Genomic DNA, 57,671 nt, shown 5'->3' on the forward strand with positions numbered 1-57,671 from the left:
AGTTGGGCTTTAGCCCCAGTGTTTGTAGTTGGGCTTTAGCCCCAGTGTTTGTAGTTGGGCTTTAGCCCCAGTGTTTGTAGTTGGGCTTTAGCCCCAGTGTTTGTAGTTGGGCTTTAGCCCAAAGTTCGCAGTTGGGTTTCAGCCCAAAGTTCGCAGTTGAGCTTTAGCCCAAAGTTCGCAGTGGGGCATCCGAGGTGCAAAAAGTGGCGACAACAAGACAGAATGAAGAGAGGTTGTCAGGTTTGACCTGTTGGGCCTTTGCTCTGACTGTATAAAACATAAAATCCTTTGGGCGTAGAAGCAACAATTCTGACAGCAAAAGCATCATAAACAACAGGAGATAGCCCGGGAGGGAGTCAGGGGAAACCGGTTTTCCTTATGGCTTGCGGGGGTCTATATTCAAGATTCTTATGGCCGGATTGCTTCCTCCCCAAAACAGAGACTGTCGAGCGGCTCTAGGTGAGCGCGACCGACCCAAACCAACAGCAAAGGAATGAATATTAAAATGCCACTAGAGTTGCGGAGATTTTTTCAAGCCTGTAACCCAGCCAAAACCCTCGACATGAAAAATGAAGAGGAGCGCAAATACTACATTGACTTCTCCTCGGTGCGAGGGGGGCAGATCGTCGAGGAAATAGAGCGAACCATCTCGCTGCTCTCCGGGGATGAGCCGACCTGCCAGCTATTTAGCGGGCACATCGGCTGTGGGAAATCCACAGAATTGCTCAGGCTGAGAGCCGAATTAGAGAAACAGGGATTTCATGTCGTTTATTTCGAGTCAACTCAAGACTTGGAACTGGGCGACGTAGATGTCAGCGATATCTTGCTAACCATCGCGCGCCAGGTGAGCGAAAGCATCGAGAAGCTGAAAATCGAATTAAAACCGAAAGGCTTCCGGGGCTTGCTCAAAGGCGCGGCAGATTTACTGCAAACCCAGATAGATTTGAGCGCTGAAGTCGGGATACCTGGCGTAGGGCAAGCCCGCGCCACCACTGACGGGGATTTTTCACTTTCCTTCGGGATCGGAAAAATCACCGCACAAGCGAAAGAAAGCCCAGAGGTGCGCAGCCGGCTGAGGGAATACCTGGAACCGCGCACAAACACCATCCTGCAAGCCATCAACAAAGAAATCCTCGAACCGGCAATCCAAGCGCTGAAGCAGCGAGGGAAGCAAGGGCTGGTGGTGATTGTGGATAACCTGGACAGGGTGGATAACCGGCGGCTCCCAACCGGACGAACCCAGCCAGAATATCTGTTCGTGGACCGGGGCGAACAGCTGCGGAAACTGAACTGCCACGTGGTCTATACCATTCCCCTAGCGCTAATGTTCTCCAACGATTACGGTTCCCTAATGTATCGCCTTGGGGGTGGGATGGACACCAAAGTCTTGCCGATGGTGCCGGCGCAGCTGTCCGACGGTAGCGATTGCGCAGCCGGTATAAACCTGCTGCGACAGATGGTGCTCGCCAGAGCATTTCCAGAAATCAGCCCGCAGCAGCAGATTGAATTAGTCAAAGAAGTCTTTGACAGCCTGGAAACCCTAGACCGGCTCTGCCGCGTCAGTGGCGGTCACGTCCGTAACTTGCTGGGGCTGCTGTATCGCTGCATCCAGAAAGGAGATTTACCCATCCCGCGCCAGCGTCTGGAAACCGTAATTTTGGAACGCTGCAACGAGCTGACCCGCTCCATCGATCCCGACGAGTGGAAATTGCTCCGCCAAGTCACAATCGACAAAAGCGTCAGGGGCGAGACAGAATACCAAATCTTGCTGCGCAGCATGTTTGTCTTTGAATACCGCAACGAGCAAGGGCGCTGGTATGATATCAACCCCATCTTGAAAGAAGCCAAAGAATTTCAGTCATGACACAGCCGGAACCCGATCGAGATGCTGTCGCTTACAACCAAAACTCCTTGCAAACCCTCCTCAGGGCTATCGATCTCTCTCAGGGGCAGTTTTCCTTAATTTTGGTGCGCTGCAACTACGAAGCATTGCGCGAGATTTTGGTGCGGCAGCTCCGAGAGCGGTGCCCCTTCGAGATGCGAGAGATAGCGCTCAATAAGTCTGTCAGGTCGCTCTCCCACCGGCTGCTGTCCGAACCTTTCCGGGAACTGGCACAGGTTTTTATGGTTTTTGGCTTAGAGTCGGTGAGCCCTCTCGATCGGGTTCTGGCGTCAGCCAACCTGATCCGGGACGCGTTGCCGAAAAACTTTCCCCTGCCTATTTTACTCTGGGTCAGTGATGAGGCGATCAAAAAGCTGATTCGCTTAGCGCCGGATTTGGAAAGTTGGTCTACAAGCGTACACTTTTCCCTCCCCACCGAGGACTTGACCGATTCTTTGCGGCAAAAAACCGAGCGGATTTTTGCCGCCGTTCTGGAAACCGATCCCGGCAAATTTCTCGCCAATATCACTCTCCTCGGCGAGCGGGGCAACAGAGAATTTCAGTCCGCCCTCAAAGATTTGGAATGCCGGCACGTCCGGTTGGAGCCAGAACTAGATGCCGGTGTGAAATTTGTTCTCGGTCGCGACGCCTACGCCCGCGACAGCCTGGATATCGCCCTCAAGAACTACCAGCAAAGCCTAGCCTTTTGGAAGCGCAGCAGCCTCCCGCCAGAACCCCGGCTGGAGGCGCAGCCGCAAGTAGGGGCGGGTTTACTAACATCTGAACTTCGCAGAGACATTTTGGGTGAGCCCGCCCCTACTTCTGCCATAGAGAGACAGGGCGCAGTGCTGTTCCACATCGGGCTGTGCCACCGGCGCAATGCCGACCGAAAGGCGGCAGAAAACCGCCACTCCTGCGAGCGAGCCTGGGCGTATTTCCAGGAATCTGTTGAGGTCTTTGAAAAAGCTCAGCGTGCGGACTTAGCTGCCAAGTTTATAAGCCCGCTGTGTGAAATTTTGCTGCGGTTGCAAGAGTGGGAAGCCTTGCAAACTGTAGCCGACAAGTCGGTGCGGCTGCACCAAACTTATGGCAGTTTCCTGCGACTGGCTCAAGACTGGGGCTTCTTCGCCCGGATTGCCGTGGAGCGCTCTCGCTGGTCAGATGCCAGACAGTGGGCGGCGCTGGCGCTGCAAACCTTGAGCGCCGCTTCTGAGAAGGCCGGCTATCCGGAATTATATCCCTCACTTTGGGAGCAAATATTCCGCTTGTGTTTGGTGAAAGCGCAGCGGCATTTGGGGCAGCGCCCAGAAGCTCTCAAGAGCCTTCATGAAGCTACCCGAAACATGAAAAACGCGCTTGCAGAGACTGACTCTCGCTACGATCCCCAGCGCTACATTCGCTTTTTGCGGATATTGCGCTCGATGTATTTTGAGGAAGGTGATTATAAAGCTGCTTTTTGGATTAAGCAACAGCAGCGCTCAGTTGAGCAGCAATATGGCTTCAGAGCTTTTATTGGTGCGGGGCGGCTGCAGGCGCAACAGCCGGCGCTCAATCCAGCACTGGGGAAATTCGACCGTCAGGGTACAGTTTCCCGAGAGATTGAGGCTTCCGGACGCCAGCAAGATGTCAGTCGCTTGCAACAGCGAATTGCTAGCTCCCAGCACAAACTCACTGTTATTTACGGACCTTCCGGTGCCGGCAAAAGTTCTACGGTTACGGCGGGTTTAGTGCCGGCGCTCCAACAAACCACCATTCGCACTCGCGACGTTTTGCCTGCCGTGCTGCAAATTTACACCGACTGGGCGAGCAGATTGGGCAGGCGTTTGTCCGAGGAACTTCAGGAAGCCAGAGGCGTCCGCTTGTCCCGCACACCGGAAGATCCGGCAGCCATTCTGGAGCTTTTGCGAGAGAATGCCGGCAGGAATCTGCTGACGGTTCTAATTTTTGACCAGTTTGAAGAATTTTTCTCTGCCTGCAAGCCGCCGGCGGAAAGACTGGAGTTTTATGAATTTTTCCGCGATTGCCTGAACAGTCCGTTTGTGAAAGTTATCCTGTCCATGCGGCAGGATTACCTGCACTATCTGCTAGAGTGCAGTCGCGCGGTCGATCTGGACGCCATCGACAGCGACATTCTCAATAAAGACATTCTATACTATTTGGGAAATTTTTCACCGGCACAAGCTCGCTCCGCCATCCAAAGCTTAACCGAACGCTCTCAATTTCACTTGGAACCGCAGCTGCTCGACCGGCTGGTGAGAGATTTAGCCGGCGGAACGGAGGAGGTGCGCCCGATTGAGTTGCAGGTGGTGGGGGCGCAGCTGCAAGCCAAGAACATCACAACTCTGGCGGAATATGAGGTAAAAGGCCCCAAGGAAAAACTGGTCGCCGACTATTTAGAAGAAGTGGTGAGAGACTGCGGCCCAGAAAACGAAAGTGCCGCCAGACTGGTGCTGTATTTTCTCACCGATGAGGACGAAGTTCGCCCCCTGAAGAGTTACGACCAGCTCGCCGCTGAATTAGCGCTAGACGCGGATAAATTAGATTTAGTCCTGGAGATTTTGGTGCAATCGGGACTCGTGTTTCTTTTGAAAGACTACTCGGCAGATTTCTACCAGCTGATTCACGACTATCTGGCCGCGCTGATTCGCCAGTACAGAGAGCCCCGACTGCAAGCCGAGTTGCGCCTGACGAAAGAACAGCTCCGACAGGCGCTGCACAAAGAGCAGCAACAGCGCGCTCGGGCAGAAATTGCGGAGATAGAGGCGCTGACGGCACTGTCGCACGTTTTGCTGCTGTCGCACGACGGGCTGGGGGCATTAGTTGCCGGTGTCAAAGCTGGCAGCCGGCTGATTATAGCACAAACTACCGAGGATGTCAAGCAGCGGACGGTGAATTTGTTGCAAAAGACTCTTTCTGAAATCCGAGAGCGCAATCGCTTGCAGGGGCACCAGAACTGGGTGACTGAGGTCAGCACTAGCCCAGACGGCCAAACCATTGCCACCGCCAGCGCCGACGGGACAGTGAGGCTCTGGCGGCGGGACGGCACCCCCCTCCTGACCTTCCGGGAACACGCGCAGTGGGTGAACAGCGTTGCGTTCAGCCCCACCGGCACAGTGCTAGCTTCGGGCAGTTGGGACAAAACGGTGAAACTTTGGCAGCCAGACGGCACGGTGCTGGCGGCTATTGATACGGGCGACCGCATATTTGGCGTCTGTTTCAGCCCCAATGGCCAGCTCGTTGCCACTGCCGGCGGGGACGGGACCGTGAAACTCTGGCGCGTAGCTCAGATAGAGGAGACGGGATGCTCAGAGGGAACGCCTGTCCTGCTGAAGGTGCTAGACGATGGCAGCAGTTGGGTTACGGCGGTGGCGTTCAGCCCGGATGGCCAAATAATTGCCACTGCCGGTGGGGATGGCACGGTCAAGCTGTGGGACCTGCAGGGCGCGCTGCTGGCGGCGATCGCCGGTCACAGCGACCGCGTTTGGAAGGTGGCTTTCAGCCCCGACGGGCAAATCATTGCCACCGCCAGTGCGGACAGCACCGCCAAACTCTGGCTGCGGGACGGGTGTCGGCTGCTGGCCACTCTCAGTCACGCAGGCTGGGCCGCCAGCATTAGTTTCAGCCCGGACGGGCAGACGGTTGCTACGGGGAGTTGGGACAGGACGGTGAAGCTCTGGCAGCTTGACGGCACGCTGCTGGAGACGCTCTCGGGCCACACCGACAGTGTGAATAGCGTCTGCTTTTCGCCCGGGGGCGAGATGCTGCTCTCTGCCGGTGCGGACGCCACTGTCCGCCTCTGGCAGCTCGACCGCAGGTGCCAGCGCAGCATCAGCGCCGGCAGTGGCAGGGTGATGGGCGTCTGTTTCTCTCCGGATCAGCGGATGCTGGCAACTGCCGGTTTTGACAAAACGGTGAGACTCTGGCACCGCGACGGCACTTTACTGGGGGTGCTGGAAGGCCACAGCGACTGGGTGAAGCGCGCCTGTTTCTCCCCAGATGGGGAAATTCTGGCCACAGCTAGTGCGGACGGCACGGTGAAGCTCTGGCGCACCGACGGCACCCTGCTGAACACTTTCGGTAATGGCGACTGGATGACATCTGTCAAATTTAGCCCCGATGGCCAGATTTTGGCGGCGTCGGGGGCGAACGCCACTGTCAAACTCTGGCGCACCGACGGTACGCTGTTGGGCTCGCTCAGCGGTCACGCGGACAAAGTGTGGGATGTGTGTTTTTCGCCTGACGGTGAGATGCTGGCAACCGCCAGCTGGGATGGCACGATTAAGCTCTGGAATCTGGAGGGCAAGGAATTGGTTTCTTGGCGGGGTGACAGCGATAAGATTTTTTCGGTGAGCTTTAGCCCGGATGGCAGTATGCTGGCATCTGCCGGTGGGGACAAAACTGTCAAACTCTGGCGCACTGACGGGAGCCTGCTGCTGTGCTTGCAGGGCCATACGGATATGGTGCTCAGTGTCAGTTTTAGCCCCAAAGGCGATATCCTGGCTTCGGGGAGTGCGGACAAAACTGTCAAACTCTGGCGCACTGACGGGACTCAGCTGCTTTCGCTGCGGGGTCACAGGGATATGGTTTCGCAGGTGAGTTTCAGTGGGGACGGCAGCACTCTCGCCTCTGCCGGTGCGGACGGGACTGTAAAACTCTGGAGCCCTGAGGTTACAGAACCGCAAGCTCTGGATCTCGATCAGTTGCTGGTGCGCGGCTGCGACTGGCTGCGTGACTTCCTGCGCACCAACCCCACGGTGAGTGAGAGCGATCGGGCTTTGGCTGTGGGGAGCTGAAATTTTAATTAATGTTAAAGTTGCTTGTGCGCTTTTGAATTTATCTGTCGCTTTTGGCCCCGCTTTTTGGGGGAGAGGGGCAGCGCGCCCAGAGGTTTCAGGTTTCAGCTTGCAGGGCGTGCGGGCGGGTTTCGCACTCCTTCAACTGAGACAGAACTTGACACCGGTTTCGGGGGGGAAAGCGGGGAGAAATTCATAACCGTAATATGAGCGGATATGGGAGAACTGGAAAATGGGCAGAGGGGAACAATTGTCTTATGATAAATTAGAATTACTTTTGATTATTAATGGCGCTGGCAACAGGGGCAACCCGCAATAGATGCCCCGGGGTGGAGGGGCGGGTGTTCCCCCTCGGTGGTGGCTACAGCCTCTATACCGCTAGGCAGAAGAAAAGTGGGCCTCCCCCACCGCACTTCCTCGACTGTCCTGCAGGGGGAGATCCCATACGCTAAACTGCAAGTCAGACGAAAGGCAGCCGGGGCTTACAAAAGAGAGCAACCGCAGGTTGGGGGCGGGTCCGCCGGCAGCCGCCGGTGGTACAGGCGCAATCATCCGTTGAGGGGAGTGTCATACCCCTCACCCCCTCGGCGGGAAAAAGAGAGACAATGAAATTAGGTGGAAAGAGCTGACATCTTTGAGCCGGCGCTCCCTTAATTATTTTTCCCGATGGCTGCAAACAGGTAAAGAGAATAATGCCAACGCGAGAGGGAAAAGAACACCCCAGTCCACTTCAGCAGGGGCAATCCTCCCGGGGGTGCCCCACCAAAGGCAGTCACCAGGAGGAGCTGCCGGTGGATGTGTGGGTAAGCGACAAAACCTTGGGGCATTAGCCCAACTGCAAACGGCCATCGGGTTCTGGCAACCTCTTGGCGGGTGAACCAGAGTCAGCAACAAGACGTCTTGAAAAGATGAGCAACCAGATACCTGTGGCTCAACCGCTTTACGAATGATTTGCTACTGACTTGGAGGTCGTTCTTATGCAAAGAAAAATTATCGGGATCGTTATAGCCGTGCCGCTGCTGTCGGCGCTGGGAGTCCCTGAAAGCTGGGCTCGGAGTGAGAGCCCGCACATATCCGGCAGCGGAATTTTCTTGTCCGCTGTGGCTGATGCCCGACTGGCACGCCAGCCGCAACAGTTCTCGCCACTGGCACTGGCGGCTCGCCAGAAGCAAGACAGGTGCTACCGTTTCGGAGTGTGCGATGAGTGAGGGATCGCCGGCATCCTTCGATCGCCAATGGCGGGCGAGCCCCTCTCCTTTGCCCAACGGGGAAAGCCAATCGCACAAAACGTCGGGATCGCTGTTAAAATAAACTTGAAGGAGAGCTGACAGCACACAGATCCCCAGCCAGAACGAAGTTTCGGTTAGCGCCGGACAGCCGCAAGCCGTCAGAGAGATTATTCCTGAGAGCGAACAGTTGCAGTCACCCGGAACCCGCCTCTCACCCGATCGGACACCCGCCGGTGCGGGTTGCAGGGCGAGCCGGCAGTGGGTTGGTCAGAGAGCCCAGGCGTGCCGGCAGCGAAGTTAGACCCGAGCAGGGGTTTCACATCACAGCAGTTTTTTTCCAGTCCAGTTCCGCAAGCGCCACAAGATTGATTGGTGAGGGGGGCGAAGGCACAACTTGCCCTGCGTCTGGATGGCTGTACGGTAACAGGCCACCTTTATGAGAGTCAGCCCCTAGCAACCGCGCCCCGCGCAAAGAAAGCCACCAGCTATAGGGGCAGGGGCGGGACAGGTGGGAGCTGGCCACAGGCGCTGGCAATTATATCCTGTCCGATTGAGTAACTCGAATAAGAATTCAGGGGAGAGCGGAAGAAAGAAACAGAGGCAGAAAAATTAATTATAGGCAATCAACCGGACGTGATATGAGTGGAACTTGGGGCCTCAACTGACTCGTCAAAAATATTTGACTGGGAGACACAGGACATTGGGGCATTAGCCCAACTGCGAACTTTGGGCTACGCTGAACTTACAAACCCTGAGGGCGTCAGAGAAAGGCTCCTGGTTGAATTTCAACCCAGTTTTGACAGAGGCGAAGGAATGGCAGGCACGATCGGAACCCAGCAGCCAGGAGATGATATAGCAGCACAGAATAATAGCTCCTTGCGGACGCTCCAGCGAGCGATTGAACTTTCGCAGGGGCAATTTTCCCTAATTTTATTGCGGTGCAACTACTCGAGCCTGCGAGAGGTTTTGGCGCGCCGGCTGCGGCAGGGGTGCGGCGTCTCCATCCGAGAGCTGGTCCTGCCCAAGTCGGTGAAGATGCTGTACACCACCCTGCTGGCACAGCTGGGTCGGGAGGTGCCGGCAGCCTTAATGGTGTTTGGGCTGGAGTCAGTCAGCGCTCTGGAGCAACTGCTGACTTCCACCAACCTGGTGCGCGACGAATTTCCCAAAAGTTTTCCGTTTCCGCTCTTGCTGTGGGTCAACGACCGCGTTGGGCAAAAGCTGATGAACTTAGCGCCCGACTTCGAGACTTACGCCACCGCTTTTGAATTTGGGCTGGATACAGAAGAGCTAGTCGCTTTCATTCGGGAGAACACAGAGCGGGTATTTTCTGCGGTTTTGGAGTCAGGCTCTTGCAAGTTTGTGCCCAATTCCACTATAATTGATTCCTGCTCGTCCCTAGAACTGGAGTCAGCCCGCAAGGATTTGTACAGTCGCGGCGTCAGCTTGGAACCGGCACTGGAAGCCGACCTGCAATTTCTTCTGGGTCGGGATGACTACACCGGCTATCAAATCGATGCTGCCCTGGAGCACTACCAGAAAAGCTTGATCTTTTGGAACTTGGAAGAAGCGCGCAGAAAACTGCTAGGGGAACTTGTCGAGCCGGTCAAAGAGCGGCAGGGAATCTTGCTGTTTCACATCGGGCTGTGCTACCGGCGAAAAGCAGACCGGCAGCGAGCCCAAAGCCGCCGCCACCTCCAGGAGGCGCTCAATTATTTCCAGCAATGCCTCGATATTTTTGAAGCGGCGGGGCGTCAGGACTTAGTGGCTAAGTTTATCTCGCAGTCCGGCGAAGTGCTGCGAGACTTAGAAGCGTGGGAAGAATTGCAGGCGCTGGCGGAAAAGTCCCTGCAGCTGCATCTTTCCGCCGGCTATCAGGTCCAGCTGGCTCAAGATTTTGGCTTTCTGGCGGAAGTGGCGCTGCAGCAGGCCAACTGGCTAGAAGCGCAAGAGATGGCGATTCAGGCGCTGGAGATTCTCGACGCCTGTGGCGCACCGGCAGGGGGCGAAGCGTCCCCGCCGCCACAGCACCGCAGTCTCTACCTGCTGCTTTTGGCCAAGAGCTTGGCACAGATGGGCCTGAACTCAGAAGCGGTCAGTGACCTGGAAACCGCCCGAAACAGCCTGGAACCGCAGTACGATCCCCAGCTGTACCTGCGCATCCTCGAAGAGTTGCGCTTGCTGTACTTCCAGCAAGGCGAGTACCTGAATGCGTTTCACATCAAGCAAGAGCAGCGCTCTGTAGAAGCCCAGTATGGGTTCCGCGCTTTTATCGGTGCGGGACGACTGCAGCCGCAGCGACAGGCGATCAATCCGGCCCTGCAATCTGTTGCCGGCGAAATAGCCCCTGCCGAAGAAATTACGGTTTCGATTCGCCAGCAAGATATCAATCGCTTGCTCAACCGGATCAGCACCCCCCAGCACAAACTCACCATTATTTACGGTCAGTCAGGGGTGGGCAAAAGTTCTCTAGTGATGGCGGGGCTGGTGCCGGCGCTGAAAAAAACCAGCGTTGGCACTCGGGAGGTTTTGCCGGTGCTGCTGCAAGTTTACACCGACTGGGTGGCGGGGCTGGGAAACAAACTGTCTGCTGAGCTGGGGGCGATTAGAAGCGGTCGGGGGGCTACAGAGGGTGCCGGCGCACCGCTAGATTCAGTCGCCGCGCTCATTTCCCAGCTGAAAAAAAATGCTGACCGCAACCTGCTCACCGTCCTGATTTTTGACCAGTTTGAAGAGTTTTTCTTTGCTGGCAAGGATCAGGTAAAAAGGCGGCTATTTTTTGAGTTTTTGCGAGACTGTTTGAATGTTCCGTTTGTGAAAGTCATGCTGGCGGTGCGAGCCGACTTCTTGCACTATTTGCTGGAGTCGATTCGCCTGACGCACCTGGACGCGATCGACAACGACATTCTCAGCAAAGACATTCTCTACTATTTGGGGAATTTTTCGCCGTCTGAGGCCACCGCCGTCATCCAAAGCTTAACAGAGCGAGCGCAATTTTACTTAGAACCGGCGCTGATCGATGAATTGGTGCGAGATTTGGCCGGCGCTGAGGGGGAAGTGCGCCCGATTGAACTGCAGGTGGCGGGCTCGCAGCTGCAAGCCGAGAACATCACGACGCTGGCCGAGTACCAGAAACAGGGGCCCAAGCAAAAACTGGTGGAGCGGTTTTTGGAGCAAGTGCTCACAGACTGCGGCCCAGAAAATGAGCGGGCCGCCCGACTGGTCCTGTACTTGCTCACGGATGATAACGACACCCGCCCCCTGAAGACTCGCGCTGAATTGGCAGCGGATTTGGCCTCTTTGCAAGAAGCCAAAAAGTTAGATTTAGTTCTAGAAATTTTAGAAAAATCAGGGCTGGTGTTTCGCTGGAAGGAAATGCCGGCGGAGCTGTACCAGCTGGTACACGACTATCTGGCAGCGTTCATCCGCCAGCAGCAGAAATTAGACCGAGCGATTGAATGGGAAAAGCTGCAAGAACAGAACAGGCGGAACCAAGACCAGATTAAGCAACTGAATCAAGTCATGGAAGCGCAAGAAAAACAGAGGCAAGCCGAAGAGCGGCTGACGCGCATTCGCAAATGGCAATTCCGAGCTGCAGTGGCCGCAGGAGTTTTGCTGGCCAGCCTTGCCGTCCTGGGCGAAAATGCCCGGATAGAGGCGCTGAATTCTGCCTCCAAAGCCCTGCTGCTCTCGATTGATAACGACCAGCTAGGCGTATTGGAAACCAGTGTCGATATCGGGATAAACTTTAATAAGACCTCAGCCTCTAGTGAAGGGAAAAATAAAATCGCGGAACGCCTCAGGCAAGCCGTCTCTAGAGTGCAAGAGCGCAACCGCTTGCAAGGGCACACGCAAAACGTCTTGGGGGTCAGTTTCAGCCCCGACGGAAAGACGATTGCCTCGGCTTCTGCGGACAAAACGGTCAAACTGTGGCGTTCTGACGGCAGCCCGATCCTGCCGCCCCTCACAGGGCATCAAGGTGCGGTCACGAGCGTGAGTTTCAGCCCCAGCGGGGATCTGATCGCTTCCGGCAGTGCGGACAAGACGGTCAAACTCTGGAGAAAGGACGGGAATTTGGTGAGAACTCTCTCAGGACACGGGGACTGGGTGCTGGCGGTGAGTTTCAGCCCGGACGGGAAAACGATTGCCTCGGCTTCTGCGGACAAGACCATCAAACTCTGGAATTTGGAGGGACGCTTGCTGGCCACCTTTAAGGGGCATGCGGATGAGGTTCTGGATGTGAGTTTCAGCCCTGAGGGCAGCACTCTCGCCTCTGCCAGTGAGGACGGCACTGTCAAACTCTGGAGTTTGAAGGGGAAAGTCCTGAAAACCTTTACCGGGCATACGGAAGGCGTCTATAAGGTGAGCTTCAGCCCGGACGGGAAAAGGCTGGCTTCGGCTTCTGCGGACAATACTGTCCGCATCTGGAACTCCGACGGCAAATTGCTCCACACTCTCAAAGGGCACAGTGACTGGGTTGTGGATGTGAGTTTCAGTCCCGATGGCCAGACTCTGGCCTCGGTGAGCCGCGACCGCACTGTCAAACTGTGGAGCTTGGACGGGGGCTTGCTGAAAACTTTCCGGGGGCATGAAGGCTTTATTTGGGCTTTGAGTTTCAGCCCCGACGGCAAAACCATTGCCACCGCCAGTGAGGACGATACGGTTAAGCTGTGGAGTCCGGACAGCACTCCTTTGCTGAAAACTCTCTCGCACAGCGACTGGGTTTACGGTGTCAGTTTCAGCCCGGATGGAAAATCGATTGCTTCTGCGAGTTATGACAAAACAGTTAAACTCTGGGACAAAGACGGTCGCCTGCTCGTCACTATCCCGCACGACGAGATTGTTACCAGCGCCAGTTTCAGCCCTAACGGCAAGATTGTAGCGTCCGCCAGTGGGGACAGCGTGCAGCTGTGGCGCTCTGACGGCGTTCTGCTGAAGTCTCTCCCGCACAAGGAGAGTGTCAATAGCGTCAGCTTCAGCCGCACCGGCATTTTGGCCTCGGCTAGTGATGACAAAACGGTTAGACTCTGGCGCACTGACGGCACTTTGCTCTACACGCTGTATCACGACAGGAGAGTCAATAGCGTCAGTTTCAGCCCAGATGGCAAGATTTTGGCCTCTGCCAGTGATGACAGAACGGTCAAGCTCTGGCGCACTGACGGCACCCTGCTGCGCACTCTCTCGCACGGGGATAAGGTCCGGAGCGTCAGTTTCAGCCCCGACGGGGATCTGGTCGCCTCTGCCGGTGCGGACAAGACTGTCAAACTCTGGCGCACTGACGGCACTCTGCTGAGCACTCTCCCGCATCCTGAGAGCGTCATTAGTGTCAGTTTCAGCCCCAAAGGCGAGATCCTTGCTTCTGCCAGTACGGACAAGAAAGTGAGAGTCTGGCGCACTGACGGCACTTTGGCGGCGACTCTGGAGCAAGATGATGTTGTCAATCATCTCAGTTTTAGCCCGGATGGCCAAACTCTGGCTTTGGCTAGCAGGGACAAAACTGCGATTCTCTGGCGCGTGGATAATTTGGATCTGGACAGTCTGGTCCGGCGCGGTTGCTATTGGCTGCGCGACTATTTGAAGAATAAGTCTGGTGATGGGAATCTCTGTCAGGGGATTGGGGAGGGGAGATAGTTTTTTTGTTTGAACCGCCACCGTGAGGGGACGCCAAGGGAGAGGGGAAGGGAGAGTGAGCTACTACTGGGTGGCTTTCTCTCCGAGATGTCTCATTTATGAGAGGCTTTGTTGCGCGTGTGAGTCCTCAATATGAAGCTGGATTTGGCTGCGTTTTTCCTCAAGCCAATCTAAGGCTGTTTCAAGTTGGTGCGGAGAGCGGTTTTAGAAGCTGCGCCATATAAACAACCAGCACATCGTTCTTGCTCAAATACCGCTGGTGGGAGTTAAACCGGCTCACTTGACTGGCTGTCTTGCGAGCGGCTGACTCCAAAGCATTTGCCAGACAGTCTTTTAGCTCCACCGTGTCTCTCTTCCTGCAAACAATGATGACATCAATATCGATGGGCTCTTTGGCTTGGCTTTTCGGTGTCGCCCCAGACATTTCCGACTTGATAGGGTGGGTGGCGACAGTCGCAAAACCCGCTTTGACTAAAGCGCTTAAAATCGCACGCCATCCCTCCGGTTTTGAGTGGTGATAGGTAAAAACCAGCAACCCCTCTGGCTTCAGAACGCGGTGGCATTCAGAAAACACGCCTTGCAGCCGGTGAGCAAAAACTAAAGCGTCACCGCACTGGACTTCATTTGGGTGACGGGTCGTGACATTGCCGGACACGTTATTTTGAATTAGATAGCGCTGCCAAACATAGAAAAAATCGGCTAATTCTGAGTAGTGAACATTGTCGAAGAAAGGGGGGTCGGTGATGACAGCATCTACGCTCTCTGTAGGGATGTCTGTGACCGCTGAATCTCCGCAGGAAAGATAAACGGGCTTAGCCTCACTCAGCTCACAGAAATTATTGGCAATTTCAGTGCCGGTGGCGGGCGATAGGCCATAAATTTTTTCCGCCTCTATTTTTGTCTTTCTCTGTTTGGGTTTTATTTCAAAGGGCTTTTCACCGTAATCTACAGCCCTAAGGATGCGGCTTTCAAAAAGGGTTGAAAATGAACCTGAGCTTTTCGGTGTGCCCCAGAGATTGGCCTCTAGGGGGGTGCGCTCTGGCTTCAAAATGTGATGAGAAAACATGTGCCGCACTGCGCCGGTGCCCTCTCCTTTGTATGAGGCAAACAAGTTATTGAATTCCAGGCATCCGGAGAACAGGCATGCGAACATATCCCGCACATTTGCATCCTCAATCTGCCGTATCTGTTCCGCCAACACACTCAGGCATAAGAGCTGCCGGTCATTAAACATTTCATGCCAGTGCCGGTAACAGTAATTAAGCACCTGGTCTGTATTGTAACCGGGCTTTATGGCAACAAACGGGTAAGCCTTTTGGCGGAGTCTCAGTTCTGTCTTTGCCTTTTCATAAAGGTTTCGGTCAAACTCGTTAATAGGTAAATACTGCTTTGACCCGTCCTTAAGCAGCACCAACTTAGCGTACATCCGGTGTTCTGGCGGCTTGCCAAGCTGTTTAACTGCTGTAACGATAGAGAAGGTATGGGCGCAATGCTTGCAAGTCGCTTTCTGACCTCTGACTGGTGCCACCTGCGGGTTAAAAACGGACTTGCAGTTTTCACAAGTGACGCTTTTGGCAGCGCAGTGAATTGCGCTGATATTTCCGCATTCTGGGCAGACAGCCTGAGCCTCCGGAAACTTATTTGGGTAGGCGTGCTTTGCAAAAATATATGATGAAAACAGGTCAACCGGACGCCGGCACGCAGGGCAAGGCAGCCATTTCACCCAAAAATAGTAAAGAACCGCCGCCATCTCACCGCTGTCGGGGACAGTCGTGTAATAGTTTTGAATTCGAGATGCTACCGCTTTTCGGAGAGTTTCAAAGGTTTCTATAAGGCGCTGCCGGTCTTTGTTGATCAACGCATTTTTGACCGTAAAATAAGCGACAGGATTAATATCCCGTCCAATGGCTGTTGCGCCCAGTTTGATGGCTTCCCCAACAGTTCGCTTCCCATGAAGGGGTCAAAAACTTTGACTCCCTTGAGGGATGCCGGTTTATAAAACAAGCTCAGGATATCAGAACCTTCTGGAGCAAAGGTAGAAAGAATGATGGCGCGGAATACGGAGCCCAGTCTTCTGGCCCACCATTTATGTATATAATAGAGGGGTCGGTTGATTTCCTTGCGCCAGCTTTCCAGTTCAGCTATTTCACTGAGCTGTTCAAAGGGAAAGCTATCCTCTTCTATCGCTTTTCCCTCACCGGCACCCCCCAACCCGGCGGAATTCTTAATCCCCCACCCCACTCCTTTCATTCTAGCAGCCAACCAAATAGATCGCCGGCGGTTAGCCGCACATCCCCAGCAAAAGAAGGCACGGGAAGTCGATCTGCCGGCCCGTCAAAAACTTCCAGCTGGTTCTGGGGAAGATAAACAAAAACCGTTTCCTCCTCCGGAACGATAAGCCAGCCCATTTGCGTTTCAAACTTCAAACAGTGCCGGATATTTTTGATAACTTTCGTTTGGCTTTGTTCCGGCGAGAGAATCTCAATTGTCCAATCGGGAGCCGCCAGGAAAATGTTGGCAACTGCGCCACTCTCATCGCGGGGAATTCTGTCCCAAAGAAAAACGGACACATCAGGAACGAGCGAGCGCCCGCCAAAGGTACACCGCAATTCGGGAAAAGCTCGCGCAATCCGCTGAGGTTTAAGAGCTGCGTTAATAGCAGCAGACAGCTCACCCTGAATAGTGCTGTGCTTTCCCTGTGGCATAGGTTTTTGAACAATTTGACCGTCAATATACTCGCTAGCCGGCTCGGTTTCTGGCAGTTTGAGAAACTCTGACAGCGTTAAAGTTTTAGAAGGAATCTGTAGCATTTGTGTAGGCTCCAAAGAAGTCAGGCAAGGTGGGCTACAGCCCACCAATTCACGATTCAACTGCGAATTTGAGACGTATCGTTTTTTGGACGGTCGCTCATTTGCTGAACAATGGCTGCTTGTATCTTAGCATCAAAATCAGGATCGTTAACTGTGGCGATCGCTGGTGTCGAACGCTGATGGCGTCGATTTAGATAGGCTTTGAGAGCAGCCTCATCGTCGCGATGAGCGAGAAAGTATTGCTTCAGCTCTCGTTCGGACATGGCAGAGTAGTCTATTTCGCTCATTAAATTACCTCCCCATCAGGCGTCACTTCAAATTCGATTTCTTCATTCTCACCGGCCAGGATGAATAAATTTTGAGTTCGGACGTCCGTACAAATTAGGTGAATCGGCTGGAACATCACATAGGTCAATTGATAGGCGATTCGGTAGAGACACCTTAACTGTGCGTCAGTTGGCATTTTAATCTTGTCTGTCTATTAAACCGCTTACTGCAGTCTAACCCGCTTGTCGCGAGCATTATCCCGCTGTCTGCGGGATAATATGCAGAACTTTGAGAGCTGTGCTGCTTAGACCGGCTGAACACCGCTAAGCAGCCAATAGCGCCCTAAGCCTTAAACTTCTCGGCAATCCGCTTCATCGCTTCTCCCACATTCTCGCGGCTGTTAAACGCGGAAATGCGGAAGTACCCCTCACCGGCAGCCCCAAAACCAGACCCGGGCGTTCCCACCACATTGCAGCTGTGCAGCAACTTATCAAAGAAATCCCAACTCGACAGACCGTTGGGCGTTTTCACCCACACATAAGGCGCATTAACACCACCATACACCGCCAGACCGGCAGCTGTCAGCTCCTCCCGGATAATTTTAGCATTTTCCAGATAGAAACTGACCAGCGCCTTGACTTGCTCCCGCCCCTCTTCCGAGTACACCGCTTCAGCCGCCCGCTGCACGATATAAGACACGCCATTGAACTTGGTAGACTGCCGGCGGTTCCACAGCTTCCACAGTTCTACATCGGACCCGTCAGAAGCTTTCGCCGTCAGCGTCTTCGGCACAACGGTGAGGGCGCAGCGAGTGCCGGTAAACCCTGCTGTCTTCGAGAAGGAGCGAAACTCAATCGCGCAATCCCGCGCCCCTTCAATCTCGTAAATAGAATGGGGGATGTCTGGCTCAGTAATGAAGGCTTCGTAAGCCGCATCGAAGAAAATGATAGAGCCATTCGCTTTGGCATAATCCACCCACGCCTTCAGGTGTTCCTTCGTCGCGGTTGCTCCCGTGGGGTTATTGGGGAAGCACAGGTAAATCAAATCGACTTTCTGGGTGGGAAGAGACGCCGTGAAGTTGTTCTCCGCCGTCACCGGCAGATAGACCAAGCCCTCAAACTCGCCCTTTTCATTGGCAGGACCCGTATGCCCCGCCATCACGTTGGTGTCCACATAAACCGGATAAACCGGGTCGGTGACAGCGATCGTGTTGCGATCGCCAAAGATGTCGAGAATGTTGCCGCTGTCGCACTTAGAACCGTCGGAGATAAAAATTTCCGATGCGTCAATCTCGCACCCCCGCGCCTGGAAGTCGTGAGCTGCAATTTTCTCCCGCAACCAGGCGTAGCCTTGCTCTGGGCCATATCCTTTGAAGGTAGCGCGGTCGCCCATTTCTTCTACTGCTTTAACCATCGCCGCACGGCAGGCTTCTGGCAAGGGTTCGGTGACATCGCCAATGCCCAGCCGAATAATTTTGGCCTCAGCATTGGCCTCGGCGAAGGCACTCACCCGGCGAGCAATTTCAGGAAACAGGTAGCCGGCTTTCAGCTTTAGGTAGTTCTCGTTAATCGTTGCCATGTTGAATCGTCACGAACGCCGTAAAACAGCTTATCTCAAATCGGGGCGTACAAACAAAGTCCCCCCCTTGGCGGACTGGAAGTCTTCTAAAACCCTGGCCTTGCGGGTTTTGTCTGTATCGCTGCGGTTTTAACCGCCAAGTGTCTAAAGTGTCCTGCAAACCGAGCGCCCTTGTCCCACCGCTCGCCTATATCATTTTTTTGTGAGTTCAGCAACCGCTGCAGCCAGGTGCACCGGCTCCACCGGCTTGGTGAGGTGCTTCTGGAAGCCGGCGGAAATGATCAGCTCCCGGTTAGTTTCTCCCGCATAAGCTGTCAGTGCGATTGCCGGTATTTGCCCCCCTCCTTCTGGCGCAAGCGCTCTTATTTTACGAATGAGCATGTAGCCATCCATTTCCGGCATGCCAATATCGCTGAGCAGCAAATCTGGTTTCCAGAGTGGGATTTCCTCGAGCGCCGCCGGCGCGGAGGCGACAGCGCGCACTCGCGCACCGTACTGCTCGAGTGTGAAAGCGATGAATTCGCGGGTGTCAGCCTCATCATCCACCACCAGAACCCGCACGCCATCGAGCCGCCGGGAAGAATTTGGCTCGCTACTTTCCAGAGTGCCAGACACTAGAGTGCCCGCGTTTTGTTCCAGCAGGGGGAGCGTCACAGTAAACGTTGCCCCCAGCCCCTCTCCCGCACTTTCCGCGCTCACAGATCCGCCGTGAAGTTCTGCCAGCTGGCGGACAATTGCCAGCCCCAAACCGAGCCCGCCATGCTTCCGCGTTGTCTTGCTGTCCGCTTGACGGAAATAATCAAAAACAAAGGGCAGGAAATCGGGGCTGATCCCCTTACCCGTATCGCTGACTTGGATTTGGGCGCGCCCGCCGGCAGCATCCAGCCGGATTCCCACCCGCCCTCCAGAAGGCGTGAATTTAATCGCATTCGTCAGCAAATTCCACACCACTTGCTGCAAGCGGTTTGGATCTGCCAAAACCTTGCAGCCTGCCGCACAGATCGCCAGCTGAATCTGAATCGATTTCGCCTCAGCCAGCAGGCGCACTGTTTCAATCGCCGCCCTAACGGTTCCCGCCAAGTCAACCGGACATAAATTCAAGCCCAGCTTGCCGCGAAGAATGCGCGAAACATCCAGCAAATCTTCAATCAGTTGCGACTGTAACTTCGCGTTGCGCTCAATCGTTTCCAGGGCGTGAGCGGTCTTCGCTTCATCAAACTTCAGGGTGCGCAGAAGTTTGACCCAGCCCAAAATGGGAGTCAGGGGCGTCCTCAATTCGTGGGAGAGGATGGCGAGAAACTCATCCTTAATCCGGTTGGCTGTTTCTGCTTCAGCGCGATCGGCTCGCTCCAGTTTGAGCAGGCGTTCGCGCTCGGCTTCCATCTTCTTGCGCTCGCTGATGTCCGTTCCAGAGGCAGTAATTCCCACAATATTACCATATTCGTCGCGCAGTGGCTCAACGGTCAGGTCGTAGTAAGAAAACTCTTGCTCTCGACTGGATCGCAGCGCTACTTCCGCTCGCGTCCCAATACCCGTTTCCAGCACTCGCCGCTTAATTTCTATCAGGTGGGCTGCGTCTTCAGAATAGGTGAGGTCAGCATCCGTCTTGCCTAAAATCTCGTTGGCGGCGTAGCCCAGCTTTGGATTGTAAATCCAGGTGTAGCGAAGCTCTGTGTCTTGATTGAAGACGACAACGGGTGAATTTTGCAGCGCCACAGCGAAGCGCTGCTCGCTCAGCCTCAGCGCCTCCTCCACGCGCACGCGCTGGGTGATGTCGCGGATAACCGCCAGCGAGCCGGTGTTTCTGCCGGCTTCATCTTTCAGGACACTGGCTGATACCTCGACACAGATTTTTTCTCCGCTGTTTTTCGCGTGAGTCACCTCGCCGTGCCAATTTCCCGTCCCCGCTAGAGCGCCCCGCGCCTCCCACTCATCTTCCGGTTTAATCCAGCTGTACTCATAGGCTTCTCGTAAAGGCCGGCCCAGAACCGCCTCCGACTTGCAGCCGTACAGCCGCTCCGCCCCTTTATTCCAATAGGTGATGCGCTTCTCCAAATCCACTGCAATCACCGCATCGTTTACTTGTGACAGGACATTGGCTTGGAACTTGATTTGATCTTCGGCACGCTTGCGCTCTCTGATGTCTCTGAAATAAATGGAAAGTCCGTCTCGGGAAGGATAGGCGTGCACCTCACACCACAGGTTGAGTGGGGCGTAAAACTCTTCAAAGTGAGCCGGCACACCCGTCTCCATCGCTTGGCAATAGTTTTGATAAAACGCTGTGCCAACCGCCTCGGGAAACACCTCCCATAGGTTATGGCCCAGAAGCTCGGTTTCTCGTTTTTGCAAAATTTTCTCCCCCTGGTGATTGACGTAGGTGAACCGCCACTCTCTGTCCACCGCAAAGAAGGCATCAGTAATGCTTTCCAGAATATTTGAGATTCGCTTGTTCGCCTCTCGCAGCGCCGCCGCCTCCTCCTTGCTGTGGGTGATATCCATGACCGTTCCCACCATCCGCACCGGCTTGCCGGTTGGGTCGCAGAAAACCCGGCCTTTAGTTTTTACCCAGCGGATATTACCGTCAGCCCAAACCAGCCGAAATTCTGCTTCGCAGTCCGCCCCCCGCTCAATAGCGCGGGCGAATGCTAGAGCAATTGATTTGCGGTCTTTTGCATAAACAAACTCCAGCAAACCTTCAGCGGTGCCCCCAAATTTTTCCAAGCAGCGGCCAAATAGCTGCCCGCAGTTTTCCGACAAAATTACTCTATTCGTGAGAAGATCCCAGTCCCAATAGCCCAGTCCGGCGGCTGACAGCGCAAGCCTCAATCGCTCCTCACTTTCTTTGAGCGCAGCTTCTGCACGCTTGCGGTGGGTGATGTCTTGGAAATAAGCGCAAACACCGCCAGCACACGGAGCGATTCGGATTGCCAACCACTTGTTTAGAGGTGCGAAAAACTCCTCACACTCAAGGATGACTCGCTCTGCTAAAACTTGGTGACATTGAATATAATAGTCAGAGTCGGGGGCGGCGGAAAACACTTCCTTTATATTTCTGCCGGTCAGTTCGGAGCGCGTTTTTTCTAGGAGTTCCTCTGCTTTGCGGTTCGCGCCGGTGCAGCGCCACAAGCTGTCAAAGCTCACAAAACCATCCCTAATGCTTTCTGGAATGCTCGCGTCCGGCTCTCGCGCTCTCTCGGCTTCAGCGCATCCTGCCGGCGCTTGCGCGAGGAACTGGGCGCGCTCTAACTGTGGCTGCAGGCGGTGGGTGATGTCTTTTTCTATTCCGATAACCATAGAGATTTCTTCTTTTTCGTTCCGCAGTGGGAAAGCGCGACTTTCAATCCAGCGAACCGCTCCGTCAGACCGCACGATCGTGTACTTCTTCCTGTAGCTTTCTTGGATTTGCTCGGGAATAGCACCCACACAGCGCTCAGCACTCTCTGTGCCAATGGCGTCCGAGAAGCCGCTGTCTTGCTTGTGCTGACTCTCGCATGGCTGCTGCCCAATTTCCTGAGACGAAACACTGATATAGATGAGCCGGTTGCTGTCGGGGTAAAACAGCCAGAAAACTCCATCGCTATTTTGCGCCGGCTGGACAAATAGCTGTTCTAACTGCTTTAGGCTTGGTAGACTTAGCAATGTTAGCTCCTCTTTGAGATTCGGTGGGCAAGGCAGTCGCTTTGGCCAGTAGGGGTGAGCGATCGTGCTTACTGCTCGTTGGCGAGATATTTGGCTTTTAGCGCACCATTGCGCTCGCCCATCTGATTCCGCCACTCCTCAATCAAAGAAGTGCCGGCAGCTGACTGTAAGGGCGCGCTCCTTTAAGAAGGGATTGACGCTTGGATCTCGCTGGCTGTACCGGCGAGCGCTTCGCTCCTGCTTCTGTAGGAGACAGTCCGATCGGGGGCGGGCTTACCCGAACAGTCTGGCAGAAGCAACGGTTATCTGGAAACCCCCCTCCTGTCAGTTTTGCCCAGAAAGCTCAGCAATATCCTCGTTTTTGGGAGCTGGCATTCACAGGGTCATCTCCCTAGAGATAGATATTATCACGAATCCCCTTGAGACAGGCTGCCGAGTGGCTGGAATTTTTTGTTGAATCGCCGCACCCGCCCACAAGTGCTATCTCTGTTCACTTCGTGGGCGCGCTTCCCGCCCCAGCTGAAAAATCGGCCTAAAAAGAAAAGCCAAGGGTTAGCGCCCCAGCCAAGCAGTCCAGACAGATTTGCAGATATTACTGGTAAATTATCTATGCCTGAGAAACCATTTTTCCGGGGTTTTCAGCCCCTCGTTAAGGAGGAAAACCCCTCTATTTTTGGCTCCAGGCAGAGCGCCGGTTCCTGGCAGCGCACTGCGAACCGCTTCTCAGAAACTGTTCCCACGACCGCCCCTGCGAAAAGTTTCAAAAACCCGGCGAAACCCGTGAGAGGCAGCTGGCCTATTTGCTGTGATTTTATCAACATTTTTTTAAAGCAATTGAGAGAGCGCACCCTCTCAAAATTCGGTGGCGTCCCCACCTGCACCTCAATCGCCGGCTCTCCCCCGGCAAGCATTCCAAAGCAGGTAAAACTCTTGCCCTCTTACCAGAGTGTGACACAAAACGGAACCCCAAGCCGTGGCGTTTCGTCCATTTACAAAACCCCAACGCACCGGCAAAGGCGGGGACAGCACTCGAAAGCGCGCTCTCATTTGACACCGGGGCGAGAATCAGTCAAAATAGAGATAGCCTTGAGAGAAAGGATTTTTTTCGCCTGGGCATGAAAAAGACTGTGCGAGGCGAGCCTGTTTGATAGAGACAGGATTTTTTAGAAGTTTAACATCCGCCCATCAACAAACTGTTCAGTTTTCAACGCTTTCCCCAAAGAAGACATCAATAAGTGTGCTAGTCAAATGTTAGTTCGACGAATCTTAACTTTTCTGGCCAGCTGCCTGCTAGTCGTCCTGGCGCACGCGACTCTCGACGGCTCACCGGCACCCGCCACCCCCCCTGTGACGCCCCCAGATGTGCGGCTGCCGGCGGCCCCGATGGCCACCACCGCGCCCCCACAATCCCCTTCCCCTTCTCTTCTTCTCCCCCCTCTCCCCCTATGGGGGGAGGAGAGGGCTCCCACCGACAGAGCGGATACAGGGGCGGCAGATGCCACCCCCGAAATGGTGGGCGACACCCTGCACCGAGGAATGCTGAATAAAGCTACGGGATACATTCAGGAATTAAAAGGAAGAGAATTTTCGCAATATATTGGAGAAAGCGTCCCTCAGACGGCAATAACGCCGGAAAGCATCCAAAATACCCTCAGGGAGCTGGCCCGCCAAACCGGGAAAAAGCCGGCTGTTATCTATGCCTTCGCACTCCCCGACGGACTGGAGTTGCTGCTGTTCACCCCAGAGGGCAAACCCGGGAACCTGAGCGTGCCGGCGGCGAACAGAGCAGCGTTGCTCGCCGCCATTAAAGAGTTCAGAAATCAAATCACAGACCCCCGCCTGCGGGACAGCACCGGCTATCTAGCCCCCGCGAAGCAGCTGCATGACTGGCTGGTTGCGCCACTGGAAGCCCAGCTGCAAGCGCAAGGCACTGACACGCTGCTGTTTGCGATGGATGTGGGGTTGCGAAGCCTGCCGGTGGCTGCCCTCCACGACGGCCAAAAGTTTCTCGTAGAAAAATACGCTGTCGGGATGATTCCCTGCTTCAGCTTGACCGACACTCGCTACGTTTCCCTCAAGAACGCCAGCGTATTGGCGATGGGGGCGTCGCAATTTTCCGAGCTTGCGCCCCTGCCGGCAGTGCCGGTGGAAATTCAGACGATTGCCGGCCAGCTGTGGCGGGGAAAAGCCTTTCTCAACAGAGACTTCACCCTGGACAACCTCAACGCCCAGCGCCAAAAAACACCGTATCCCATTGTTCACCTCGCCACCCATGCAGAATTCCTGCCCGGACGACCGGCCAACTCCTACATTCAGCTGTGGGACAGCAAGCTGCGCCTCGAACAGGTCAAACAGCTGCGCTTGAGTGACCCAAAAGTGGAATTGCTCGTGCTCAGCGCCTGCCGCACAGCACTGGGAGACCGGCAGGCGGAGTTGGGCTTTGCCGGTTTGGCGGTCTACAGCGGAGTTAAGTCGGCCCTGGCCAGTCTCTGGTACGTCAGCGATGAGGGCACCCTCGGCCTGATGACCGAGTTTTACCGGCAGCTCAAGAGTGCTAACATCAAAGCCGAAGCCCTCAGGCAGGCGCAGCTCGCCATGCTGCGGGGGGAAGTGCGCCTGGAAAACGGCACCCTCACCGGCTCGACAGGCATTGTGCCCCTGCCTCCAGAACTGGCACGACTTCCCAATCAGAATCTCTCCCACCCCTACTACTGGGCGGGCTTCGTTATGATTGGCAGCCCCTGGTGAGTGGGAGCCGGCGGCACGATACGGATCAGCGCGGACACCGGAACAGCCTCCTTCCCCGGCCCTCCGGGGCGGGCCTTTCCACCCCGGAGCGAACGTGCCGCTCTCCCCCACTTCAGTATATTCCGCATTTGCGGTGCCAGCTTTTGGCTGTAAACTGATATCGGGGCTTTAATTTTTTTTATCTTTTTCTCATGCCCTGCCCGAGGCAAGGAACTCTTTCACCCTCAAATCTTGAACCGCACTCAATTCGTAGGTGAAAAGACCGAGCGGAATCTCCCGTCAGGTTTACCCTCCGTTAATCCCTCGCCATGTATAGCAGCAGCCACTTAGGGCACAGACGTAGGAATTGCGTTCCCTCCGACCCTATACCTGCTACTCAGTGAGATGCTTTATCCATGACTGAGCTGTCTATTGCTATAGCGACAAGCACATGTCCTTGCCAACTCTCGACCCAAGTCAAGGGGTGTTGGGGCAGGGTTGAGAGCGTCAGGGCGGCCTCGCTTTATTGAGCGCTGGATATATAGAGGGCGAATGCTGAGTAAAATAACCCAAGTTGCAACTGTTGGAGGCTCTGCCTCCAAAACGGCGTCTCCCATAAGGAGCCTGGGCACGAGGGGAACGAGGGGAACTGGAAAAGCCCCCCCTTTTCTAGTGCCGGTGGCACAAAAACCCGCCCCGTCTGGGCAGCTCGAAAAGCTCACGGCTTGTAGGTAGCAACTTGAGTTAAAATATAAAATCGAAAAGCCAAAATGGGTTCGCCCCTAACCCGCCAGCAAGTTGCGGAGGAAAATGGGACAATGGCTCTCAAAGACAAGTGGCAAGAGCTGCGCGCACAGCGCCGGCAAGAAATAACTCAGCGCCAGCAACAAGTTCGCCACAGCTTAGCCGAAAAGCGAAAACAGCGGAGGGGCTTGTCCGCACTCGCCCCTGCTGCCCTAAACACCGGCGAACTGAGTCCAGTTGGGGAGGGTGCCCTCCCAGAGGGTACAATTGCCGGTCGAGAAGCTCAACACCGGCTCTCGCTGGCGCAGCAGTTTTACCCGCAATTGAAAAAGCACACGCAGGCATTTCTGTCAAGCACCGGCAGCGAGCGTCAAGCCAGAGCCAGACAGCTCGCCGCACGCCTAGATCAATATGTCTGCTCGCTACAGCAGCAAACTCGGCAGTTTTTAGCGCTGACGGCTACAGAAAGATCCCAGATGCGCGCATCACTCACCAAAGATTTGCGCGACTTTCACAAAACACTGACTGTCACCGTTGCCCGACTGCGCCAGTCGATTCAGTCCCAGCAGCGATTGACTCGGGAAAAGCTGGCAGAAGATTTGGCCACTTATATAGAGTCGCTGCGCTCAGACATGGGCAGCTTCCTGCAACAGCTGAAACTGGCAAGAGCGGAGCGCGCCCAAAAGCTGCAGCAGTCCTTGCAGCAAAACCGAGCCGAACGCACCGCATCAATGCGCGCCCTATTCCAGAGCTTTGCCAGCTTTCGGGGGCAATTGCGGGAGTATCGCGCCAACCTGCGCCAGTCGGTATGGGGGACACCGGCACCCGCTCCGGAACCCACCGCCCGCGCCACAACCGCAATAGCGCCAGCAGCAGCCGGCTTCCCGGAAGCAGCCCAAGCGATTTCCCTCGCCGACGAGCAGCAAGTCTACGATTACATCCAGCGGTGTGACGTTGTTCGCGTGGCGGACATTGAGGCAACTTTGGGGCTCAACCGCGTGCAGGCGGTGGACATTCTGAACTCTCTCCTGACAAAAGGTTTGATTGTTCAGGGCGACCGGACATACACGGTCGGGCCAGAAGTCAGCCAGTAGAGGCGAACAATCCTCCTGCAGCGGCAAACAATCCTGCTGCAGGGGCGAACAATCCTTATGCAGGGGCTAGAGGACAGGCGAGACGCCTGTCCTACGTCCTAACCTAAATGGCTACTGCTATTCTCTCGTTCCCAGGCTATTCTCTCGTTCCCAGCCTCAGGCTGGGAACGCCCTCTGGAGGCAGAGCCTCCTTCTCTGGAGGCAGAGCCTCCTTGGAAGGGAAAAGCAGGTTAAAAGCCTAACAGTTTAGTATTTTTCCCCCCGAAAAAACCCTCTGGATGCCCGGGGTTTGAACCCAAAATCCAAAATCCAAAATTCAAAATTGGTCTTAAACCGATATGTCCACTGTGCTGCAAGTGCGTCGCAAAGGGTTTGTCAACACGCCGGCAGTTGAGCGAATAGCGGTGCGCTCCCTGCGCTACCTGCAATCTGGCTTTTCCGTCCACCTGCGCGGACCTGCCGGCACCGGCAAAACCACCCTGGCGCTGCACTTAGCCGACTTGCTGGGGCGTCCAGTGCTGCTGGTATTTGGCGACGACGAGCTAAAAACCTCCGACCTGATTGGCAAAGATGCCGGTTACAGCCGCAAAAAAGTCGTCGATAACTACATTCACACCGTTGTCAAAATCGAGGACGAACTCAAAGAAAACTGGGTGGATTCCCGACTCACCCTCGCCGCCAAGGAAGGGTACACCCTAGTTTACGACGAGTTTAACCGCTCTCGCCCAGAAATGAACAACGTCCTGCTCTCGGCGCTGGAAGAGAAACTCCTCGTCCTCCCGACAAGCGGGAACCGGTCGGAATACATTCGCGTTCACCCCGACTTCCGCGCTATTTTAACCTCAAATCCGGAAGAGTACAGCGGCGTGCACAGCGCTCAAGACGCTTTGATGGACAGGGTGGTGACCGTCAATATGCCGGAACCGGACGAAAAGACCCAAACCGAGATTTTGGTGCAAAAAACCGGCATCGACCCAGACAAAGCCCTTTCGATTGTTCAGCTGGTGAGAGCATTTCGGCTGAGAGCCAGCACGGAAAAGTCTTCTGGCTTGCGGTCCTGTTTGACGCTCGCCAAAGTGTGCCGCGACCACGGGATTTCGCTGACAGCAGACAGTGACGATTTTCGGGATATTTGTGCGGACGTGCTGCTGTCTCGCACGTCCTTGAGTCAGGGCGCTGCTATAAAAATTCTGTCAGAAGTTTTGCGCGAGAGGTTGCCCGGGCATGTGAGAGAAACAGCGGCTGCCGGTGCTTTTGGCCACTCCCCCCTGCGGGAGATCGCCGCAATTGCAGCCCTGCCCACCGCCTCGGCAAACGGGGGAGAATCCCTCACCCCCCCCGCTGCGGTCGTGTCTTGGGAGGGGGAAGTTTACGCCTATTTGCAGCAGTCTGGGGGAGCGAAGATTTCTGAAATAGAGGCGGCATTGGGGATAAATCGGGTTCAAACTGCGGACGCCCTGCGAGCGCTGATTAAAAAGGGCGCAGTCCACCAGCGGGAAGACCGCAGTTTTGCCCTGAAGGCAGAGAATAATTCGTGACGGTTACGCCACAAGCGGGCAGTGAAAACCGGCCCTCTGCCGGCGGGATGACTTTTCGCCGGTCTGTCCTGAGGGGAAAACTCTTGCCGGAACGGAATTTATCCCCTATCAAAAACAAAACTCGCGGTTCGGAGTTGATATAATTCACATATAGCGAGTCTAAATCATTCGTGTAAATTTCAGAATCCCGGTTTCTTAAAGGAACCGGGGTTCTGGGCCCCAGCATTTGCGCAAATTATTTAGAACTGCTATAGGCGATAGCAGGTTAAGAGTTTGCAAGCACAAGAGTGCCGGCGCTCATGCGTAGGGGCTTGCCGGCGGTTCGCCCCTGAGGTGCGGGCAAGCCGGCAGTAGCTGAGCCGTCAAAAGGATTTTACATCTGAGATTAGCGATGAAGAATCTAGAAAGAAAAATCGATTCCCCAAACATCGATTCCCCAAACATCGATTCCCCAAACATCGATTCCTCCCAACCCCTGGTGTCCCCCCAACCCCTGCTGCCCTCCCAACCCCAGGTGGGTAGCGGGGAGGCCAACTCGAAAATGTGCGTCTGCCCCTACTGCGAGGGCACCGGCAAAGACCGTTTCGGGATCGTGTCCCCGCTCTCGACTTGCCCCGTCTGTCACGGGCGCGGGGCTCACCGGCTCTTTTTTCCCACCGTCCGCTGCGCCTACTGCCGCGCCACTGGGGTGTCCCCGATAGGTGGCAGAAATCCCTGTCTCGCCTGTGGCGGGAAGGGATTCCATTTCCAGTACCGCCGGCCCTCGCTCGACGAGCCCAAGAGTCCTCCTGAGCTGTGCCCCGCTTGCAAGGGCACCGGCACGAAGCGAAGCAACGGGTTTTATTGCTATCCCTGTCGCGGCACAGGACTCAAGCGACTGTTTTAGATTTTGGTGTCGTGCAGACCGTGGTATCAACCCCACCCCCAACCCCCTCCCCGCGCTTCGGGGAGGGGGCTAAGAGGCGGAGGCTCCTTTAATTGTACTGAAAGACTACCTCTGTCTTTCTTATTTTTGGCGTTCTCGGCGTATTGGCGGTTCCTTCTAAAAAGAAATCAATCAGACGTAATATTTCCCCGGCGAACTCGGTGACGGGAGGAGAGGCTTGTGTCCTCCGTGCTGTGCGGAGCTTTTACCGAAACACAGCGCCCGCTTAATATTCTAGCACAAAAGATTGCGAATTAGGTGCATGAGCAGGGGGAGCGGGCACCGGCACGTTTGGGGGTGCCGGTGGGTTTTCCTGCTGCTGCTGGATGTTGGCTGTCTGCGAGACAAGCTGATTTTCAATAACGGCAAGGCGATGGGTTATTTGCTGCCGGCGCTGTTCCATCATTTCCAGCTCCTGTTGCAATCGTTTTTTTTCAAGGAGCAGCTTGCAGATATCCACGCCGGCAGTCAGTTCAGACTTCTGGCGCGGCATGGTGCTAAATTTGGGGAGAGTTCTTCCGCAGGATAGCCGGTGGGACATGGGGGCTATGAATGGTGAGTGACTGCCTGTAAATTATATTATATCCGGTTGCATCCATTTTGGAAAGTAGCAGGGAGGGCATGGGGGGTGGGGCGCAGGGCATGGGGCATGGGGCACCGGCAAGTGAATTGCGGTTAATTAACCTGAGAGGATATGAGTTTTCCTTCCCGGACTTTTGCCCGGGAAGGAGAAGCGAAAGAGAAAGGTAGAGTGCAGTGAAAAGGCAGCAGGGATGTCACCACTGCGGAGGTGCCGCAAGCATTGCCAGTGCGGCGGCGGCGGGCAATGGCTTAGAGAAAAAGTATCCCTGAGCGTATTCGCAGCCGAGAGCCCTGAGCTGTGCCAGCTGCTCTTTTGTTTCCACGCCTTCGGCGACCGCATCCATGCCCAGACTGTGAGCCAGCATGACGCATGTCCGGACAATTTCGGTGCCCTCGCCCTCAACGCCGGTACGGTTGATGAAGGTGCGGTCAATTTTCAGCGTGTTGAGGGGAAATCGGTGCAGGTAGCTCAGGGATGAATAGCCGGTGCCGAAGTCATCAAGACACAGCTGAATATTGCGATCTCTGAGTTGAGACAGCATCTGGGCGGCGGATTCGGTATTGTCCACGAGGGCGCTTTCGGTGATTTCCAGCTTCAAGCAGGCGGCATCCAAGCCGGTTTCCGAGAGAATTTGGTCGATTTGTCCCACCAGGTCCGGTTGCAAAAACTGCTTGCCGGAGAGGTTGACGCTCACCGTCAGCGCCGCAGGGGCAGAGCAAAGCGCCGGCGGAGCCCCCCCATCGGCGCTGTGCCCGTCGAGCTGCCACTGGCGCAACTGCAGGCAAGCTTCCCGGAGCACCCAGGCTCCCAGGGGGAGGATGAGGCCGGTTTCTTCGGCGAGGGGGATGAACTCGGAGGGCGAGACAAAGCCCCGCTGTGGGTGAATCCAGCGCACCAGCGCCTCGAAACCGACAATCCTCAGATCGGTCAGGGAGACAATAGGCTGGTAGTAAAGCTGGAGCTCCTGGCGTTCGATAGCCCGCCGCAAGTCATTTTCCAATTGCAACTGGGCCACAGCCCGCTCGCGCATGGCCCTGTCAAACACCGCATAGCCGGCTTTGCCCCGCGCCTTGGCGTGGTACATGGCAATGTCGGCATCGCGCAGGAAGTCTGCCGAGTGGGAGGAAGGATATTGCCTGACGGGGGAATAAATTCCGCCTTCCTCAATAGCGATGCCAATGCTCGCCGTGATGAATACCTCGTGTCCGTCGAGATTGAAAGGAGCCAGAAGTTCTTTGTGGAGGAGCTCAGTTAAGTGGGTGGCGTCGCTTGCGGTGCGGATGCCTTCCAGGAGGATGACAAAATGGTCGCCCCCCAGACGCGCGACAAGGTGATTTTGAATGTTGAAGTCGGCATTTTGAAGGAATTTAGAATTGCTGAAGAACGCCTGGAGGCGGCGAGAGAAGGCAATCAGCAGGTGGTCGCCGACGGTGTGCCCCAGGCTGTCGTTGATCGTTTTAAAGCGATCGAGATCCAGGAAAAGGACGGCAAAGCCGCAATCCGCTCTCTCTTTGGCCCGCGCCACGGCCTGCCCCAGCCGAGCCATGAGCAGCGCCCGGTTGGCCAAGCCGGTGAGGGCGTCGTGAAAGGCACTGTAGATTAATTCTTCTTCTGTGATTTTGCGGTCAGTGATATCGGTTTGGACGCCGATAAAGTGAGTCAGCTGGCCCCGCTCGTTTTGCACCGGCGAAATGTGCAGTTCATTCCAAAACACCGTGCCATCTTTGCGGTAGTTGCGCACAACGATCGTGCAGTCTTTCCGCGCCCCAATCGCCGCCCGCAATTTCTTTAACCCGGGTTGCTCTGTGTCAGAGCCTTGCAGGAACCGCAAGTTGCGCCCGATCGCTTCTGCCGCCGAGTAACCCGTCAATTTCTCAAAACTGGGGTTGACGTAAACGACTGGGGTGTCTGGCAGCTGGGCGTCAGTGATCGTGATGCCGTTGCTGCTGGCGGCAATCGCTCGCTCGAACAGGCGCAAGCGCTCCTCCTGGCGCACGCGCTCGGTGATGTCGCGGGAGTTGACAACAAAGCCAACGATAGCGGAATCGTCAAGCCGGTTGCTGCCCACCGCCTCTAAACACACCCAAGATCCGTCCGCGTGGCGGTAGCGAAACTCCACTTTCACGGCTGCCCCCGGTTCTTGAATTGCCTTGGCAAAGGCACTCTTGACTGCTGGCGCGTCTTCCGGGTGGACGCAATCGAAGAGGTTTTTGCCGATTAACTGTTGGGGGGCGTACCCCAAAATTCGCTCTCCCGAAGGACTTTGATAGCGGACCGTTCCGCCGGCATCGAGAACGGTGATAATATCTGACGAGTTTTGCACCAGGGAGCGGAAACGCTCCTCACTTTTAGCGAGCGCCTCAATGGCTTTTTTCCGAGCGTCAATATTGACGGCGCTAAAATAGACGCCGCTCACCTCTCCCCGCTCGTCAAAGACCGGATTGTAGCTGATTTCAAACCAGTAGTTTTCCTTGCCAATTCCTTTTATATTCCGCTCTGTTTTGATGGACTGACCTCGCATAGATAGGCGAAAATGTCTGTCAAAACACTCTAAGCTATCGGCACACACGTATTCATAGATAGATTCTCCTTCTTGAAGGGATTTTCCCCAAATTAGTTGGGCACCGTCACTCGCTGTTCTGTTAAAAGCTTGAATTTTATAATTGCGGTCTATCAGCAAAATGCACTGCAGGCTGCTATTAAAAATAGCTCTCACGTTGGCTTCCGATTTTTTCAGAGCTGCCTCAGCCCGCACGCGGGAGGTGACATCAATCCCAACGAAAAACGCTGCCTCGCCCTGATTGGACTTCTGCGCCACCATCAGATAGTTCCGCACCTCGCCACCCACTTGTGCCGGCAGCTCGTGGCTGGTTTCGCTGGCGGAACTGGCAAAAAACTGGCGCACAAATTCGCAAAAGTCTCGGCTGGCTCCGAGAAACCCAATGCTCTGGCCGACAAAGGCTGCGGGAGGCAAGCGGTAAAGGGCGGCTAAATGCCTGTTAACCCCCAGGTAGCGCAAATCTGAGCCAATCCAAGAAACAATCCCGGGCACGGCATCCAAAATCGTTTGCAGCCGGTCTTCGGCCTGGAGGAGCGCCTCCTGTTGCAGGAGACGCTCTGTGATGTCCCTGAGGACGACCTGTGAGGCAGGTTGCCCCTGATAGGTGATGGCGGTACTGGCTATCTCGACGATTTTAGAGTTGATCTTCTGGATTTTAGATTCGAGATTGGGGAGAAAATCGGACACCGGCTTGCCTGTGAGTTCCGAGCTGCCGGTGGCACCGAGCAGTCTGGCACCGGCAGGATTGATGTAGACTAATTGGCCTTGCTGGCAGAGGAGCGTCGCGTCTGGAGAGAGTTCTACCAGCAGGCGATAGCGCTCCTCGCTTTCTGCAAGCGACTGTAGGGCGAGCACGCGCTCCGCGATCTCGCAGAACGCGCCCAAGATCGCTGGCTCATTATTGAAGATCAGGGGCTGCAGCGACACGGCAACCCAGAAGGGGGTGCCGTCCGCTTTCTTGACGCGCAACTCCCAGTTGCGAACCGCCCCATCCCGCTTCAGCGCCTCTAGCAGAAGCCGCCGCTCAGCCGGCTCCCAGTAGAAGTCCGGTTTCGGGCGTCCAATCAATTCCCGGGAGGAAAGCCCGAAGGTTTGGCCAAATCGCTCGTTTGCGTACAAGACGATCCCGTCCGCTAGACGGCTTATCGCCACCGGCACCGGCATCAATTCTACGACGGAGCACACGGAGGGCACTTCGCACCTCCTGCATCGCTCCACCCGTCCTGTTACCTCTGCTGCCGGCATTGCTCCTGCGCCACGGCTCTCGCTCATTGGTTGTGCCAGTTGTAAGTTTACCTGTCTCACTTGCCTCAGTTGCGCGACCCCGTTGGGCCGGCCCGATAGGTCAGCTATCTGTGGGTTTGAACACATTGCTTTCCCCCCAGTTCAGCGCTAGCTTTTAACATGTTGTGAGTAATTTTAGTATTTTATCCCGCAATATTAAAAAAAACTTAAACTTTCTTTAAGTTTAAATTAAAAGTTTGTTGTAATCAAGCTTGTGGTAATTTTTCTTAAAAATACCTGCTATAGGATAGCTCTATGTATGGGGGCGGGTGCGGCTGGACGCTGGGCGAGGGCATGGGGAATGGGGCATGGGGAATGGGGCAGCGGGTAAGTAGGGGCGGGTTCACCCAAGAGGTCTCTGGGTTTTACCAGATGTTAGTAAACCCGCCCCCACCAGCTTTTGCCCATCGCCCACTGCGATGATGCCCCATCGCCCACTGCGATGATGCCCCATCGCCCACTGCCCAATCCCCAATGACACTTGCCACAAACCCTGACTCTAAGCGCACAATTGTCCTGAGACGATCTGTACAGAGCTAAAAGATGCTGGAATCTTATCGCAAACACCTTGCTGAGCGGGCGGCGCTGGGCATCCCGCCCCTGCCCCTATCTCCAGGGCAGACATCCGAGCTGTGCGAGCTGCTGAAAAACCCACCGGCGCTTGAAGAAGAGACGCTGCTGCACTTGCTGCGCGATCGTGTCCCTCCAGGCGTGGATCGAGCCGCTTACGTCAAAGCCGGTTTTCTCACCGCTGTCGCCAATGGCGAAACCCACTGCCCCCTGATTTCTCCCCAGGGTGCCGTGCAACTCCTGGGCACAATGGCCGGTGGCTACAACGTGCAGTCCCTGATTGCCCTGCTCCAGTCGAGCGACCCTGCTATAGCCGCCTCAGCAGCAGCCGCCCTGAGCAAAACCCTGCTGGTGTTTGACGCCTTTCACGATGTCCTCAACTTGTCGGATACCAACCCCTACGCCAAGCAGGTGATTGACTCCTGGGCGGCAGCGGAGTGGTTCACCAGCCGGCCCAAACTGCCGGAAGCCATCACCGTCACGGTATTCAAAGTCCCGGGAGAGACGAACACCGATGACCTGTCACCGGCAACCCACGCCCCCACCCGCCCCGACATTCCGCTGCACGCCTTGGCCATGCTGGAAAGCCGCATGCCCGGGGCGCTGCAAACCATCGCCCAGCTGAAGGGAAAAGGCCATCCCGTGGCCTATGTGGGCGATGTGGTCGGCACCGGCTCCTCCCGCAAGTCCGCCATTAACTCCGTCCTGTGGCACATCGGCGAGGATATCCCCTGCGTGCCCAACAAGCGGTCTGGGGGCTACATTTTGGGAAGTACGATCGCCCCGATCTTCTTCAACACCGCCGAAGATGCCGGTGCTCTCCCCATCCAGTGCGATGTCACCCAGATGGAAACCGGCATGGCAGTTACCATCCATCCTTATAAAGGTGAAATCACTAACGAAGCTGGGGAAGTCATTTCCACCTTCACCCTCAAACCGGACACCATTTTTGACGAAGTGCGTGCCGGCGGGCGGATTCCCCTGCTGATCGGGCGCGCGCTCACCGACAAAACCCGCCAAGCCCTCGGTTTCGAGCCGAGCACCGCTTTCATCCGCCCTCAAGCGCCAGCAGATACCAACAAGGGCTACACCCTGGCTCAAAAAATGGTCGGGAAAGCTTGCGGGCTTCCTGGCGTGCGCCCCGGCACGTCTTGCGAGCCGGGGATGACCACGGTTGGCTCTCAGGATACCACCGGTCCGATGACGCGGGACGAACTCAAAGAACTCGCCTGTCTGGGATTCAGCGCCGATTTGGTGATGCAGAGTTTTTGCCACACCGCTGCCTATCCCAAGCCGGTGGATATAAAAGTTCACCACGAACTTCCTGACTTTTTTGCCTCTCGCGGCGGCGTCGCCTTGCGCCCGGGGGATGGGATTATCCACTCTTGGCTGAACCGGATGCTGCTGCCAGATACCGTAGGAACCGGCGGCGACTCGCACACCCGTTTTCCCCTGGGGATTTCTTTCCCTGCCGGTTCGGGGCTGGTGGCGTTTGCTGCTGCTTTGGGGGTGATGCCGCTGGATATGCCGGAATCGGTGCTCGTGCGGTTCAAGGGTGAGCTGCAACCGGGCATCACGCTGCGGGATATTGTGAATGCGATTCCCTATGTGGCGATTCAGAAAGGTCTGCTGACGGTGGAGAAGAAGAACAAGAAGAATATCTTCGCCGGTCGGATTATGGAGATTGAGGGCTTGCCCGATTTGAAGGTGGAGCAAGCGTTTGAGCTGACGGATGCCACGGCTGAGCGCTCTTGTGCCGGCTGCACGATTAAGTTGGGCGTGGGGACGGTTGCGGAGTATTTGCGGTCGAATGTGGCGCTGCTGAAAAATATGGTAGCGCGGGGATATCAGGACGCTCGCACTATCATGCGCCGCGTGGCGAAGATGGAGGAGTGGCTGGCGAATCCCGTGCTGCTGGAAGCAGATGCGGATGCGGAGTATGCAGAGGTTATTGAGATTGATTTGAGTGAGATCAAGGAGCCGATTGTTGCGGCTCCGAATGACCCGGATAATGTGAAGTTGCTGTCCGAGGTGGCGGGCGATCGCATTGATGAGGTGTTTGTCGGCTCTTGCATGACGAATATCGGTCACTACCGGGCGACAGGAAAAGTGCTTGCCGGTGAGCCGCCGGTGAGTGTGCGCTTGTGGATTTGCCCTCCGACGCGGATGGATGAGCACCAGCTGAAGGAGGAGGGTTACTACGCGATTTTTGGGACTGCCGGTGCGCGGACAGAGGTTCCCGGTTGCAGTTTGTGCATGGGGAATCAGGCGCGTGTGGGAGATGGCGTGACGGTGTTTTCGACTTCGACGCGCAATTTCAACAACCGCATGGGCAAGGATGCGCGAGTTTATCTCGGTTCTGCTGAGCTGGCGGCGGTTTGTGCGCTGTTGGGGCGGGTTCCAACGGTGCAGGAATATCTCGATGTTGTCGGGAAGAAGATTGAGCCTTTGGCTGGGGATTTGTATCGGTATTTGAATTTCGACCAGATTGCCGGTTTTGAGGATGAAGGTCGTGTTGTGCCTGTTGATCAAATGCCCCGCATTGAGGATATTTTGGGGATGCCGGCTGCTGCGCGATAGTGCGTGATGCCGGTGGTTTGATGGCGACTATAGCGGCGGAATTTATTCTGCCGCTACACAAACTAAGCCCGCCTGCGCGGGCTTTTTTTTGCCTTTAGGAATGGGGACAAATCCTAACGCCGCGTCTCCTATATATAGCAGCAGTCATATTGGTTAAGACGTAGGACAGGCGTCTCGCCTGTCCCAGAAACCTTGAGGGCAGGCGAGACGCTTGCCCTGAATATCTAATGTTATAACCTAAGTGCATACTGCTATATTGCCTGAAATTGCCGACTGTGAAGTGCGGCGGGAATTGAGCCGTGCCGGTAAGGTGGCAGGCATCCAACGACTCGACGAACTCAAAGCTACTGTTAGATACCTTCCCCTTTCTACCGCAATAATGCTGAAGGCGGCTGAGTTGTGGGCTGAGGCGCGAAAGAGGGGAAAACCAACTGCAGATCCCAAGGAACTTGATGGGGATGTGATTCTGGCGGCTCAGGCTACATTGGTTGCGGCTGAGGGGAATGAGGTTGTGATTGCGACGACAAATGTGGGGCATTTGTCGCAATTTGTGGATGCTCGTGAGTGGCGGCTGATATAGTCAGGCTCAAGTGGTGGGTGAGGTTGTGCGAGAGTGGTTGCGGATGGGAGGGGGCGAGAGCGCCTCATCCTTTTTTGGAGGCACTACCGGCTTCCCCCGCATCCGGGTGGAAGAGACGGGTGGGGCTTTAGCCCAACTACAAACTTTTGGGCTTTAGCCCAACTACAAACTTTTGGGCTTTAGCCCAACTACAAACTTTTGGGCTTTAGCCCAACTACAAACTTTTGGGCTTTAGCCCAACTACAAACTTTTGGGCTTTAGCCCAACTACAAACTTTTGGGCTTTAGCCCAACTACGAACTTTTGGGCTTTAGCCCAACTACGAACTTTTGGGCTTTAGCCCAACTACGAACTTTTGGGCTTTAGCTTTAAATTCCGCATAGGCTTCATTAACCTTCTGGACAACTTCCAGAGCCTTCTGCTGGCGTTGAGGGCTGTCCCAAAAACGGTCGGGATGCCATTTTTTCACAAACTCCCTGTACGCCTGTTTCACCTCCTTGTGGGAAGCGCCCGGTTGCACCCCGAGAACTTGGTACAAGCGACTGATTTTGTCACTCACCGGCTGGCTCTGTCCCAGATTACTTCTCGACGCTGCGCCCTGCTGCCCAGTCAGAACCCCTTTATTGCGCAGTTCTTGTTTGAGCTTTGCCACTTCCGCATCAATTTCGAGAGCGATAAACTTGCGTTCCAAACTGTCCATTAGTTTATATGTCTCATCCCTTAAATTTTCTAAAATTATAGCGCTTCTCATATTAGTGAGGTTCTGAGAAACCGGGGTTCTCAGGCATAGTTCATCCAACTGAGATCCGCTCTATAGCTCACTCAAATCCTTGCAATTTCTCTCTCTTCTCTGGGCGATCCTTCACGGGGGCGGTTTATAAACAGGACTTACGCAGGGACACTTAATGTGGTGTGGGGTGGGTTACGCTATCGCTAACCCACCCTACTTAAATAAGGGGGAGGGGGCTACTCAGCCAAGCTCGCCCTCACCGACTCCAACTCCTGAGTCAAATTATCCACTAAATTGCGCGCGAACTCCAGCTGGTGGCGCTGGTTAACAATCTCCACCGGCTCCTCAGACACATTAAAACTAATCACCTTCCCAACCTTTTCCTCATATTCGCGAAGCGCCGAGAAAGCGTCAGTGCTGAAGCGAGTCAGATAGTTCTCAGCCGCCTTAGCGTAAGCTTCTTGTACCTGACTCAGATAAGAGGCTGAAGTTGAAGGTTCGGGCGTTTCTGGCTCTCCAGCCTGATTGAGGAGATAAGCAGCACCGGCAGCCACAGCCGCACCAACCGGCCCACCTAAAACCCAACCCAGCCCAGTCGCAATCGCCACCGGCGCAGCGCCACTCGACGACGACTTAGAAGCCGCTGGCGGAGGCGGTAGCAACACTTCTGGAGCGCCAGGAAATGGTATAATTAGATCGCCCGGATGCTGGCGATTGAAAAACTGGCAAGCCTTATTCACCCAGCTGACAATTGCCTGCTGCTGTGCTATAATCTCCTGCCGGAATCGCCCGCTTTCCCAAGTGCTAAACTCACCTTGCTGCAGCGCCGCCGCCAGTTCAGATTGAAAGCCATCTATAAGTTTTGGCAAGTACAGCCAGCTCTGAAAATCAGAGACACTCCCTTCAAACCCCTGTTTAATCAGTTTCTCCGCCCTTTGCTGAATCTGAATCTTAGCATTGCGCTTGTCTTCAGCCGCTCGCAAGCCGGTGGCGATCGCGTCCACCTTGGCGCGCAGCGCGTCGCGCACCTGAGTTCCGCTGGCGATCGCGCGGGGGAGCCGGCTTGCCGTCTTCTCTTTTTCCACCGCCACAATACTTTGCAGCGCCGATTCAAACATCCCGAATCCCGTCACCTGTAAGGCAGACATATCTCCTTTCAGCCACGCTCTCAAAGCCGGCAGGGCGTCAACCCGATACAGGTTGCTGATATTATTCGGCAGTTGTGAGCGAAAACTTTCCGCCACAAAACGCATGCGGTTGCTAACTTCTTTTTGCTCTTCAGTTTCCAGCAAATTCATGAAATTGACCGCAAACACAACCGTTTTAATCCCCCGGTCAAGCAGCCAATCTCGCAGGTTTTCCCGCTCGCCCAAGGTCATGAGCTTGCGAGCGTCTAGCACCTGAACCACCAAATCTGCAGTTAGCAGTTGGTCGCGCACCAAATTATCTTGGGCTTCCCGGTCATTCGTACCCGGCAGATCCAGCAGTTCCACACCCGTTTGCAGGAAGGGATGCGGGCAAAAAACCTCGACAGATGCCACATCGCCGCGCATCCGTCTTTGCTCGTCCAGGATAGCGTATTCCTTGAGTACCTCAGTGCCGGCTTTGCTAATTTCCGTGCCATCTGTTAGGACAATCCGAGTGTGCGGCGCGTCGCCATACCGGACACGAATCGCAGCGCCGGTGGTGGGAATCAAATCGATGGGTAAGGTGCGGGTTCCCAGCAAGGCATTGAGCAGGGTTGATTTGCCGTAATTGAACGGGCCAAATACAGCAATCCGAAAGATTGGACTTGCGAGGTGGTCGCATATTGATGTGACATCCCGATAAAGCTGTGAGGTTTTGTCGAGTTCCAGCACGCCGAGTGCGGATTTAAGGGTAGTTACAAGGTTCTGATAGGATTCCTGCCGGTGCATAGTGCTTTTACCACACCCTCCAAAGTGATATTTCTAGAATCTGGGAAATTTAAAATTAAAAACTGAATAGGACGGCTGTCCCACTCCCGGGACAGGCGGGATGCCTGTCCTGCGCCCCGATGCCGGTCTTCAGCTCAAAGATACCAGGAATTCCTGATAAGCCGTGTCAACACTTCGCGCTTCCGAAAAAACATCAGCCTCCAACTTCTTCAGGCGCTGCAATTCCGCCCCGCGATTGATTTCATAAGACTCCTTTTGCTTGAGCAGATTGTCTAGCTCCGCCTTCCGCGCCGAAATGTCATCATTCACCCGATTCATAACTTCGCGTTCGTAAGCGTCAAAGCACTCCTGCACCGCACTGTTAATAGGCTGCCACTGCTCTTGAGCCACCTGAGGCAAATGTTTCACCAGCTCTTTCTTGAGAGCCTTCACCAATTCTTTGCGGGCTTGATCCGCTTGCAGCACACCCATTCCCAGCCCCAGCAGCGCCAGCGCAAGAGGTCCCATCATCACCCCGAAAACCGAAGCCGCAATCACTGAAATACTGGTCACAGTCAGGAAATTCAGCATAATATTTTTCCAGTCAAAACCGGCACCCGCCAGCGCCACACCGGCAAAGTTCCCCGACGCCAGAGAAATCAGCCCCATTGCCCACCGCGCCCAGCCCGGAGAATCATCCTCCCCAGAAGTGCTCCCCCCGACAGCAATCTTTTGCCCCGTCAGCTTCTCCGTAATCTTGTCCGTCACCTGCGCGTAGGAAGCCCCATAGTTCGCCGCACTTTTCGACAGCCCGAGGAAAGCCGCATCCATCTCCCGCTGAGCCGTCAGACTCCACTCAGCAAACTTGTCATTCACATACCGATCGAATGCCTCACCGAGGGCTTTCTCAAACGCTTTCCGTTTCCCGGCATCAAAGAACTCCATCAGCCGCAACTCGGGCTGGTAGCGCAAGAAATCCGTTTCAAAGCTATTCCCCAAATTCAGGACATAAGTGCGAAAAGAATCAGCAATCCCTCTCGCCTTGCTGTCCCGCACTGTTCTAATCTCGTCTTTAAACTGGTCGCGAATATTTGCCAGTTTGTTAAACTCCGGCTCAACCGAGCTAATCCTCTGCTTCAATTCATTGACATCCTGGTCAAGTAATGGCAGCCGGCGCTCAATCGCTTCCCGCACGCGGGCGGAAGTCTGGCGCGCCAGAGTGCGCGCTTGCCGAAATTCCGAAATTGCCCGCTCCTTCGTCAAAAACGTGTTGAGTGCGCCGAGAAACTCTTGGAACCCAGTCCCCGCCAGAGAAGCAGAAGCATCCTTCAGCCGCCGGCGCAGCGCTTTAATTGCCGAAATCTCAAACACCCGCTCATCATAAATATCCTGCCCGTCCACCACGCAATATTCAGCCAGGTTAGCTTTAAAGACTTGCCGCAGCCGGTGTTCCGCTGCTTGCAATTCTTCCTCGTCATCAGGGTCAATCAAACTCTCCCGCACCTGGTCCCACGCATTAATCAGAAAGAAAACACTCAACCCCCGCCCTTTGATATAATTTTCCAGATAGCGGCGCTCTCCCAGCGTGCAGGGTTGCGACGCCCTCAGCACAAACAGGATGGCGTGGCAATTGTTAATATACCCCAGGGATAGCTCGTTGCGCGCCTCCGTATCATTGAGTCCGGGACTGTCCACAATTTCCACCCCCTTTTCCAGGAGAGAAAGAGGGTACTCCACCACAGCGCAGTCAACGTCGGGAAAGGCTTGCCGCTTCTCTTGCTCCAGCTTCTTTGCCTCAGCGGGGTCAATAGTGTAATCCTGCTTAAAGCTTTTAAAGTCCGTCTCTTTCGGGCTTTTGCCATCGTTAAAGTAAACCGTCACTTTCTTCTCCGCCCCATAGCGCAAAACCGTGAGCAGCGCCGTGCAGGGATTGACGTCAGACGGCAACAAGTTCTCGCCGATTAAAGCATTTAGAAACGTACTCTTCCCCCGCTTCATATCCCCTAACACCAGGAGCCGGAACACACCCTGCCGCAAATTATTGCTGGCGGCGGTGATATCTTCTATCTCTCTTTCTAAACCCAGTTCCCCAGAAGTCTGCTTTCCTTCGGCTTCGGCTCGCTGTATGGTTTCAGCCATCCCGCCCAGACACCGCGCCACTTCAGAGCGCACTCGGGCCACTTTTTCCAAATCGCTGAGGAAATTTTCCGTTTCTATTTTGTAACTCATCTTTGTTGCATTTAGGGTAAAGAAACCCGGTTTCTCCCAGAAACCGGGTTTCTGGCTACCGGTGAACAAACCCGGTTTCTCCCAGAAACCGGGTTTCTGAGTAAAATTTTAGCCCGAGTAGGACAGTAATTGCTGCCACACAGAGTCAATGCTGCGACATTCCGACAGCACACCGGCATCCAAAGCTCGCAGCCGGCTGACTTCTGTCTCCCGATTAATTTCACGGGACTCCTTTTGCTGGAGCAGATTATCTAACTCAGCCTTTCTGGCCTTAATGTCATCACTCACCCGCTTGGTCACTTCACGCTCGTACACCTCAAAACACTCTTTTACAGTATCGCACACCGGCTGCCACTGCTCCTGCGCCAGCTGGGGCAGATATCTCACAAACTCTTTCTTGGTGGCGCTCAGAAAATCTTTCCGCGCTTCATCCGCCTGAAAAGCGCCAACCCCCAACCCGACGAGCGCCATCCCCAGCGGTCCGAGAAATGTTCCCGTGAAAATCACTAAAAAGCTGCTGATGCCAATCACAGCGAACCAGTTGACCAGGATATTTTTCCAGTCGAAACCGGCACCGGCGAGCGCCACACCGGCAATATTCCCCGTAGCTAATGAGAAAAACCCCATCGCCCAACTCGCCCATCCGGGCGAACTGTCCTCCGTCTCGATATGGGTGCCGGCGGATACTTTTTGCCCGGTCAGCTTTTCCGTCATCGCATCTATCACCTGACTGTAGCTCGCGCCATAGCTCGCCGCACTCCGCGCCAATTCCGCAAAAGCCTCCCTCATCTCCCGCTCCGCAGTTAATTCCCAAGCCGCTATCTTATCATTGATGTACTGATCGAACGCCCGCTTGAAGGCAGCATTAAACTCTTCCCGCCTGCCCTTGCTCAGGAAATCCAGAAAGCCCAAGTCTGGCTGGTAGCGCAAGAAATCTGACTCAAAGGTATTGCCTAAATTCAAAATATATGCCCGAAAGGAATCAGCAATTGCCCTGGCCTTGCGGTCCCGCACGATTCTAATTTCCTCCTGAAATTGATCGCGAATCTCAGCGAGTTTCTCGAACTCAGGTCCAACGGAGCTAATCCGGCGTTTCAATTCATCCACATCCCGTTCCAGCAAAGGGATGCGGCGCTCAATCCCTTCGTGCGTCCGGCTGTAAGTTTGGCGTGCCAGAGTGCGAGCTTGTCGCAATTCCGCCACAGCCCTTTCCTGCGTCAAAAAGGTATTCAGTGCGGCCAAAAACTCTGGAAAGCCGGTTCCCTCAAGAGAATCCTCTGGGTCCTTCACCCGCCGGCGCAGCGCCAGCAGCGACGAAATCTCAAACACCCGCTCCTCATACAGATCGTCCCCATCCACCTGACAGTAGTCAGCCAGGTTACTTTGAAAAACCAGCCGCAGTTTTTCCTCAGCTTCTTTGATCTCCTCCCCATCATCCGGGTCAACCAGTCCTTTTCCGATCTCATCCCAAGCATTAATCAAGAAGAAAACCGTTAACCCCCGACCTTTGATATAATTGTCTAGGTAGCGGCGCTCCTCCAGCGTGCAGGGCTGTGACGCCCTGAACACGAACAGGATAGCCTGACAGCTGTTAATATAATTCAGCGCCAGTTCGTTTCGCGCTTCTGTATCATTTAGCCCCGGACTGTCAACAATTTCCACTCCTTTTTCCAGCACCGGCAGGGGATACTCCACCACGGCATAGCTGACGTCGGGAAAGGCTTGCTTTTTCTGCGCTTCCAGTTGCTTCGCCTCGCTGGGGTCAATCGTGTATCGCTCTTTAAAAGTTTTGAAATCCAGCTTCTCCGGACGCCCGCCGGTTTTAAAGTAAACGGTAACTTTCTTTTCTGTTCCGTAGCGCAGCACCGTCAGCACCGCCGTACAGGGATTCACGTCAGCCGGCAGCAAGTTTTCCCCGATTAAGGCATTGAGAAAAGTGCTTTTGCCCCGCTTCATGTCCCCTAAAACGAGAAGCCGGAACACCCCCTGCCGCAAATTCTTACTCGCAAGAGTGAGGTCTTCTATCTCACTTTCTAAACCCAATTTTCCCGATGCCTTCTCTCCCTCTATTTCAGCCCGATTCAGAGTTTGCGCAATCTCACTCAAATGATTGGCGATTCCCTGCCGCGTTCTGGCCACTCGATCCAAATCGTTCAGGAAGCTGACGGTTTCAACTTTCGCTTTCATGTTTGTTATTTGAGAATCTATTATGTTTGGACAGCAATGAATCTGCCGGTTAGGAACCTGGGGGGTGCGAACGGGTTAGCTATGGAATCCAAAACAGCCAGGTTTTCACCGTAAAACTGCTTTTGGCTTTTGCTCTTATTCGCGTTAATTATTTAAATCTTTTTCTTTTCATCTCCCGCCCGCAAATCCCCTGACTTGCCAAGAGTCTAGCGCTCTTTTCTCTCTGACTCAAAGAAGAGTTTGTATGCGATAAAGCCGAGCCCGCCCACCACAATTACAGCCGTTATCCCCTGAGCCAGCTGAAAAGCAACAACCCCAGCAATAACAAGGGCCATAAACTTCCCCACTTGCGCCAGTCTCTTGTACCACACGGCTAGGGAGCCCTCAAGCTGCTGGTGCTTCTTGGTTTGGTACAGGGGCGGCTCCTGTCGCTCAATTTCCGCCTCTATTTCCCGGAGTCGAATCGCACGCTCTCGCTCTTGTAGCTCTCGTTCCCGTTGCTGAAGATCCCTGTCTGGTTCTTTTGGAGCATTCATCTGTGTTACCCTTTCTAAGACTACAGCGGTGTCTGAAAAGTTTTGCCATAAATATGCAAATAGCTACTCTACTATTTAAACATCTTCTTGCCGCATCTCCTAGGTATTTTCGTTAAAATATTGTGAATAAATATGAACTTTACCGTTTATATTCATGCGTTCTGGCATCCCTGCCGGCGGAATTTAACGCCCCGGCAATTTTTCTCTGGCTGGATTTTAGATAACCTCTCACACCCTTTCCGATGGCATCGTTTGTGTTTCTTCGCGCCACGCAAAGAAGCTGCAATCTATCTCCAGAATTCCCCCGCTCCCTCGCTACAGAGCGACCGAGATCCCCTGCTATCCCAAAACGAAGCAGCCGGACATCCTATCATAGAGGCCGGTTGGCAGCGCTCCCCCGCTCTCATCTGGCCAGCTTAATGAGAATAAACGCGCAGAGAATCGGGCTGTTGCGTGAGGGTTTCCGATTAGCTCTGATTATCAAAAAAAAGCATTACAGGGGCAATCACTTATAAAAGAGGCCAGACGCTCTTGCGCCGGCCCAACCTGCCGGTGCCACCGAAAGCCCGGGTGCGGGAGAGAAATATTTCTGCCAAAGCTCCGAAAGCCGCCACTCTCCCCACACCGCAGCAGCTGAACAGCGCCGGCCCACAGGGAGCCACTGATGGCCAAAACCCCCTCGCCGCAAGCTGGCGAGCGGCGGCGATCCGAGAGACGGGCTCGTTTCAAAGCCCAATCCCTACGCGAGCGCCCTTTCCAGTGTGCTAAGCTGTAGTCTGTGATCTGGATTTAGTTGTGGGATGTTTTCTTCGCTACAGAACTGCGAGAGACTCCTGCCGAAAACCTACTCGTTTCCGGTAAATTCCGGCAAACGGAGGGAAGAGGCAGCAATCAGTCCCAGCAATGGGACTCCGTTGGGGAGAGCCATCATACCTGGGGGTGCACGCCAGCCCGCCGCCCTATCGCCAGCTATTAAGTAAGCCCGTCTGGATGCGACCTTAGGAGCCGCTAAGCGCTCGGCAGTGTAGCTAGTTTAACAAGCGCCCTCAACATTTTCGTGATTCGCAGCGGCTCCTAATAGAGCGGGCACACATTACCCGAGCTATCGGAGGACACTCGTGTCTAGAAGCGTCGCGCGCGATTGATGCCGGCCTCGCGTCACCCCAGACCCATTAAACCCAGGTGGGGCGCGCCGCGCCAGGGGCGTGACAGCCTGATTCCAGATCGAGCCCCACTGAGATTTTTCTAGATTTTTCTAGATTTTTCCGGGTTCAATGTACCTGACCCCCAACACCTGACAGCTGCAACTGAGACAGGCAACCCAATCACCTTTAGTAATTAAGGAGCAAGAATGACCCAAGTGGTTCTAGGCGAAAACGAAGGAATTGAATCGGCTCTGCGTCGCTTCAAACGTCAAGTCTCCCGAGCGGGGATTTTGGCAGATGTTAAAAATCGCCGGCACTTTGAAACCCCGATCGAGAAACGCAAACGCAAAGCCGTTGCCGCCAGACGCAAGAGACGTTTCCGCTAGGAGAGAGTCGCGCGAGCGTCTCTGAAATACCCCAGATTCACTCAAAGCCGCTGGCATCATTTCGGATTTTTTCCGCGCAACACTTGAGCCAGTAGAAGTAGGGTGCGTTCCCTGGGGGGGGCGCACCCTGCAAGCTGAACACTGAAAAACCCGGTTTCTTTGAAGAAACCGGGTTTGTGGCCTGAACTTGTCACCGTAGAGAGCCTGTAACTTTACTGTTATAGCAGCAGTCATATTGCCAACGGACCTCAGTGGCCTAGGGATAAAAGTGTCCTAATAAAAGGCGTAGGACAGGCGTCTCGCCTGTCCTACTGTCCTAACCTAAGTGAATACTGCTATACCGGCTCGCTCAGGCAATCGCCGCCATCTTCACATCGCTATTGGCCAGCAAATCTTGCAGTTCTTCGGAGTCAACCGTTTCCTTCTCAACCAGCATGTCTGCCAGCGTGTCCAGAACGTGACGGTTGCTCACCAGCACTTCCTTAGCGCGGCGGTAAGCTTGCTCCACAAGGGTGCTCACTTCTTCATCAATCACAGAGGCGGTTTCTTCCGAGAAATCCCGCTCCGCCATGATATCCCGGCCCAGGAACATATTGCCTTGCTGGCGGCCCAGGGCCACCGGCCCCAAGCGCTCGCTCATGCCGAACCGCATCACCATCTGGCGGGCCACGCGAGCCACCTGCTGCAAGTCATTCGAGGCACCGGTCGTCACCTCTTCCTCACCGAAGATAATCTCTTCAGCAACCCGACCGCCCAAGGCAACGGCCATCTGATTTTGCAGGTAAGACCGGCTGTACAGACCGGAATCCATCCGGTCTTCGCTAGGCGTGAACCAGGTCAAACCGCCGGCGCGACCGCGAGGGATAATGCTAATCTTCTGCACCGGGTCGTAATCCGGCATCAGCGCGCCCACCAGAGCGTGCCCCGCTTCGTGATACGCCACTAGGGTTTTGCGCTTCTCGCTCATCACCCGGTCTTTCTTCTCCGGACCGGCCAGCACCCGGTCGATGGCGTCGTTCACCTCATCCATCGAGATTTCCGTCAGGTTGCGGCGCGCCGCCAGAATCGCCGCTTCATTCAGCAAGTTTGACAGATCAGCGCCGGTGAACCCGGGAGTGCGGCGAGCGATCTTCTCCAGATCCACATCCTTCGCCAGCGTCTTGCCGCGAGAGTGGACATTGAGAATTTCCAGACGCCCCGCATAGTCCGGGCGATCCACCACCACCTGCCGGTCAAACCGGCCCGGGCGCAGCAGCGCCGCATCCAGCACGTCGGGGCGGTTCGTCGCCGCTATGATAATGATGCCGGTGTTGCCCTCAAAACCGTCCATTTCCGTCAGCAGCTGGTTGAGCGTTTGCTCCCGCTCGTCGTTACCGCCGCCCAAACCGGCACCCCGCTGCCGGCCCACCGCATCAATTTCATCGATGAACACGATGCACGGTGCGTTGGACTTGGCTTGCTCGAACAAGTCGCGGACGCGCGACGCGCCCACACCCACGAACATTTCCACAAATTCCGAACCCGAAATCGAGAAGAAAGGCACGCCCGCCTCACCGGCCACCGCCTTGGCCAGCAGCGTCTTGCCCGTGCCCGGAGGCCCAACCAGCAGCACCCCCTTGGGAATCTTCGCGCCCACAGCTGTGAACCGGTCGGCGTTCTTCAGGAAGTCCACCACCTCACTCAGTTCCAGCTTCGCTTGCTCAATGCCGGCCACATCCCCAAACGTCACTTGCGTGTTCGGCTCCATTTGCACTCTGGCCTTGGACTTGCCAAAGTTCATCGCCTGAGAGCCCGGACCCGCTTGGGCGCGGCGCAGCAAGAAGAACAAGCCCACCAGCAGCAGGATGGGGAAGAACAGACTGCTTAGCGCCTTCAGCCAGAAGCCTTCATCGCTCGTCGGCAGCACTTCAATGTTGACCCTGTTCTCCGTCAGGATATTGATCAGGTCGGGGTCGTTGGGAGGCAGGTTGACCATCACCTTGTTGCCGTCAGAAGCCTGCACCAAAGCTCGCGTCCGGTCAGCGCTAATACTTACTTTCTCTACTTTTTTGCCTTCAACTTCCTGAATAAACTGACTGTATCGCCAGCTCTCCCTGCTCTGGGGCTGTTTTTCAAAAAAAGCGGTAAATAGCGCAATGACAACGATCGCCAGCAGTGCGTACAGTCCCGCATTTCTCCACCGTTTATTCACCGGTACCGATCCTCCTAAAGGGTTTATCTTTTGACGGGGACACTTACTTTCGTCTTTATGTTAAATAATATTAACGTATTTTCAGCTAAATGTCGCAACCCCGCACCAACTCAACCGCAAAAATACCCCAAACTCTCTCCCCGTCTGGGTTTTACAGACAGGTCCCCCGGGCTCAGCTTTCAGGAGGCGACTCCCGCCCCGCCACTGGCCCACCCGATTTGGCAAATTTGCCCGCCCGAACCCTTGACAGAAAACTTATTTTGTGCTATTTTAGCGCGAAACTCTAGCAGTAGGGTGCGTTCCCCTGGGGGGAACGCTACTTGAAGCTGGTGGAAATGTTCCCCTACTGCGGAACCCGCCAAATCTTCACCGTCGAATCCCCACTCCCACTCACCAGCGTCTTGCCATCGGGACTGAAGGCCACCGACTCAACCCACCGCGAATGCCCCGCAACCGTCTCAATCAGCTCGCCGCTGCGAGCGTCCCACAGAGAGATCCTGCCGGCCAAACCGGCACCGGCCACCGTCTCCCCGTCCGGAGAGAACGCCACCGCATACACCGTTCCTGAATGTCCCGACAGAGCAGTCTTGGCGTAGCACCGCTTTGAGGGCGTACAGCCAGATCCCAAGTCCCACAGCTTAATCGTGCTGTCCGCACTCCCCGAAGCCAGCAGCCGCCCATCCGGGCTGAACGCCACCGAATAGACCATCCCCCCATGCCCGGACAGAGTGGCCAGCAGTTCCCCCGTGATCCGGTTCCACAGCTTCACCGTCGTGTCCTCACTGGCAGAAGCGACAATCTGGCCATCCGGACTGAAAGCGACAGAGCGCACCGCACCCGAATGCCCGTACAGAGTGTTCAGCAGCGCCCCGCTGCCGGCATCCCAAAGTTTCACCGTCGTGTCCTCACTGCCGCTGGCGATTGCCAGCCCGTCCGGGCTAATCGCCACAGACGAAACCCCATCTATATTTTTAGGCAGAGTCCGCAGCAGCTCGCCGGTGTTTAAATTCCAAATCTTGACCGTACCGCCATAACTGTTACTCCCGCTCACCAGCATCCGGCCATCCGGGCTAATCGCCACAGACGAAACCAGCTCTTCCGCCTTGGAATCCTGGTGCAGGGTGCGGATCGCTTGGCCGGTGCCCAGATCCCAAATCTTGACCGTGGCGTCAAAACTGCCCGAAACCAGCGTCTGGCCATCCGGGCTGATGGCCACAGAGCGCACGTCCAGGGAGTGCCCCGTCAGCGTAGTTGCCAGCGCTATCTTTTCCAGCGAGCTGCCTTTGCTCCGCGCGGGAATCCGTTCCCGGCTGTAGGCTGCAATCACCCCAGGAGAGGGCTTTTCTCCCTCACCGGCACCAAATGGCCCGCTCTCAGGTGCCACCGGCACCGGCATTGAGTGGGCCCCGTACTCGTCCAGCGCCCCCGTGCGAGAGGTCAAATACCCGTAAAACAGAGCTTGTCCGAATACCAAACCGCCGGCCAGTACCAGCGCACCGCCGGCCAGCCATTTTTCGCTCAGCTTCGGCAGCCGGTCAAACCCCAACCAGCCCCCTGTCTTCCCGACGGGCCCCACGCTGGCCCTCAAGTCAATTTCTGCCAGCTGTTGCAGCATCACCTCCGTGTTCGGCGGTCTTGACCCTGGCTTGCGGGCCATCAAGCCATCAATAAAATCTGCCAGAGGCTTGCTCACCTGCGGCGCTGCGACGCGCCAGTTCAGCTCATCCGTCGCCGCATCATAAAAATCCAGGGGGTACTTGCCGGTCAGCAAATGCACGAAGGTGCGCCCCAAAGCGAAGAAATCCGATTGCGGCACCGGATAGCCACTGTCTTGTTCCGGCGGGGTGTAGCCTTTGGACGCGATCACCGTGCCTTTTTGCCCCACCCCCATTTTTGCCAAATAGGTGCCGGTCACTTCCCTCGCGCTGCCAAAGTCAATCAGCACCAGCTGACCGTTTGACCTCAGCATGATATTCGCCGGCTTGATATCGCGGTGGAAATACTGCTGCTGGTGGACTCTGTGCAAAATCTCCGCCAGCTGGCGCAACCACTCCAGGGCTCCCTCAGAGGAGATCGGTTTGTTGCTGCGAGTGTACAGCCACTCTTCCAAGTTTGGGCCATCAATTTTCTCCATCACCAAGCAGTGCAGCGGCGGTGCTTCCGGTTTTGGCGAAAAGGTAAAGTATCCGTCAGGCTCCACTCTGGGAATTCCTGAGTGGCGGAGCAGGCTCAACACCTCGGCTTCTTTTTGAAACAGCGCCACCGCTTTCGGCTCGCTCAGCAGCAGCACCTTGAGCACTTTCTGCTGGCCACAGTCCTCGACTACATAAGTTTTGGCAAACCCGCCCTCTCCGAGCAAACGAATCACCCGATACCGCCCTTGCAGCACCAGCTGTGCGCCGCAGTGCCGGCAAATGCGATTCGTTGCGTGTAACGGGTCAGCTTGTTTCGGGCAGTTCGGATTAATGCAGTAGCTCATTGCTGGCTGCGGGATAAATATATCCTCAATATAAGATGAGCGGACCAGGGCGGCAGGTGGCGAGCTTGTCTTTTTGCTTGTCTTTTTGGCACAGTGGCAGATTCCCCAATCCAGACGGCATGTTCTAGCACTGCCAATTTCTAGCCGGCATTCCCATTAAGTCATTAATTCTTTCACCGGCTGCCGGTGGCATCGGGAGGTTGGCAGTGCTGCTAATCTCACCGCCTTGCAGTTTATAAGATATACATGACAAAAAGTCAACAGTACAGTCCCTACTTTTCGGGTGAGGTCGTTTATTCCTATTTTAGATGCCATTTGACTTTCTGCCCATCGCCAGCAGCGGCAATCGCACAGAGCAATCTCGCAAAGCCGGTTGGCTTGCCCCCACTGTCCCGCTGCCAGCAGGCAAGTCACGCCCCCATCCACAGCCAGTCTCCAAGGCCACAGTGGGGCGCAACCGGCACCAGATGCCGGTTTCCCGCCTCTGGCGACAGCACCCACCGTGATTAAATCACCGGCAAGCCTATTAACTCGCTCCCATCGAGCCGGTGCCGGCTTCTCTTTATTTAGAAAGGCCAATCAACCGGATTTTTCTCGCCGGCATCAACCCGTCGCCTTCTCCTTAATATTAACTCAATTTGCTCCTTACAAGTCAGTCAGGTGAGATCCCCCCCTAGCCCCCCTTAAAAAAGGGGGTAACATGGAACCCACCCTACTGGGAACTCCCTCGTCTTCCCTAGGTCATATTATTTTTGCACAACTCACTTCCAACGCCCTCTAAGAGGCTAATTTAAATTTTTGTTAAGCCCCCTTGACGAAAAGCAGATGGGCTGTCAGAATAAGAACAATAGTTTGCCTTCTTGCATCAGTCCATGAATAACCCTTTTGACGACACATCCCAGAGTGGCAGTCATTCGCCGGTGGATGATTTGATGCAGTCCCTAAGTCTGGACTCGCACCGGCAGAGCAACCCTCAGCCCTCTGAGGATCTGGATTCATCTCACTTGAGTTTAAATTTAGGACAGTCTCACTTTTCTCTAGATTTACACCCAGCCGGTGCCCCAGAGGGGAGTGAGGCTTACGGGCATTCATTGACGCCTCTGTCAGGTGCTTTGGATAGCGGCTCTGGAGAGGGTTTGGACGAGATAAAGCCAGAATTGACTGATAGTGTGGCCCCCGAAATACCGGCGTCGTCTAGTGCTATATTGAATAGTGACGGTGTTCAGACTGAGTGGCATTCTTCTGGCCATTCCTCCGAGCAGACTGCCTTGCTCTCCCAGGTAGAAGCTACTCCGAATGTGCTCCATTATACTGATTCAGGGGCGATTACTCCCGAGGATAAAAATTCGGTAGAGTTCATTGGCAATAGCGTTTGGTGGCATGGTTATGGTTGGGGTCAGGCGGGGACTGTGGAGGGACATAAATTTTATCGCGGCGGCGACTATATCGGACGTTTGGGGGCGGATATGAATGTTTATGATGCCGGTGGACATAAGATAGGTTATGTGACCCCTTCTGGATGCGCTTATTCTACCGATGGCCAGCTTTTTGCTACAGGGATCACAGCACGTTGGGCGGCGGCTACATTGGTCTTTAATACTTGCACGCAAAGTTAATGGGGCAGTCCAGAAACTAGGTTTCTTGAATCAACCGGGTTGCTGAGTATTCGTCAGCCCAAAGGGCGTCTATAATTTAGCGTCAGGAGATAGCAGAATGGTCTGGGACTTAGCTAGCAGTTTATTAATGGGCCTAACACCGTTACTTCAAGCGTTTTTCTCGCCCCAGACAGTGATGGCGATGACGCAAAGGTATATGCAAGCAAGGGGGCAAGAATTTCAAGCCTCCTTGGAAGAGGTGCGGCACAAATTTAACCGAGAAATCGAGGAATACCGGCAGTTTTGCGAAAATGCGCGGCTGCAAAACCGGCAAGATTTTGATCGAGAGCAGCTAGCCAGACGCTTGCAACACGAGCAAAGGCTGGAAGAATACCGCCGGGAAACTCAACTGATTTTATCTCGCGCCCAATTGCTGACGGCGATAGAACTCGCCGATAATAAAGAAATCCGAGACAGTTTTCCGCTCAAAACCCCCGCACGGGTGATTCTAGACGCTTACAAGGGCTATCAGGAAAGTTTCATCTGCCTCCCTTTCCTCGTGATAATTTCACCCCCAGCGTTGGAGTTTGAAAAATTCCCCAACGCGGCGCAGGGGTTCAGTCGCATTGAAGCACGCTTGACGGATCGGGTGCAGGAATTTTGCAAGCATTACCCCCTCACCAGTCAAGAAAGGCCGGTAAGATATCAAGGGGCGGATTGGGAAAGCAAGTCCTCTCACGGCAAGAGTGCGGTAGATATCCTGCATCACGTCCTCAAATCCGTCCCTACTTTGGTTTTAGAGTCTAAGCTAGATGGGGATTTGCTGCGGATTTACCTGGCCGGTTGGGACATGCTGGAAAAAGTCCCGCACTACGAAAAGGTGCTGACGGTTCCTTGGAAAGAGGTTTTGTATCCCATCGCCCGCCAATACGCCCAAAAGTGGCGAGAGTACCGGATGATCCTGTTAGACAAAGGCAAAAGTCTAGAGGAGATTAAGCGGCGGGGTGGCGATGACGAACTGAATCTGTTAATATTAGAAGAGGAAGAAGAAGACCGGGAGTTTGGCTTCACCGGCGACCGGGATTACAAGTACAATGTTAGGGAAGACAAGTACATTCAAGAATTGGCCCATTTTTTAGGGATTTGCCACTGCATTTTAGTGGGTCTGATGGCCGATCGCTACCATTTCTCTCATTCCGATGCGCCTCCGAAGTTGCCAGAACTGCTGCCGGGGTTGCTAGAAAGAGTGCCGGTCGAGAGTTTGAAGAAAATGCTGGTGCGAGAGATTGTTTCCAGCTATCAAAGTCTCTATCAGCTGGCGGAAAGCGCTCGCCCGAATGCCATTCCCTATTTATTTTTGGATTTGGCGCTGAGTTTGAGTGGTTTGCCAGATAAGTCTTGGGCCATGTCTCAGGTTGATTCTTCTATGAAATCTCGGTTGCAACTACAAGGCAACAAACAACTTGACAACCTGAGCAGTAGTGAATTAATCCAATCCTTGATTAGTAGGGGAGATGAGCAATACTTAGATCGGCTAGCCAGCAGTCTGGCTAAGATGAATGCTAAGGGGGTTAGTCAAACGAATTTTTTGTCGAGTATCTTGCTTGAATCGAAAATTCAAGGTAGAATCAAAAGAGATAAGAAAGGAGATACTTTTGTTTCTAAGAGTTACGGCGATCGAGATTTCCGGGTAGTGATTGCAATTGACTTTGGCCCCTCGCGTTCCGGGTACGCCTTGGCATGGAAAGGCGATACTAGGGTAATAGGGAGAACCCGATGGCCTGGTCAAAAGGTAAAATATCCAAAAACTCCCACCCATCTCTTATATTCTCCTGATGGCACATTAGAGGAATGGGGTGCTAAAGTTGTCAAAAGGCTAGCTCAACTTCTAGCGAAGGATCAAGCCAAGGATTACAGCTTTTTTTTCAACTTCAAGATGGAATTGTATGAAGGAAAAACTGGAACTGATGAAAGCCCTTACCTGGAACGAAATGGCCAAAAATTTTGGTTAGTTAATTTAATTGCGGATTACTTGAGAGAAATCAAAGAGCTCGCCTTGGAAGAAATGAAGGAACAAACCAATGGAACTTTGAAACTCTCTGAAATTCGATGGGTTTTGACCGTCCCGGCAATTTGGAAAGATGGGGATAAAATGTTGATGCGAAAAGCAGCTATAAAAGCTGGATTAATTGGCGAAGGGAGAGATGAAGGGGAGCGCCTGTATCTGGCTTTAGAGCCAGAGGCTGCTGCTATTTACTGCCAAGAAAAACTCAATAATCAAGAGTTTCTGAACCAACCAGGAACTCATTTTATGGTAGTTGATTGTGGGGGCGGGACAGTTGATATTACTGTGCATGATGTAATAATTAAAGAAGGGCAAAAGGGACTAAAAGAGGTGATAGCAGGCAGTGGGGGCGCTCATGGCTCTACTTATGTAGATAAGAGTTTTCTGCAGTATCTGTCTTCTCCAGAAATGCTAACGGCTGCCGTCATTAACGATTTCCACAACAAGTACCCTCAAGCCTATGTGCAATTAATGGAAGAATGGGAAAAAGCTAAGTGTGGTTTTGAGCCTGACGAAGAGGAGGTGCTGATTGAAATGCCAGCGCAACTTCACGAGTTGCTAAAAAGTAAATATCCAGCTATCCTAAAAAAGCTAGCTGCTAAACAATCGGGAGATGAGTACAATATTTGGCTGTCAGGGGATGTAATGAAAAATCAAATCTTTGCCCCGACACTAGATAAGCTAGTAGCCAAAGTAGAAGAAATATTACAGGCTTTACCCAGCCGGCCAAATCAAAAGAAATGTGACGTCATGCTTCTTGTAGGTGGCTTTTCAGAGTCTCCCCTTTTGCGCGAGCGAATTAAGAAGCGATTTGCAGCAGAAGTTGAGAATGGTAATATCCTTATCCCTCCAGTACCTAGTGCTGCAATTCTAGAAGGATCTGTTTGTTTTGGCCTTAGAGCCGGGTTCTAAATAATTGTTAAGGACGCCTGGGGGTGAGAAACTGGGCTTCTTTTGCTGGGTCAAGTGATAGGTAATGCCCTACAGCCAAAGAAACCCGGTTTCTGGCTGCTTCACTTTTCTTTAGAGACACTCTCTTACGCATCCCAACCGAGATATTAGACTAGAAACCGGGTTTCTGCGATAATCTTTGCATCTCAACCGAGATGTGGTTAAGAAACCCGGTTTCTCACCCCCCACGCGAACGCAGCTAGGTGCCAGTTTAATTTTTGTAACACCCCCTTGACAAAGAACAGGCGGGCTGCCTGAAGAAAACAATATTTCGCCATCGAGCCTCCTTTTCTCGTTCCCAGGCAGAGCCTCTTTTTCTCGTTCCCAGCCTCAAACTGGGAACGAGAGAAACTACTTTCCTGTGGGGCTAAAGCCCAACTACAAACCTCTGGGGCTAAAGCCCAACTACAAACGGGTGGGGCTAAAGCCCAACTACTTTCCTGTGGGGCTAAAGCCCAACTACTTTCCTCTGGGGCTAAAGCCCAACTACTTTCCTCTGGGGCTAAAGCCCAACTACTTTCCTCTGGGGCTAAAGCCCAACTACTTTCCTCTGGGGCTAAAGCCCAACTACAAACGGCGCACCGGCATCCTCTCGGGCAGTCTCCTCGCAAAAATGCTTTTCTATCAGTGCTGGCACTTCTGAAGGGTGACACCGGCTGTAGCGAGTTTTATCCGGCATCACCACAACATTTGGCCCCATTTTACACTGCTTGATGCAGCCGGTGCCTTTAACTGTCACTCTGTCTTCCAGTCCCCTCTCGCGCAAACTCGCCTCTATCGCTTGGCAGACTTGTCTCGCGCCGCGCTGGCAGCAATCAGATTTTTGACAGACAAGAATAGTAGCTTTGGGTGGGGCAGCCGGTGCCGGTGTGGCAGAAACTTTCAGTGGGGCGTGCGTCACTGCAGCAGCAGTCCGTTCCAAGACATACGCTTTCTGTTTTCTCTCGCCAGTTTTCCGGTCTAGCTTTGTAACACCTGCAACCCGCACCCAGTCCCCCGGCATCAAAGACCCGTCCAAACTAACCCGCAACGGTTTTGCCATTTTAATGCAAATTTCCCCCCCTGCAGTCGCCAGTCGCAGGTACTTCAGCTTGTACCCATCTTCAAACACAAAACCGAGGAAACGCCCTTGCAGGTTAAAGTCTGAGATTTGCTTGTCAGAGTGACTCATTTTGGATTTTAGATTTTAGATTTTAGATTTTGAATTTTTGACTTTGAATGCCCGGATGCAAGGATGCCCGCATTTTGGATTGGACATTGGCTTTCCCCCAACCCCCAATCCCCAATCCCCTAATCCCCTAATCCCGGCCCAAATCCTGCAACTGCCTGAACACCACAGATGAGATCTATTCCCACTAAGGTTCCCTGGCGACTCCCTCCCCCTTTCCACAAAACTCCTGGGGGTGAGCCTCTATTCCCAGCATACAGCAAGTGCAAAATATTCTCAGTTGTTTGGGAAAAAAATTTTCACTCGGGAGATTTGATCTCAGGAAGGCCCGGACTGTTGACACTAATACCGGCGGCCAGCTTCAGCTTGTCTGGCCTTTGTTGTGCAGCTTCACCCCAGAACCGGATGTGCACCTGCCGGCAAATGCTGGAATACGACCTGCCAGCGGAGCCGTCCATCAGGATAAGTCGCTCCGCGCTCGTGTTCCATAAATCTGGCGGCTGCCAGATTTGTGCTATATTAAATTGCATAATATTGAAATAGATTTTAAGGCAGTTGCCGGTTTGGTCGTAATCTTTCCCCGGCTGCTGTGCGGGATTTTACAGGGGGGAGTGAGCTGGCCTAAGCCGTCCCTTGCAAGAGGCACCGGCAGCGCTGTCTCGCACAATACCCTCCCACAAACGAGGGGGATTTATGCCTTGCCGGTGGGGATGAATGCGCTACGGCGTGCAAAATAAACGTTGCTCCTCATGTTGTTAGGCGTTTGAGGAGCGGTGGTCTGGATTTTTTTGTGGACAGGCGGGACGCCTGTCCTACGCCTTATATTACCCTTCCAGCCACCCTTACGGGAAGCCTGCGTGCACTGTGGGGAACGCTGCTCGCTTAGGCTCTGCTTCCTTTCGACCACAAGCAGATTAAAAGCTTAACAGCAGAAACGCTCACAAATCTTAGAAAAAAGCTTAAGTACGGGGCATCTAGCTGGGAACAAGCCTAAAATAATTTGGATTCAGGGATAGGCCCCATCCAAAAGCGAAAATCAACCATCTAAAATCTCTATGCCTCGTCGCTCAGACCTACATAAAATTCTTGTGATTGGCTCAG

Annotated in this window: 36 protein-coding genes (1 of these 36 only partly in view); 16 read left to right on the plus strand and 20 right to left on the minus strand. The window is 54.4% G+C overall.

Going from position 1 to position 57,671, the window contains the following annotated elements; all coding sequences use genetic code 11:
* The first annotated feature begins 505 nt into the window (after window positions 1–505).
* The 4 genes from OSC10802_RS0101485 (at window position 506) to OSC10802_RS0101505 (ending at window position 7,883) form a co-directional block, all read left to right on the plus strand.
* A complete protein-coding gene (locus OSC10802_RS0101485) occupies window positions 506–1,864 on the plus strand; it encodes a P-loop NTPase fold protein (protein WP_026098073.1) in 1,359 nt (452 codons plus the stop codon).
* Window positions 1,861–6,675, plus strand: a complete 4,815-nt coding sequence (locus tag OSC10802_RS0101490) for a WD40 repeat domain-containing protein (RefSeq protein ID WP_017715016.1) — start codon at window positions 1,861–1,863, stop codon at window positions 6,673–6,675. The genes OSC10802_RS0101485 and OSC10802_RS0101490 overlap by 4 nt, the downstream gene beginning before the upstream one ends.
* 692 nt (window positions 6,676–7,367) lie before the next feature.
* Entirely contained in the window at window positions 7,368–7,505 is a 138-nt protein-coding gene (locus OSC10802_RS48560; protein WP_155967287.1) for a hypothetical protein, read from the plus strand.
* Window positions 7,506–7,652: 147 nt separating this feature from the next.
* Window positions 7,653–7,883, plus strand: coding sequence for a hypothetical protein (locus OSC10802_RS0101505; RefSeq protein WP_017715018.1), 231 nt, complete (start codon window positions 7,653–7,655; stop codon window positions 7,881–7,883).
* A 188-nt stretch (window positions 7,884–8,071) separates the two neighbouring features.
* Here the strand turns inward: OSC10802_RS0101505 and OSC10802_RS48565 are convergent, their stop codons facing one another.
* The gene (locus OSC10802_RS48565) at window positions 8,072–8,224 is read right to left on the minus strand and encodes a hypothetical protein (protein ID WP_155967289.1); all 153 of its coding nucleotides are present in this window, start codon (window positions 8,222–8,224) and stop codon (window positions 8,072–8,074) included.
* Window positions 8,225–8,717: 493 nt separating this feature from the next.
* Here OSC10802_RS48565 and OSC10802_RS0101510 point away from each other — a divergent pair, with 493 nt between their 5' ends.
* Window positions 8,718–13,535: a WD40 domain-containing protein gene (locus OSC10802_RS0101510; protein WP_044170276.1), complete on the plus strand. Its 4,818-nt coding sequence runs from the start codon at window positions 8,718–8,720 to the stop codon at window positions 13,533–13,535.
* A 181-nt stretch (window positions 13,536–13,716) separates the two neighbouring features.
* On the opposite strand, the gene OSC10802_RS38220 is transcribed toward OSC10802_RS0101510, so the two are convergent.
* The 7 genes from OSC10802_RS38220 to OSC10802_RS43800 form a co-directional block, all read right to left on the minus strand.
* A complete protein-coding gene (locus OSC10802_RS38220; protein ID WP_052334286.1) occupies window positions 13,717–15,393 on the minus strand; it encodes a hypothetical protein in 1,677 nt (558 codons plus the stop codon).
* Window positions 15,390–15,785 (minus strand): DUF1156 domain-containing protein, encoded by a 396-nt coding sequence (locus OSC10802_RS43795; protein ID WP_155967291.1) that lies wholly within the window; start codon window positions 15,783–15,785, stop codon window positions 15,390–15,392. The genes OSC10802_RS38220 and OSC10802_RS43795 overlap by 4 nt, the downstream gene beginning before the upstream one ends.
* Window positions 15,782–16,345: a Uma2 family endonuclease gene (locus OSC10802_RS0101520; protein ID WP_017715020.1), complete on the minus strand. Its 564-nt coding sequence runs from the start codon at window positions 16,343–16,345 to the stop codon at window positions 15,782–15,784. The genes OSC10802_RS43795 and OSC10802_RS0101520 overlap by 4 nt, the downstream gene beginning before the upstream one ends.
* A gap of 56 nt (window positions 16,346–16,401) precedes the next feature.
* Window positions 16,402–16,632: a DUF6887 family protein gene (locus OSC10802_RS0101525; RefSeq protein ID WP_017715021.1), complete on the minus strand. Its 231-nt coding sequence runs from the start codon at window positions 16,630–16,632 to the stop codon at window positions 16,402–16,404.
* Window positions 16,632–16,808: a DUF6888 family protein gene (locus OSC10802_RS52490; RefSeq protein ID WP_198525037.1), complete on the minus strand. Its 177-nt coding sequence runs from the start codon at window positions 16,806–16,808 to the stop codon at window positions 16,632–16,634. Before OSC10802_RS52490 ends, OSC10802_RS0101525 begins: the two co-directional genes overlap by 1 nt.
* 146 nt (window positions 16,809–16,954) lie before the next feature.
* Window positions 16,955–18,190 (minus strand): LL-diaminopimelate aminotransferase, encoded by a 1,236-nt coding sequence (locus tag OSC10802_RS0101535; RefSeq protein ID WP_017715023.1) that lies wholly within the window; start codon window positions 18,188–18,190, stop codon window positions 16,955–16,957.
* Window positions 18,191–18,382: 192 nt separating this feature from the next.
* Window positions 18,383–21,829 carry a PAS domain S-box protein gene (locus OSC10802_RS43800; protein WP_017715024.1) on the minus strand — a complete coding sequence of 1,149 codons (3,447 nt, stop codon included), beginning with the start codon at window positions 21,827–21,829 and terminating at the stop codon, window positions 18,383–18,385.
* A 1,248-nt stretch (window positions 21,830–23,077) separates the two neighbouring features.
* Here OSC10802_RS43800 and OSC10802_RS0101550 point away from each other — a divergent pair.
* The 3 genes from OSC10802_RS0101550 to gvpN all read left to right on the plus strand — a co-directional run bounded on the left by OSC10802_RS0101550 (window position 23,078) and on the right by gvpN (window position 27,932).
* Window positions 23,078–24,577, plus strand: a complete 1,500-nt coding sequence (locus OSC10802_RS0101550; protein ID WP_017715026.1) for a CHAT domain-containing protein — start codon at window positions 23,078–23,080, stop codon at window positions 24,575–24,577.
* A gap of 749 nt (window positions 24,578–25,326) precedes the next feature.
* Window positions 25,327–26,394 (plus strand): gas vesicle protein GvpC, encoded by a 1,068-nt coding sequence (gvpC, locus tag OSC10802_RS43805; protein ID WP_017715027.1) that lies wholly within the window; start codon window positions 25,327–25,329, stop codon window positions 26,392–26,394.
* A gap of 338 nt (window positions 26,395–26,732) precedes the next feature.
* Window positions 26,733–27,932, plus strand: a complete 1,200-nt coding sequence (gene gvpN / locus OSC10802_RS0101560; protein ID WP_017715028.1) for a gas vesicle protein GvpN — start codon at window positions 26,733–26,735, stop codon at window positions 27,930–27,932.
* Window positions 27,933–28,332: 400 nt separating this feature from the next.
* Here gvpN and OSC10802_RS47285 read toward each other — a convergent pair whose 3' ends face one another.
* On the minus strand, window positions 28,333–28,677 hold the full coding sequence (locus OSC10802_RS47285; protein ID WP_026098074.1) for a hypothetical protein: 345 nt from the start codon (window positions 28,675–28,677) through the stop codon (window positions 28,333–28,335).
* A 442-nt stretch (window positions 28,678–29,119) separates the two neighbouring features.
* Here OSC10802_RS47285 and OSC10802_RS48570 point away from each other — a divergent pair, with 442 nt between their 5' ends.
* Window positions 29,120–29,386: a hypothetical protein gene (locus OSC10802_RS48570; protein WP_155967295.1), complete on the plus strand. Its 267-nt coding sequence runs from the start codon at window positions 29,120–29,122 to the stop codon at window positions 29,384–29,386.
* Between the two features lie 247 nt (window positions 29,387–29,633).
* Here OSC10802_RS48570 and OSC10802_RS43815 read toward each other — a convergent pair whose 3' ends face one another.
* Window positions 29,634–33,272, minus strand: coding sequence for a sensor domain-containing protein (locus OSC10802_RS43815; protein ID WP_198525038.1), 3,639 nt, complete (start codon window positions 33,270–33,272; stop codon window positions 29,634–29,636).
* Window positions 33,273–33,827: 555 nt separating this feature from the next.
* Here OSC10802_RS43815 and acnB point away from each other — a divergent pair.
* Window positions 33,828–36,434 carry a bifunctional aconitate hydratase 2/2-methylisocitrate dehydratase gene (gene acnB / locus OSC10802_RS0101580; RefSeq protein WP_017715032.1) on the plus strand — a complete coding sequence of 869 codons (2,607 nt, stop codon included), beginning with the start codon at window positions 33,828–33,830 and terminating at the stop codon, window positions 36,432–36,434.
* Window positions 36,435–36,675: 241 nt separating this feature from the next.
* Window positions 36,676–37,014, plus strand: a complete 339-nt coding sequence (locus OSC10802_RS38245; protein WP_063711954.1) for a type II toxin-antitoxin system VapC family toxin — start codon at window positions 36,676–36,678, stop codon at window positions 37,012–37,014.
* A 318-nt stretch (window positions 37,015–37,332) separates the two neighbouring features.
* Here OSC10802_RS38245 and OSC10802_RS0101590 read toward each other — a convergent pair whose 3' ends face one another.
* The 5 genes from OSC10802_RS0101590 to OSC10802_RS0101610 form a co-directional block, all read right to left on the minus strand.
* Complete coding sequence (locus tag OSC10802_RS0101590) at window positions 37,333–37,764, minus strand: J domain-containing protein (protein ID WP_082218225.1); 432 nt, start codon at window positions 37,762–37,764, stop codon at window positions 37,333–37,335.
* Window positions 37,765–37,979: 215 nt separating this feature from the next.
* Window positions 37,980–39,659, minus strand: a complete 1,680-nt coding sequence (locus OSC10802_RS0101595) for a dynamin family protein (RefSeq protein ID WP_017715035.1) — start codon at window positions 39,657–39,659, stop codon at window positions 37,980–37,982.
* Between the two features lie 129 nt (window positions 39,660–39,788).
* The gene (locus OSC10802_RS0101600) at window positions 39,789–41,867 is read right to left on the minus strand and encodes a dynamin family protein (RefSeq protein WP_017715036.1); all 2,079 of its coding nucleotides are present in this window, start codon (window positions 41,865–41,867) and stop codon (window positions 39,789–39,791) included.
* A gap of 108 nt (window positions 41,868–41,975) precedes the next feature.
* Window positions 41,976–44,054, minus strand: a complete 2,079-nt coding sequence (locus tag OSC10802_RS0101605; RefSeq protein WP_017715037.1) for a dynamin family protein — start codon at window positions 44,052–44,054, stop codon at window positions 41,976–41,978.
* A gap of 206 nt (window positions 44,055–44,260) precedes the next feature.
* Window positions 44,261–44,590 carry a hypothetical protein gene (locus OSC10802_RS0101610; protein WP_017715038.1) on the minus strand — a complete coding sequence of 110 codons (330 nt, stop codon included), beginning with the start codon at window positions 44,588–44,590 and terminating at the stop codon, window positions 44,261–44,263.
* Window positions 44,591–45,121: 531 nt separating this feature from the next.
* On the opposite strand from OSC10802_RS0101610, the gene OSC10802_RS0101615 reads away from it, so the two are divergent.
* Together OSC10802_RS0101615 and rpsU are read left to right on the plus strand one after the other, a co-directional pair.
* On the plus strand, window positions 45,122–45,358 hold the full coding sequence (locus OSC10802_RS0101615) for a hypothetical protein (protein WP_017715039.1): 237 nt from the start codon (window positions 45,122–45,124) through the stop codon (window positions 45,356–45,358).
* A gap of 583 nt (window positions 45,359–45,941) precedes the next feature.
* Window positions 45,942–46,121, plus strand: a complete 180-nt coding sequence (rpsU, locus tag OSC10802_RS45665) for a 30S ribosomal protein S21 (RefSeq protein ID WP_071593257.1) — start codon at window positions 45,942–45,944, stop codon at window positions 46,119–46,121.
* 349 nt (window positions 46,122–46,470) lie between these two features.
* On the opposite strand, the gene ftsH3 is transcribed toward rpsU, so the two are convergent.
* The 3 genes from ftsH3 to OSC10802_RS48575 form a co-directional block, all read right to left on the minus strand.
* Window positions 46,471–48,312 carry an ATP-dependent zinc metalloprotease FtsH3 gene (gene ftsH3, locus OSC10802_RS0101625; RefSeq protein WP_017715041.1) on the minus strand — a complete coding sequence of 614 codons (1,842 nt, stop codon included), beginning with the start codon at window positions 48,310–48,312 and terminating at the stop codon, window positions 46,471–46,473.
* Between the two features lie 343 nt (window positions 48,313–48,655).
* The gene (locus OSC10802_RS0101630) at window positions 48,656–50,791 is read right to left on the minus strand and encodes a serine/threonine-protein kinase (RefSeq protein ID WP_017715042.1); all 2,136 of its coding nucleotides are present in this window, start codon (window positions 50,789–50,791) and stop codon (window positions 48,656–48,658) included.
* A 156-nt stretch (window positions 50,792–50,947) separates the two neighbouring features.
* Window positions 50,948–51,370 carry a hypothetical protein gene (locus OSC10802_RS48575; RefSeq protein ID WP_155967299.1) on the minus strand — a complete coding sequence of 141 codons (423 nt, stop codon included), beginning with the start codon at window positions 51,368–51,370 and terminating at the stop codon, window positions 50,948–50,950.
* Window positions 51,371–51,663: 293 nt separating this feature from the next.
* Here OSC10802_RS48575 and OSC10802_RS0101640 point away from each other — a divergent pair, with 293 nt between their 5' ends.
* Together OSC10802_RS0101640 and OSC10802_RS43820 are read left to right on the plus strand one after the other, a co-directional pair.
* Window positions 51,664–52,407, plus strand: a complete 744-nt coding sequence (locus tag OSC10802_RS0101640; protein ID WP_017715044.1) for a hypothetical protein — start codon at window positions 51,664–51,666, stop codon at window positions 52,405–52,407.
* 97 nt (window positions 52,408–52,504) lie between these two features.
* On the plus strand, window positions 52,505–55,363 hold the full coding sequence (locus tag OSC10802_RS43820; protein ID WP_155967301.1) for an Hsp70 family protein: 2,859 nt from the start codon (window positions 52,505–52,507) through the stop codon (window positions 55,361–55,363).
* A 595-nt stretch (window positions 55,364–55,958) separates the two neighbouring features.
* Here OSC10802_RS43820 and OSC10802_RS0101650 read toward each other — a convergent pair.
* Both OSC10802_RS0101650 and OSC10802_RS0101655 read right to left on the minus strand, forming a co-directional pair.
* Window positions 55,959–56,573 (minus strand): (2Fe-2S) ferredoxin domain-containing protein, encoded by a 615-nt coding sequence (locus OSC10802_RS0101650; RefSeq protein ID WP_017715046.1) that lies wholly within the window; start codon window positions 56,571–56,573, stop codon window positions 55,959–55,961.
* 296 nt (window positions 56,574–56,869) lie between these two features.
* Window positions 56,870–57,100 (minus strand): hypothetical protein, encoded by a 231-nt coding sequence (locus tag OSC10802_RS0101655; RefSeq protein WP_017715047.1) that lies wholly within the window; start codon window positions 57,098–57,100, stop codon window positions 56,870–56,872.
* Window positions 57,101–57,625: 525 nt separating this feature from the next.
* On the opposite strand from OSC10802_RS0101655, the gene carB reads away from it, so the two are divergent.
* A protein-coding gene (gene carB, locus OSC10802_RS0101660; RefSeq protein ID WP_026098075.1) for a carbamoyl-phosphate synthase large subunit crosses the window boundary here: on the plus strand, window positions 57,626–57,671 show its start. Its footprint extends 3,200 nt past the window's final position; only the first 46 of its 3,246 coding nucleotides appear in the window; the start codon lies at window positions 57,626–57,628; the stop codon falls past the right edge of the window.

Origin of the sequence: Kamptonema formosum PCC 10802, assembly GCF_000332335.1 — a bacterium.
GTDB lineage: Bacteria > Cyanobacteriota > Cyanobacteriia > Cyanobacteriales > Oscillatoriaceae > Oscillatoria.

Excerpts from the sequence above, each read along its gene's own strand:
- OSC10802_RS0101485 (WP_026098073.1), top strand. The coding sequence starts at position 506 with ATGCCACTAGAGTTGCGGAGATTTTTTCAAGCCTGTAACCCAGCCAAA.
- OSC10802_RS0101490 (WP_017715016.1), top strand. The coding sequence starts at position 1,861 with ATGACACAGCCGGAACCCGATCGAGATGCTGTCGCTTACAACCAAAAC.
- OSC10802_RS48560 (WP_155967287.1), top strand. The coding sequence starts at position 7,368 with ATGCCAACGCGAGAGGGAAAAGAACACCCCAGTCCACTTCAGCAGGGG.
- OSC10802_RS0101505 (WP_017715018.1), top strand. The coding sequence starts at position 7,653 with ATGCAAAGAAAAATTATCGGGATCGTTATAGCCGTGCCGCTGCTGTCG.
- OSC10802_RS0101510 (WP_044170276.1), top strand. The coding sequence starts at position 8,718 with ATGGCAGGCACGATCGGAACCCAGCAGCCAGGAGATGATATAGCAGCA.
- OSC10802_RS43795 (WP_155967291.1), bottom strand. The coding sequence starts at position 15,785 with ATGAAAGGAGTGGGGTGGGGGATTAAGAATTCCGCCGGGTTGGGGGGT.
- OSC10802_RS0101520 (WP_017715020.1), bottom strand. The coding sequence starts at position 16,345 with ATGCTACAGATTCCTTCTAAAACTTTAACGCTGTCAGAGTTTCTCAAA.
- OSC10802_RS0101525 (WP_017715021.1), bottom strand. The coding sequence starts at position 16,632 with ATGAGCGAAATAGACTACTCTGCCATGTCCGAACGAGAGCTGAAGCAA.
- OSC10802_RS52490 (WP_198525037.1), bottom strand. The coding sequence starts at position 16,808 with ATGCCAACTGACGCACAGTTAAGGTGTCTCTACCGAATCGCCTATCAA.
- OSC10802_RS0101535 (WP_017715023.1), bottom strand. The coding sequence starts at position 18,190 with ATGGCAACGATTAACGAGAACTACCTAAAGCTGAAAGCCGGCTACCTG.
- OSC10802_RS0101550 (WP_017715026.1), top strand. The coding sequence starts at position 23,078 with ATGTTAGTTCGACGAATCTTAACTTTTCTGGCCAGCTGCCTGCTAGTC.
- gvpC (WP_017715027.1), top strand. The coding sequence starts at position 25,327 with ATGGGTTCGCCCCTAACCCGCCAGCAAGTTGCGGAGGAAAATGGGACA.
- gvpN (WP_017715028.1), top strand. The coding sequence starts at position 26,733 with ATGTCCACTGTGCTGCAAGTGCGTCGCAAAGGGTTTGTCAACACGCCG.
- OSC10802_RS47285 (WP_026098074.1), bottom strand. The coding sequence starts at position 28,677 with ATGGAATCCCTTCCCGCCACAGGCGAGACAGGGATTTCTGCCACCTAT.
- OSC10802_RS48570 (WP_155967295.1), top strand. The coding sequence starts at position 29,120 with ATGAGCAGGGGGAGCGGGCACCGGCACGTTTGGGGGTGCCGGTGGGTT.
- OSC10802_RS43815 (WP_198525038.1), bottom strand. The coding sequence starts at position 33,272 with ATGAGCGAGAGCCGTGGCGCAGGAGCAATGCCGGCAGCAGAGGTAACA.
- acnB (WP_017715032.1), top strand. The coding sequence starts at position 33,828 with ATGCTGGAATCTTATCGCAAACACCTTGCTGAGCGGGCGGCGCTGGGC.
- OSC10802_RS0101590 (WP_082218225.1), bottom strand. The coding sequence starts at position 37,764 with ATGAGAAGCGCTATAATTTTAGAAAATTTAAGGGATGAGACATATAAA.
- OSC10802_RS0101595 (WP_017715035.1), bottom strand. The coding sequence starts at position 39,659 with ATGCACCGGCAGGAATCCTATCAGAACCTTGTAACTACCCTTAAATCC.
- OSC10802_RS0101600 (WP_017715036.1), bottom strand. The coding sequence starts at position 41,867 with ATGAGTTACAAAATAGAAACGGAAAATTTCCTCAGCGATTTGGAAAAA.
- OSC10802_RS0101605 (WP_017715037.1), bottom strand. The coding sequence starts at position 44,054 with ATGAAAGCGAAAGTTGAAACCGTCAGCTTCCTGAACGATTTGGATCGA.
- OSC10802_RS0101610 (WP_017715038.1), bottom strand. The coding sequence starts at position 44,590 with ATGAATGCTCCAAAAGAACCAGACAGGGATCTTCAGCAACGGGAACGA.
- rpsU (WP_071593257.1), top strand. The coding sequence starts at position 45,942 with ATGACCCAAGTGGTTCTAGGCGAAAACGAAGGAATTGAATCGGCTCTG.
- OSC10802_RS0101630 (WP_017715042.1), bottom strand. The coding sequence starts at position 50,791 with ATGAGCTACTGCATTAATCCGAACTGCCCGAAACAAGCTGACCCGTTA.
- OSC10802_RS0101640 (WP_017715044.1), top strand. The coding sequence starts at position 51,664 with ATGAATAACCCTTTTGACGACACATCCCAGAGTGGCAGTCATTCGCCG.
- OSC10802_RS43820 (WP_155967301.1), top strand. The coding sequence starts at position 52,505 with ATGGTCTGGGACTTAGCTAGCAGTTTATTAATGGGCCTAACACCGTTA.
- OSC10802_RS0101650 (WP_017715046.1), bottom strand. The coding sequence starts at position 56,573 with ATGAGTCACTCTGACAAGCAAATCTCAGACTTTAACCTGCAAGGGCGT.
- OSC10802_RS0101655 (WP_017715047.1), bottom strand. The coding sequence starts at position 57,100 with ATGCAATTTAATATAGCACAAATCTGGCAGCCGCCAGATTTATGGAAC.